At 69.9% G+C, this 56414-nt stretch carries 49 protein-coding genes and 3 pseudogenes (2 of these 52 cut by a window edge); 21 read left to right on the top strand and 31 right to left on the bottom strand.

The genetic code is table 11. The features are described from left to right. The 4 genes from LDO11_RS03725 to LDO11_RS03710 all read right to left on the bottom strand — a co-directional run. Positions 1-557, bottom strand: the 5' portion of a protein-coding gene (locus tag LDO11_RS03725; protein ID WP_232140400.1) for a cytochrome c1. The gene continues 205 nt to the left of window position 1, outside the view; only the first 557 of its 762 coding nucleotides appear in the window; its start codon is at positions 555-557; its stop codon lies beyond the left edge, outside the window. Beyond that, positions 550-1779, bottom strand: coding sequence for a cytochrome b (locus LDO11_RS03720; protein ID WP_129137318.1), 1230 nt, complete (start codon positions 1777-1779; stop codon positions 550-552). Before LDO11_RS03720 ends, LDO11_RS03725 begins: the two co-directional genes overlap by 8 nt. Positions 1780-1839: 60 nt before the next feature. Continuing rightward, positions 1840-2478: a ubiquinol-cytochrome c reductase iron-sulfur subunit gene (petA, locus tag LDO11_RS03715; protein ID WP_232140399.1), complete on the bottom strand. Its 639-nt coding sequence runs from the start codon at positions 2476-2478 to the stop codon at positions 1840-1842. A gap of 146 nt (positions 2479-2624) precedes the next feature. Continuing rightward, positions 2625-3548, bottom strand: a complete 924-nt coding sequence (locus LDO11_RS03710) for a lytic transglycosylase domain-containing protein (RefSeq protein ID WP_435574606.1) — start codon at positions 3546-3548, stop codon at positions 2625-2627. Positions 3549-3706: 158 nt separating this feature from the next. On the opposite strand from LDO11_RS03710, the gene miaB reads away from it, so the two are divergent. The 3 genes from miaB (at position 3707) to ybeY (ending at position 6745) form a co-directional block, all read left to right on the top strand. Beyond that, the gene (gene miaB / locus LDO11_RS03705) at positions 3707-5149 is read left to right on the top strand and encodes a tRNA (N6-isopentenyl adenosine(37)-C2)-methylthiotransferase MiaB (RefSeq protein WP_129136453.1); all 1443 of its coding nucleotides are present in this window, start codon (positions 3707-3709) and stop codon (positions 5147-5149) included. A 79-nt stretch (positions 5150-5228) separates the two neighbouring features. Next, on the top strand, positions 5229-6212 hold the full coding sequence (locus LDO11_RS03700; RefSeq protein ID WP_232140397.1) for a PhoH family protein: 984 nt from the start codon (positions 5229-5231) through the stop codon (positions 6210-6212). A gap of 47 nt (positions 6213-6259) precedes the next feature. Next, a complete protein-coding gene (gene ybeY, locus LDO11_RS03695) occupies positions 6260-6745 on the top strand; it encodes an rRNA maturation RNase YbeY (protein WP_232140396.1) in 486 nt (161 codons plus the stop codon). Between the two features lie 8 nt (positions 6746-6753). On the opposite strand, the gene LDO11_RS03690 is transcribed toward ybeY, so the two are convergent. Next, positions 6754-7248: a hypothetical protein gene (locus tag LDO11_RS03690; protein ID WP_232140395.1), complete on the bottom strand. Its 495-nt coding sequence runs from the start codon at positions 7246-7248 to the stop codon at positions 6754-6756. A 266-nt stretch (positions 7249-7514) separates the two neighbouring features. Here LDO11_RS03690 and LDO11_RS03685 point away from each other — a divergent pair, with 266 nt between their 5' ends. The 4 genes from LDO11_RS03685 to LDO11_RS03670 all read left to right on the top strand — a co-directional run bounded on the left by LDO11_RS03685 (position 7515) and on the right by LDO11_RS03670 (position 12083). After that, a complete protein-coding gene (locus LDO11_RS03685; protein WP_232140394.1) occupies positions 7515-8393 on the top strand; it encodes a CorC family transporter in 879 nt (292 codons plus the stop codon). A 64-nt stretch (positions 8394-8457) separates the two neighbouring features. Then, the gene (locus LDO11_RS03680; protein ID WP_232140393.1) at positions 8458-9615 is read left to right on the top strand and encodes a lipoprotein N-acyltransferase Lnb domain-containing protein; all 1158 of its coding nucleotides are present in this window, start codon (positions 8458-8460) and stop codon (positions 9613-9615) included. A 156-nt stretch (positions 9616-9771) separates the two neighbouring features. Then, complete coding sequence (locus tag LDO11_RS03675; RefSeq protein WP_232140392.1) at positions 9772-11859, top strand: carbon starvation CstA family protein; 2088 nt, start codon at positions 9772-9774, stop codon at positions 11857-11859. Then, on the top strand, positions 11859-12083 hold the full coding sequence (locus tag LDO11_RS03670; RefSeq protein WP_232140391.1) for a YbdD/YjiX family protein: 225 nt from the start codon (positions 11859-11861) through the stop codon (positions 12081-12083). Before LDO11_RS03675 ends, LDO11_RS03670 begins: the two co-directional genes overlap by 1 nt. A gap of 67 nt (positions 12084-12150) precedes the next feature. Here the strand turns inward: LDO11_RS03670 and LDO11_RS03665 are convergent, their stop codons facing one another. From LDO11_RS03665 to LDO11_RS03655, 3 genes and pseudogenes are all read right to left on the bottom strand, one after another. Then, the gene (locus LDO11_RS03665; RefSeq protein ID WP_129136459.1) at positions 12151-13401 is read right to left on the bottom strand and encodes a DUF819 family protein; all 1251 of its coding nucleotides are present in this window, start codon (positions 13399-13401) and stop codon (positions 12151-12153) included. Between the two features lie 113 nt (positions 13402-13514). After that, positions 13515-15602: a S9 family peptidase gene (locus tag LDO11_RS03660; protein WP_232140390.1), complete on the bottom strand. Its 2088-nt coding sequence runs from the start codon at positions 15600-15602 to the stop codon at positions 13515-13517. Positions 15603-15726: 124 nt separating this feature from the next. Further along, positions 15727-16724: pseudogene (locus LDO11_RS03655) on the bottom strand (alpha/beta hydrolase family protein); the annotation flags it as partial. A 719-nt stretch (positions 16725-17443) separates the two neighbouring features. Here LDO11_RS03655 and LDO11_RS03650 point away from each other — a divergent pair. Both LDO11_RS03650 and LDO11_RS03645 read left to right on the top strand, forming a co-directional pair. Next, entirely contained in the window at positions 17444-17992 is a 549-nt protein-coding gene (locus tag LDO11_RS03650; RefSeq protein ID WP_232140389.1) for a cysteine hydrolase family protein, read from the top strand. A 161-nt stretch (positions 17993-18153) separates the two neighbouring features. After that, the gene (locus LDO11_RS03645; RefSeq protein ID WP_232140388.1) at positions 18154-19986 is read left to right on the top strand and encodes an ABC transporter ATP-binding protein; all 1833 of its coding nucleotides are present in this window, start codon (positions 18154-18156) and stop codon (positions 19984-19986) included. A gap of 40 nt (positions 19987-20026) precedes the next feature. Here the strand turns inward: LDO11_RS03645 and LDO11_RS03640 are convergent, their stop codons facing one another. The 8 genes and pseudogenes from LDO11_RS03640 to LDO11_RS03605 form a co-directional block, all read right to left on the bottom strand. Next, on the bottom strand, positions 20027-21160 hold the full coding sequence (locus tag LDO11_RS03640) for a COG3904 family protein (RefSeq protein ID WP_232140387.1): 1134 nt from the start codon (positions 21158-21160) through the stop codon (positions 20027-20029). Between the two features lie 173 nt (positions 21161-21333). Continuing rightward, entirely contained in the window at positions 21334-21738 is a 405-nt protein-coding gene (locus LDO11_RS03635; protein ID WP_232140386.1) for an MAPEG family protein, read from the bottom strand. A 24-nt stretch (positions 21739-21762) separates the two neighbouring features. Next, positions 21763-22002 (bottom strand): hypothetical protein, encoded by a 240-nt coding sequence (locus tag LDO11_RS03630; RefSeq protein WP_129136465.1) that lies wholly within the window; start codon positions 22000-22002, stop codon positions 21763-21765. A gap of 79 nt (positions 22003-22081) precedes the next feature. Then, a pseudogene (locus LDO11_RS03625) lies at positions 22082-22516 on the bottom strand (MgtC/SapB family protein). 416 nt (positions 22517-22932) lie between these two features. Next, positions 22933-23688: pseudogene (locus tag LDO11_RS03620) on the bottom strand (hypothetical protein); the annotation flags it as partial. A 118-nt stretch (positions 23689-23806) separates the two neighbouring features. Continuing rightward, entirely contained in the window at positions 23807-24262 is a 456-nt protein-coding gene (gene msrB / locus LDO11_RS03615; protein WP_232140385.1) for a peptide-methionine (R)-S-oxide reductase MsrB, read from the bottom strand. A gap of 124 nt (positions 24263-24386) precedes the next feature. Continuing rightward, complete coding sequence (hutU, locus tag LDO11_RS03610) at positions 24387-26066, bottom strand: urocanate hydratase (RefSeq protein WP_232140384.1); 1680 nt, start codon at positions 26064-26066, stop codon at positions 24387-24389. A gap of 108 nt (positions 26067-26174) precedes the next feature. Next, entirely contained in the window at positions 26175-26474 is a 300-nt protein-coding gene (locus tag LDO11_RS03605) for a hypothetical protein (protein WP_129136469.1), read from the bottom strand. Positions 26475-26567: 93 nt separating this feature from the next. On the opposite strand from LDO11_RS03605, the gene LDO11_RS03600 reads away from it, so the two are divergent. From LDO11_RS03600 to LDO11_RS03585, 4 genes are all read left to right on the top strand, one after another. Continuing rightward, a complete protein-coding gene (locus tag LDO11_RS03600; RefSeq protein ID WP_232140383.1) occupies positions 26568-27398 on the top strand; it encodes a ThuA domain-containing protein in 831 nt (276 codons plus the stop codon). Beyond that, positions 27395-28636, top strand: a complete 1242-nt coding sequence (locus LDO11_RS03595; RefSeq protein ID WP_232140382.1) for an alkaline phosphatase family protein — start codon at positions 27395-27397, stop codon at positions 28634-28636. Before LDO11_RS03600 ends, LDO11_RS03595 begins: the two co-directional genes overlap by 4 nt. A gap of 169 nt (positions 28637-28805) precedes the next feature. Beyond that, positions 28806-30362: an AlkA N-terminal domain-containing protein gene (locus tag LDO11_RS03590; RefSeq protein ID WP_232140381.1), complete on the top strand. Its 1557-nt coding sequence runs from the start codon at positions 28806-28808 to the stop codon at positions 30360-30362. Next, on the top strand, positions 30359-30853 hold the full coding sequence (locus LDO11_RS03585; protein WP_232140380.1) for a methylated-DNA--[protein]-cysteine S-methyltransferase: 495 nt from the start codon (positions 30359-30361) through the stop codon (positions 30851-30853). Before LDO11_RS03590 ends, LDO11_RS03585 begins: the two co-directional genes overlap by 4 nt. 20 nt (positions 30854-30873) lie before the next feature. On the opposite strand, the gene LDO11_RS03580 is transcribed toward LDO11_RS03585, so the two are convergent. The 4 genes from LDO11_RS03580 to LDO11_RS03565 all read right to left on the bottom strand — a co-directional run bounded on the left by LDO11_RS03580 (position 30874) and on the right by LDO11_RS03565 (position 35653). Beyond that, entirely contained in the window at positions 30874-32511 is a 1638-nt protein-coding gene (locus LDO11_RS03580) for a serine hydrolase (RefSeq protein WP_232140379.1), read from the bottom strand. Positions 32512-32534: 23 nt separating this feature from the next. Next, entirely contained in the window at positions 32535-33149 is a 615-nt protein-coding gene (locus LDO11_RS03575; RefSeq protein WP_232140378.1) for a hypothetical protein, read from the bottom strand. 1 nt (position 33150) lies between these two features. Then, complete coding sequence (locus LDO11_RS15825; RefSeq protein ID WP_232140377.1) at positions 33151-33495, bottom strand: RNA polymerase sigma factor; 345 nt, start codon at positions 33493-33495, stop codon at positions 33151-33153. 910 nt (positions 33496-34405) lie between these two features. After that, complete coding sequence (locus LDO11_RS03565) at positions 34406-35653, bottom strand: formimidoylglutamate deiminase (protein WP_232140376.1); 1248 nt, start codon at positions 35651-35653, stop codon at positions 34406-34408. Between the two features lie 69 nt (positions 35654-35722). On the opposite strand from LDO11_RS03565, the gene LDO11_RS03560 reads away from it, so the two are divergent. Genes LDO11_RS03560 through LDO11_RS03550 form a run of 3 tightly spaced genes read left to right on the top strand, consistent with a single transcriptional unit; the run spans position 35723 to position 38331 of the window. Beyond that, positions 35723-35878 (top strand): hypothetical protein, encoded by a 156-nt coding sequence (locus tag LDO11_RS03560; protein WP_232140375.1) that lies wholly within the window; start codon positions 35723-35725, stop codon positions 35876-35878. Next, positions 35868-37100: an imidazolonepropionase gene (gene hutI, locus LDO11_RS03555; protein ID WP_232140374.1), complete on the top strand. Its 1233-nt coding sequence runs from the start codon at positions 35868-35870 to the stop codon at positions 37098-37100. Before LDO11_RS03560 ends, hutI begins: the two co-directional genes overlap by 11 nt. Before the next feature lie 22 nt (positions 37101-37122). Next, on the top strand, positions 37123-38331 hold the full coding sequence (locus LDO11_RS03550) for a dipeptidase (RefSeq protein ID WP_232140373.1): 1209 nt from the start codon (positions 37123-37125) through the stop codon (positions 38329-38331). An 861-nt stretch (positions 38332-39192) separates the two neighbouring features. On the opposite strand, the gene LDO11_RS03545 is transcribed toward LDO11_RS03550, so the two are convergent. Both LDO11_RS03545 and LDO11_RS03540 read right to left on the bottom strand, forming a co-directional pair. Then, the gene (locus tag LDO11_RS03545; protein WP_100322062.1) at positions 39193-39366 is read right to left on the bottom strand and encodes a 30S ribosomal protein THX; all 174 of its coding nucleotides are present in this window, start codon (positions 39364-39366) and stop codon (positions 39193-39195) included. 67 nt (positions 39367-39433) lie between these two features. Continuing rightward, on the bottom strand, positions 39434-39838 hold the full coding sequence (locus LDO11_RS03540; protein ID WP_129136480.1) for a MerC domain-containing protein: 405 nt from the start codon (positions 39836-39838) through the stop codon (positions 39434-39436). A 74-nt stretch (positions 39839-39912) separates the two neighbouring features. Here LDO11_RS03540 and LDO11_RS03535 point away from each other — a divergent pair, with 74 nt between their 5' ends. Further along, a complete protein-coding gene (locus LDO11_RS03535) occupies positions 39913-42138 on the top strand; it encodes a TonB-dependent receptor (RefSeq protein ID WP_232140372.1) in 2226 nt (741 codons plus the stop codon). Between the two features lie 29 nt (positions 42139-42167). On the opposite strand, the gene LDO11_RS03530 is transcribed toward LDO11_RS03535, so the two are convergent. Then, entirely contained in the window at positions 42168-42668 is a 501-nt protein-coding gene (locus LDO11_RS03530; RefSeq protein WP_435574605.1) for a transcriptional repressor, read from the bottom strand. Between the two features lie 47 nt (positions 42669-42715). Further along, positions 42716-44122, bottom strand: a complete 1407-nt coding sequence (gene gltX / locus LDO11_RS03525) for a glutamate--tRNA ligase (RefSeq protein WP_232140371.1) — start codon at positions 44120-44122, stop codon at positions 42716-42718. Positions 44123-44255: 133 nt separating this feature from the next. Here gltX and lpxH point away from each other — a divergent pair, with 133 nt between their 5' ends. Continuing rightward, on the top strand, positions 44256-44984 hold the full coding sequence (lpxH, locus tag LDO11_RS03520; RefSeq protein WP_129136484.1) for a UDP-2,3-diacylglucosamine diphosphatase: 729 nt from the start codon (positions 44256-44258) through the stop codon (positions 44982-44984). Positions 44985-44993: 9 nt separating this feature from the next. Here the strand turns inward: lpxH and LDO11_RS03515 are convergent, their stop codons facing one another. The 6 genes from LDO11_RS03515 to LDO11_RS03490 form a co-directional block, all read right to left on the bottom strand. After that, positions 44994-45818, bottom strand: coding sequence for a ferritin-like domain-containing protein (locus LDO11_RS03515; protein WP_232140370.1), 825 nt, complete (start codon positions 45816-45818; stop codon positions 44994-44996). A gap of 2 nt (positions 45819-45820) precedes the next feature. After that, complete coding sequence (purF, locus tag LDO11_RS03510; protein WP_129136486.1) at positions 45821-47293, bottom strand: amidophosphoribosyltransferase; 1473 nt, start codon at positions 47291-47293, stop codon at positions 45821-45823. A gap of 158 nt (positions 47294-47451) precedes the next feature. Next, positions 47452-48423: an SPOR domain-containing protein gene (locus LDO11_RS03505; protein WP_232140369.1), complete on the bottom strand. Its 972-nt coding sequence runs from the start codon at positions 48421-48423 to the stop codon at positions 47452-47454. A gap of 66 nt (positions 48424-48489) precedes the next feature. Next, positions 48490-49752 (bottom strand): bifunctional tetrahydrofolate synthase/dihydrofolate synthase, encoded by a 1263-nt coding sequence (gene folC, locus LDO11_RS03500; RefSeq protein WP_232140368.1) that lies wholly within the window; start codon positions 49750-49752, stop codon positions 48490-48492. Positions 49753-49998: 246 nt separating this feature from the next. Continuing rightward, a complete protein-coding gene (locus LDO11_RS03495) occupies positions 49999-50646 on the bottom strand; it encodes a histidine phosphatase family protein (RefSeq protein WP_232140367.1) in 648 nt (215 codons plus the stop codon). 49 nt (positions 50647-50695) lie between these two features. Beyond that, positions 50696-52774: a S46 family peptidase gene (locus LDO11_RS03490; RefSeq protein ID WP_232140658.1), complete on the bottom strand. Its 2079-nt coding sequence runs from the start codon at positions 52772-52774 to the stop codon at positions 50696-50698. Between the two features lie 247 nt (positions 52775-53021). On the opposite strand from LDO11_RS03490, the gene tdh reads away from it, so the two are divergent. From tdh to kbl, 3 genes are all read left to right on the top strand, one after another. After that, entirely contained in the window at positions 53022-54044 is a 1023-nt protein-coding gene (gene tdh / locus LDO11_RS03485; protein WP_129137323.1) for an L-threonine 3-dehydrogenase, read from the top strand. Between the two features lie 167 nt (positions 54045-54211). Then, positions 54212-55111 (top strand): hypothetical protein, encoded by a 900-nt coding sequence (locus LDO11_RS03480; protein ID WP_232140366.1) that lies wholly within the window; start codon positions 54212-54214, stop codon positions 55109-55111. 33 nt (positions 55112-55144) lie between these two features. Further along, a complete protein-coding gene (gene kbl, locus LDO11_RS03475) occupies positions 55145-56338 on the top strand; it encodes a glycine C-acetyltransferase (RefSeq protein WP_232140365.1) in 1194 nt (397 codons plus the stop codon). 70 nt (positions 56339-56408) lie between these two features. Here kbl and LDO11_RS03470 read toward each other — a convergent pair whose 3' ends face one another. Next, positions 56409-56414: the 3' end of a hypothetical protein gene (locus LDO11_RS03470; RefSeq protein ID WP_232140364.1), read on the bottom strand. Its footprint extends 495 nt past the window's final position; the window shows 6 of its 501 coding nt (coding positions 496-501); its start codon lies beyond the right edge, outside the window — the gene reads right to left on this strand; it ends in the stop codon at positions 56409-56411.

Genomic DNA, 56414 nt, shown 5'->3' with positions numbered 1-56414 from the left:
TCCACCACCGGCTGGCCGATCTCGTCGGGCGCACCGTAGACCGGGCGCTGCAGGCCCTGCAGCTCCCACAGTGCGTTGGGCATGGCGGTGTTCGGGAACAGGGTGTTGTTCCAGCCCACGACCGCTTCCTCGTCCTGGTAGAAGCTCTTGAGGAAGGTATAGACCCAGTCCGGTCCGCCGATCTTGGTGCGCACCACCAGCGACAGGTCGGGCGGCGCCGTGCCGAACCAGCCGTCGGCGTGGCTGGCCGGCATTGACGAGACGATGTGTTCGCCGAAGGCCGCGCCGGTGAAGTTGAGGTTCTCCATCACCTCTTCCTCGCTCAGGCCGAGGTCATCGGCCATGCGCGAGTAGCGCAGGTACTTCAGCGAGTGGCAGCCGGAGCAGTAGTTCATAAACAACTGCGCGCCGCGTTGCAGCGAGGCCCGGTCGGCGATGTCGGTGCCCGAGTGCTGCAGCGCCGTGCCGGGGTCGGCGGCGAGCGCACCGAACGACAGCAGCAGGCCGCCTGCAACGAGTGCGGCGCGACGGAGGATGGCGAGAGGCTGCTTAGTCATGCGTCGTCACCCGCTCCGGAACAGGCTTGGTCTTGTCCCACCTGGTCCACAGCGGCATGGTGAGGAAGAAGGCGAAGTAATAGAAGGTCAGGAAGCGGCCGACGATGGTCTCGACCGGGTCGGTACCCGGGCCGGCGCCGATCTTGCCCAGCCACACGAAGCTGATCGCGAACAGGCCGAGCAGCACCTTCGACATCAGGCCGCGGTAGCGGTACGACTTCACCCGCGCGCGGTCGAGCCAGGGCACGAAGAACAGGATCGCGATCGCGCCGAACATCACCAGCACACCGGCGAGCTTGTCCGGCACGACGCGCAACATCGCGTAGTACGGGGTGTAGTACCAGACCGGCTTGATGTGCTCCGGCGTCACCAGCGGGTTGGCCTCGACGAAGTTGTCGTGCTCGAGGAACCAGCCGCCGAATTCCGGCGCGAAGAAGATGATGAAGGCGGCGATCAGCAGCAGGAACCCGACACCGACCAGATCCTTGACCGTGTAGTACGGGTGGAACGGGATGCCGTCGGTGGGCGCGGTCTTCGACCAGCGGTTGCCCTTGGGGCCGTACTTGATGTCGACGCCGTCAGGGTTGTTCGAACCGACCTCGTGCAGCGCCCCCAGGTGCAGTACCACCAGCAGCAACAGCACCAGCGGCAGCGCGATCACGTGCAGCGCGAAGAAACGGTTGAGGGTGGCATCCGAGGGCAGGTAGTCGCCCATGATCCACTCGGTCAGGCCGTTGCCGATCACCGGGAACGCGCCGAACAGCGAGATGATCACCTTCGCGCCCCAGAACGACATCTGGCCCCACGGCAGCACGTAGCCCAGGAACGCCTCGGCCATCAGCACGAGGTAGATCAGCATGCCGAGGATCCACACCAGTTCGCGCGGGCGCTGGTAGCTGCCGTACATCAGCCCGCGGAACATGTGCAGGTAGACGACGATGAAGAACAGCGATGCACCGGTGGAGTGCATGTAGCGGATCAGCCAGCCCCACTCCACGTCGCGCATGATGTACTCGACCGAGGAGAACGCCTCGGCCGCGGACGGCTTGTAGTGCATCGTCAGGAAGATGCCGGTCACGATCTGGTTGACCAGCACCAGCATCGCCAGCGAGCCGAAGTAGTACATGACGTTGAAGTTCTTCGGTGCGAAGTACTCCGTCATGTGCTTGCGGTAGGCCGGCATCAGGCCCGGGGTGCGGTCGTCGAACCACGCCCGGAACATCGCGATGATCCCGGTGGCGGGATCGTTCGGCGCGGAGACCTTGTCGTCGACGTTGGCCATTTATGCGGCTCCCTGCGGATCGACGCCGACGACGATGGTGTTCTCGTCGGCGTAGTAGTGGGGCGGCACCACCAGGTTGGTCGGCGCCGGCACGCCCTGGTAGACGCGGCCGGCCATGTCGAACTTCGACTTGTGGCAAGGACAGAAGTAGCCGCCCTTCCAGTTGGCATCGAACGGTTCGGGGCGGATCTCGGCGGCCATCTCCGGCGAGCAGCCCAGATGGGTGCACAGCCCGACCAGCACCGAGATCTCCGGGCGGATCGAGCGCAGCGCCGGGTTGGCCTCGCGCACGTACTCCGGCTGCTGGTCGGCGTTCTCGGAGTTCGGATCGCGCAGTTCGCCCTCGAGGGTCGGCAGCGCTTCCAGGATCGCCTGCGAGCGCTTGACGATCCAGATCGGCTGGCCGCGCCATTCGGCGATCAGCCGCTGGCCTTCCTGCAGCGCGCTGATGTCCACCGTGACCGGTGCACCGGCGAGCAGCGCGCGCGCACTCGGGTTCCACGACTTGATGAAGGGCACCGCAAGGCCCGCCACGCCGACCGCCCCGACCACCGCGGTGGTCGCGGTCAGGAACCGGCGCCGGCCCGTATTGACTGAATCCTCGCCCGGGAGGGGCTGGATCACTGTTTCATTCGCCATCCGGTACTCCGCAAACCTGGATCGGTAGCTGTTGGGTCATTGGCTGCCGCGCGCGTGTGCCGCAACGGAACCGGTTGCATAAAGCCGCTGGAGTGTAACGGAACGCTGAATCCGCCCACAACGGCCCCAACCGCATCCGCGCATCTTCAGGGCGCAGCCGCGGTAGCGAGATGGCCGCGATAGCGGTCCGAAAGCACCGCCACGCGCTGCACATAGCGCTGGGTTTCGCTGTAGGGCGGTACGCCACCGTGGCGATCCACCGCGCCCTCGCCAGCGTTGTAGCCTGCCGCCGCCAGGGTCAGGTCGCCATTGAAGCGCTTCAGCAGCCACGCCAGGTACTTCACCCCGCCGCGGATGTTCTGCGCCGGATCGAAGGCGTTCGACACGCCGAACCGCTGCGCGGTGGCGGGCATCAGCTGCATCAGCCCCTGCGCCCCCGCGCGCGACAGCGCGTTCGGGTTGAAGGCGGATTCGGCGTGCATGACCGCGCGCACGATGGCCTCCTCCACCCCGAATTCCTGCGCGGCGGCGCGGACTTCGCTGGCATAGGCGTCGGTATTGAGGCGCACGGTGCCGAAGTTCACGCCCGGCCGCGCGGCGCAGGCGTGGCAGGTTTCCATGAAGCTGTACTGGATGGTGCGCATCGCCGTGGCGCCCGAGCCACGGCCCGGCGGGCGGCTGGTGTAATGGCGAACGCCGTCCTTGATGTAGGAATACACCTGCCCCTGCACGAGGCGCGGCGTGCCACGCGGGGTGGCCGGCGCCGGTGCGGCGGTGGCCACCGTGGCCGCGGCGGCCGGCCGGGCCATGAACGTCGAGGGCGCGCCGGCATTGACCGTTGCGGGTGAACCCTCCACCCGTCCTGCCTCGATCACCTTGCCGGCCGCGGCCGGAGCCGGTGCCGGACGGCTGCGCTCGGGGGAATAGCGGGTCACCACGCTGCAGCGCGCGCCGGAGACGCGCTTGCTCACGTACTGCGGCACGCCGTCGCCCGCATCACAACGGTACAGCGTGCCCGCAGCAGCGGGAGCCGTTGCCAGCAGGCAGATGAACGCGATGAACCCCTTGATCCCCATCGCGCGAAGTCTCGCCGCAAACACGTGGCTTGCCAAGACCCCGTGAAAGGCGGCGCCCCCCGGATGTTGCCGGGTACACTGCGCGCCCGGCGACCGCCGGCCCGTTACCCGCCACTCCGGCCCGGACTCATCGCCGCGCCCCCGGAACCGCCATGACCACGATCGAAGCCCGTCCCCAGGCCGCCATCGGCGATGTCCTGCCGCTCGCCACCCCGCGTCGCCCGGCCCCGTCCGGGGCCAGGCCCGCCGGCAAGCTCTACATCCAGACCCACGGTTGCCAGATGAACGTGTACGACTCGGACCGCATGGCCGACGTGCTGGCCGCCGCCGACGGCATGGAACTGACCGACCGTGCCGAGGACGCCGACGTCATCCTGGTCAACACCTGCTCGATCCGCGAGAAGGCGCAGGAGAAGGTGTTCAGCCAGCTCGGCCGCTGGAAGGCGCTGAAGGCCAATGGCCGCGACGTCATCATCGGCGTCGGCGGTTGCGTGGCCTCGCAGGAAGGCGAGGCGATCATCAGGCGCGCGCCGTTCGTGGACCTGGTGTTCGGCCCGCAGACGCTGCATCGCCTGCCGGAACTCATCCGTGCCCGCCGCGAACAGGACCGCCCGCAGGTCGACATCAGCTTCCCGGAGATCGAGAAGTTCGACGCGATGCCGGAGCCGCGCGCGGAAGGCCCGACCGCGTTCGTGTCGATCATGGAAGGCTGCTCGAAATACTGCTCGTTCTGCGTGGTGCCCTACACCCGCGGCGAGGAGGTCAGCCGGCCGTTCGAGGACGTGCTGGTGGAAGTGGTGCAGCTGGCCGCGCAGGGCGTGCGCGAAGTCACCCTGCTCGGCCAGAACGTCAATGCCTATCGCGGGCCGATGGGCGCCGACACCGACGAAGTGGCCGACCTCGGCCTGCTGATCCGCACCATCGCCGAGATCGACGGCATCGAGCGGATCCGTTTCACCACCTCGCACCCGCTGGAGTTCTCCGATTCGCTGATCGAGGCCTACCGCGACGTGCCGCAGCTGGCCAATTTCCTGCACCTGCCGGTGCAGTCGGGCAGCGACCGCATCCTCGCCGCGATGAAGCGCGGCTACACCGCGCTGGAGTTCAAGCAGAAGGTACGCAGGCTGCGCGCGGTGCGCCCGGACATCTGCCTGTCGTCGGACTTCATCGTCGGTTTTCCCGGCGAGACCGATGCCGATTTCGAGAAGACCATGAAGCTGATCGAGGAGGTCGGCTTCGACCAGAGCTTCTCCTTCATCTACTCGCGCCGCCCCGGCACGCCGGCCGCGGACCTCGACGACGACACTCCCGACGCGGTCAAGCACGCGCGCCTGGAACGCCTGCAGACGGCGATCAACGCGAACGCGCGACGCATCAACGAGGCGATGGTGGGTAGCGTGCAGCGGGTGCTGGTGGAGGGCGTGTCGCGCAGGAGCGACAGCGAGCTGACCGGCCGCACCGAGAACATGCGCTTCGTGAATTTCCCGGCGCCGAAGCGGCTGATCGGGCAGTTCGTGGATGTGGTGGTCACCGAGGCGATGAGCAACTCGTTGCGCGGCCGGGTGGCGATGCCGGTGGACGCGGCGACCCCCTGACCACGGTCGCCGGACGACCATCGACCGGGCCCGCCGACCATTGCACGGCGACGACATCGCCGGCTGCTATCTTCCCGCCATGCCCAGTCCAGCCCATACCGATTTCGTCCTCGAACCCGACGACAGCGAGCGCCTCGCCAACCTCGCCGGCCCGTTCGATGCCCATCTGCGCCTGATCGAACTGCGCCTTGGCGTGGAGATCGCCAACCGCGGCAACATCTTCCGGGTGACTGGCCGCGACAAGCGGACCGTCGAACAGGTACAGCGCCTGCTGCATGCGCTGTATGCGGAAACCGAAACCGAGACGCTCGACAACCAGGCGATCAACCTGCGGCTGTCGGAGGCCAACGTCACCCGCGCGGCCGAGGACTACTCACCGCAGGAGGTCGCCGTGCGGGTCAAGCGCGGCACCATCCGCGGGCGCGGCGCCAACCAGGCGAAGTACCTGCACGCCATCACCACCCACGACATCAACTTCGGCGTCGGCCCGGCCGGCACCGGCAAGACCTTCCTGGCCGTGGCCATGGCGGTCGAGGCGCTCAACGAAGCGCGCGTGCAGCGGCTGGTGCTGGTGCGGCCCGCGGTCGAGGCCGGCGAGAAGCTGGGTTTCCTCCCCGGCGACCTCAGCCAGAAGGTCGACCCCTACCTGCGCCCGCTGTACGACGCGCTGTACGAAATGCTGGGCGTGGAAAAGGTGCTCAAGCTGCTGGAGAAGAACGTCATCGAGATCGCGCCGTTGGCGTATATGCGCGGACGCACCCTCAACGACGCGTTCGTGATCCTCGACGAGGCGCAGAACACCACGATCGAACAGATGAAGATGTTCCTGACCCGCCTGGGTTTCGGCTCCACCGCGGTGGTCACCGGCGACCTCACCCAGATCGACCTGCCCAAGCACATGAAGTCCGGCCTGCGCGACGCCATCGACGTGCTCAATGACGTGGAAGGGGTCAGCTTCACCTTCTTCGAATCGCGCGACGTTGTCCGCCATCCGCTGGTGGCACGCATCGTCACCGCCTACGACCGCCGCGATGCGCGCGACACGGAGACGGGACCGGGCTGAGACAGGCGCGCCACGCCGGCGCGCGCTTGCGCCTACAATTCCCGGTGATGACAAAAGGTCCTGCCCGCCTCGATATCGCCGTCGGCTACGCGGTGCCGCGCAAGGGCGTGCCGGCTGCGGCGAGCTTCCGCCGCTGGGCGCGGGCCGCGCTGGAAGGACGCATCCGCCAGGCGGACCTCGCGATCCGTGTGGTCGACACGGCCGAGGGGCAGGCGCTGAACCGCCACTACCGCGGCAAGGACTACGCCACCAACGTGCTGAGCTTCCCGGCCGACCTGCCCGAGGGGCTGCCCCCCGGGGTGCGCCTGCCGCTGCTGGGCGACCTGGTCATCTGTGCGCCGGTAGTCGAGGGCGAGGCCCGCGAACAGGGCAAGCCGCTCAACGCCCACTACGCACACCTCACCGTGCACGGCGTACTGCACCTGCTGGGCTGGGACCACGACAATGACGTCGAGGCCGAGGCGATGGAACAGCTCGAGCGCGAGATCCTCGCCGGGCTGGGCGTGGACGACCCCTACCGCATGGAGTCCTGAGCGGCGCCTCAGAGGCAGTCCACCAGGCCATCGAACAACGAGCGCCCGCCGGGCAGCGATGCATACAGTGGCGACTGCCCCTCCAACGCGGCGAGCAGGCCGTCCAGCGTCGTCCCCGCCTCGATTGGCGTCCGGCACTGCCAGGTCCGCGGCAGCACTGCGACCTTGCCCGACAGCGGATCCACGACTTCCTCGCTGGCGGCAAAGCTCCACACGCACATGCCGATGCGGCCGCTGACCCGGTGCACCGAGCACTGGAAGCGCAGCGGCTCGATATTTGTGTACTCGCCCTCGCAGAAGGTATCGCCGCAGATGTCGTCGAAGTCGCGGCGCAGCTGCCGGGTCATCGCATACCAGGCTTCGATCTGCGCGTCACTGTGGATGTACGCGGAGACATCGACATACGGGCCGTCGGCGCGGGCGTGGGCGCTGCCCGGGAAGGCCAGCAGCGCGGACACCACGATGGCGGCCGCGGCGGCGGCGTGACGGAAAGATGCGGACATGGGATGCGGCATGGCGTGCTCCTCCTTGAGCGGGGTTGGATGCAAGTCTCCCCGGACCGCCCGGGACGGCCCATCGGAAAAACCCCCGATGACGCGTCGGGATTCGCCGCCGGCAAGCGGCAGGCTGTCGTGCGGTCCGGTTCCGCTTCGGGCGCCCGCTGGAGAGCGCCCGGGTCAGCCGTCCCGCACCGCTGGACACCGCGCCGGACGGACGCGCTAGACTTCGCTTCGACGCCCTCCCCCCGGGCGCCCATGTCACCCACGAGATGTCCGAAGACGACAGTAGCAACTCCGCCGGCGAGCTCCCCGAGAAACGCCGCAGCTGGCTCGACCGCATCAGTTCCGCGATCTCCGGCGAGCCGACCACCCGCGAGGACCTGGTCGAGATCCTGCGCGACGCCCAGGCCGACGGCCTGATCGAATCCGACACGCTGCGCATGATGGAAGGCGCGATCAACGTCTCCGGCATGAGCGTGGCCGACGTGATGGTGCCGCGCTCGCAGATGGTGGCGCTGGCGCTGGATACCGACTTCACCGACATCATGCGCGAGGTCGTCGACTCCGGGCATTCGCGTTTCCCGGTGCACGGCGAGGACCGCGACGAGATCCTCGGCATCCTGCTGGCCAAGGACCTGCTGCGCGGCGTGGTCCCGGGCAGCCCTGAAGTCAATATCCGCGAGCTGCTGCGCCCGGCGGTGCTGATCCCCGAGTCCAAGCGCCTGGACGTGCTGCTGCGCGAGTTCCGGCAGTCGCGCAACCACATGGCGATCGTCATCGACGAGTACGGCGGCGTGGCCGGCCTGATCACCATCGAGGACGTGCTCGAGGAGATCGTCGGCGAGATCGACGACGAGTACGACGAAGCCGAGGATGCCAGCGCGCTGATCGCAGCCCAGGCCGACGGCCAGTACCTGGTCAACGCGCTGACCCCGATCGACGACTTCAACGAGCGCTTCGGCGCCGACTTCGACGACGACGAGTACGACACCATCGGCGGGCTGGTTACCGCCGCGATCGGCCACCTGCCCGAAGCCGGCGAGGAACTCACCCTCGGCCGCTTCGGCTTCCGCGTGGCGCGCGCAGACTCGCGCCGCCTGCATGCGCTGCACGTGAGCGTGCACGCCGATCCGCTGCAGGACGCCTGAGCCGGTGTACGTCGCACCGGGTCCGGCGTCGCCGCGACGCCTGCCGTCACTGCTGCGACTCGCGATGATGATGCTCCTCGCCGCGTGCGCGTTCACCGCGCACGCGGTGCCGCGCATCGGCGTGGTCACGATGCAGCCCGGCGAGATCTTCTTCGAACGCTTCGGCCATAACGCCATCGTCGTCGACGACCCCGCGCAACCTGCACCGGTGTCGTACAACTTCGGCTACTTCGACCTCACCGAACCCGGCTTCGTCGGCAATTTCGTGCGCGGCGACATGGAGTACATGCTGGTCGCGCTGCCGCTGGAGGAGGACCTCGCCTACTACCGCGACGTCGGCCGCGGGGTGTCGATCCAGTGGCTGGATCTCGACCCCGCCGAGGCCTCGGCGCTCGCGGCGCGGCTCGCGGAGAACGCGTTGCCGGAGAACGCGCGCTACCGCTACGACTACTTCACCGACAACTGTTCGACGCGCGTGCGCGATGCACTCGATGGCGCGCTCGACGGCCTGCTGCAGCGTCAGTTGCAGGGGCGCTCGCGCGGCAACACCTACCGCGGCGACGCGGTGCGGCTGGCGTCGCCGGCCACGTGGATGTGGTTGGGGTTCGACATCGGCCTGGGCCCGCTGGCCGACCGCCCGAACGCGCTGTGGGAGGACGCCTTCGTGCCGATGCGCCTGGCGGACGCGCTGCGCGGCCTGCGCCGCGACGACGGCCGACCGCTGGTGGCGCAGGAAACCGTCCTGCTGCCACACCGCCTCGCCCCCGAGCCGCTGGAAGCGCGGCGCGAGTGGTGGCCATGGGCGCTGGCCGGCCTCGCCGGCGCGATCGCGATCGCCGCGCTTGCACGCCGGCGCCCGCGCACGACCGCAGCGGTCGGGCTGGGGTTCTGGGGCGTGTGCGCCGTACTCGGGCTGGTGATGGCCTTCATCTGGTTCGGCACCGCGCACCGCTTCGGCTGGCAGAACCAGAACCTGCTGCTGTTCAACCCGCTGTGCATGCTGCTGCTGCCCGATGCCTGGCGGTTGCTGCGCGGCCGCGCGCCGTCACGCTTCATGCGTCCGCTGGTGGCCGTGATGGCGGTGCTTGCGGTGATCGCGCTGTTCCTGCACTGGCTGCCGGTGCAGCCGCAGCGCAACGTGCACTGGATCGCCCTGCTGCTGCCATTGCATGTCGCGTGGTGGTGGGCTCTGCCGTCCCGGCCGGTGCCGCCGACCGCCTGACATCCGTCAGGCGCCTTGGCGTATCCACGCGGTGCCGCGTGGGCGCCGGCCACTGCGCGACTACGACCAAAGTCTACGAAGCGGTCCGCAGCGGCGTATTGACCCCCCGCTGCGGGAGGCAGAGGCTGTCCGGGTCCATCCTGGAGACCGCCCCACATGAAGGCTTTTTCGAAGCTGGCTTGGGCTGCCCTCGCCCTGCTCGGTGCGTTCTGTCTCGGCACCGTCGCACTGCGGCGCGGGGAATCCATCAACGCATTGTGGATCGTGGTCGCCGCGGTCTCGATCTATCTGGTCGCCTACCGCTACTACAGCCTGTACATCGCCAGGCATGTGATGCAGCTCGACCCGACCCGGGCGACGCCGGCCCACGTCCACAACGACGGCCTCGACTACGTGCCCACCAACAAGCACGTGCTGTTCGGCCACCACTTCGCGGCGATTGCCGGCGCCGGTCCGCTGGTCGGCCCGGTGCTGGCGATGCAGATGGGTTACCTGCCCGGCATGCTGTGGCTGGTCGCCGGCGTGGTACTCGCGGGCGCGGTGCAGGACTTCATGGTGCTGTTCGTGTCCTCGCGCCGCGACGGCCGCTCCCTGGGCGACCTGATCCGCGAGGAGATGGGCCCGGTCGCCGGCACGATCTCGCTGTTCGGCGCCTTCATGATCATGATCATCATCCTCGCGGTGCTGGCGATGATCGTGGTCAAGGCACTCGCCGAAAGCCCGTGGGGCATGTTCACGGTGATCGCCACCGTACCGATCGCGATCTTCATGGGCCTCTACATGCGCTTCCTGCGGCCGGGAAAGATCGGCGAGATCTCGGTCATCGGCATTGCGCTGCTGCTGTTCACCATCTGGTTCGGCGGCGAAGTCGGCGCGCATCCCTACTGGGGACCGTTCTTCACATTCACCGGCACCCAGATCACCTGGATGCTGATCGGCTATGGCTTCGTCGCGGCGGTGTTGCCGGTGTGGCTGCTGCTGGCCCCGCGCGATTACCTCTCCACCTTCCTCAAGATCGGCGTGGTGGTGGCACTGGCGATCGGCATCGTCATCGCCAGCCCCGAGGTCACCTCGCTGAAGATGCCGGCGCTGACCCAGTTCGCCGCCAGCGGCGAGGGCCCGGTGTGGCGTGGGCACATCTTCCCGTTCCTGTTCATCACCATCGCCTGCGGCGCGGTGTCCGGGTTCCATGCGCTGATCGCATCCGGCACCACGCCCAAGCTGCTGGCCAACGAGGGCCATGCCCGCTACATCGGCTACGGCGGCATGCTGATGGAGTCCTTCGTCGCGATCATGGCGCTGGTGGCGGCGGCGATCATCGAGCCGGGCATCTACTTCGCGATGAACAGCCCGGCCGCGGCGATCGGCACCGACCCGGCGCAGGTTGCAGCCACCGTCAGCAGCTGGGGCTTCCACGTCACCCCGGAGATGCTGGCCAGGACCGCCGAGGACATCGGCGAGGCATCGATCATCTCGCGTGCCGGTGGCGCGCCCACGCTCGCGGTCGGCATCGCGGTGATCCTGCACGACGCGCTGCCCGGCGGCGAGAACATGATGGCGTTCTGGTACCACTTCGCGATCCTGTTCGAGGCGCTGTTCATCCTGACGGCGGTGGATGCGGGCACCCGCGCCGGCCGCTTCATGCTGCAGGACCTGCTGGGCAACTTCGTGCCTTCACTGCGTCGCACCGATTCGTGGGGCGCCAACGTGATCGGCACCGCCGGCTGCGTGGCGCTGTGGGGGTACTTCCTCTACCAGGGCGTGGTCGACCCGCTGGGCGGCATCAATACGCTGTGGCCACTGTTCGGCATCGCCAACCAGATGCTGGCCGGCATCGCGCTGATGCTGTGCACGGTGGTGCTGTTCAAGATGAAGCGTGAGCGCTACGCGTGGGTGACCATCGTGCCCGCGGTATGGCTGCTGATCTGCACCACCTATGCGGGGCTGATCAAGATCTTCGACAGCAACCCGGCAATGGGCTTCGTGGCCCAGGCGCAGCACTACCGCAACGCGATCGCCAATGGCGAGCTGCTGGGCGCGGCAAAGACCGCAGGGCAGATGCAGCAGGTGGTGGTCAACGGCTACGTCAACGCAGGGTTGACCGCGCTGTTCCTGTTCGTGGTCTTCAGCGTGCTGTTCTATTCGGTGCGCTCGATCATGGCCGCACGCCGCATCGCCACCCGCACCGACCGCGAGACCGCATACGTGGCGCTGACCGAAGAACAGCAGAAGGCGTGGCTGTAATGGGTACGCAACTGGTCCCGGTCTCGTTGCTCGCCACCCAGAAACTGGTGTGGCGGCGACTGGTGCAGACCGCACGGCTGTGCTGCGGAATACCCGACTACGACAACTACGTGCGCCATGTGCTGGAGAAGCACCCGGACCGCGAACCGATGGACTACCCCACCTTCTTCCGCGAGCGCCAGGAAGCACGGTACGGCGGTCGCGGTGGTTTCAGGTGCTGCTAGCGACCCCGGCCTGAGCAGGGCGGCGCCGCCGGCCGGGCGGCGCTGCGGAGCGATAAACGATGCCGGGCTACTGCCCCGCCATCAGCCGCAGGATCTGTCCGGTGAAGTACGCAAGCACCGTGCCGGTCGCATAGCCCACCGTGCCCAGCAGCACGCCCACCGGCGCGAGGTTGGGATGGAAGGCCGCCGCGATCACCGGTGCCGACGCCGCCGCGCCGACGTTGCCCATCGAACCCACGCCGGCGTAGAAGATCGGCGCGCGGACCAGCCGCGCCGCACCCAGGATCATCAGGATGTGCACGCTCATCCAGATCGCGCCGATGGCGATGAGCTCCAGCCGTTCGAACAGGCGGGTGAAGTCCATCTGCATGCCGATGCAGGCGATCAGGAAGTACAGGAACACCGTGCCGACCTTGGACGCACCGGCGCTCTCGAGGTTGCGTACCCGGGTGAAGCTGAGGATGAGCCCGCCCAGCGTCGACAGCAGCACCACCCACACGAAGGCCGAGTCCAGGCTGAACTGCGCCGCGGCCTCCACGTTGGCCGCGAACCACGTCGCAAGCGGGCCGGCGACGGCATGGGCCAGCCCGACCAGGCCGAAGGCGATGCCGACGATGACCATCAGGTCGGTCAGCGTGGGGATGCGCGCGTTGGCCTTCTCGAACGCCGCCATCCGCGCCTTCATGTCGTCCAGCGCCCGGGTATCGGCACCGCTGCGGGCATCGATGTGCGCGGCGCGGTTGGCGATGAACAGCCAGGTGGCCATCAGCGCGCTGGCGATCGCCACGTCGACCACCGCGAACTGGCCGAACAGCGTCGCGTCGACGCCGTAGACCTCGCGCATCGCCACCATGTTGGCACCGCCGCCGATCCAGCTCCCCGCAAGCGCGGCCATGCCCTTCCAGGTGTCACCGGCGACGGCTGGCGGGTAGATCCATTCCATCAGCTGGAACGACACCACCGCGCCGAGGACGATGCCGAGCGTGCCCGCGCAGAACACGAACAGCAGCTTGGGCCCGAGCCTGAGGATGCCCTTGAGGTCGATCGACAGCGTCAGCAGCACCAGCGCGGCGGGCAGCAGGATGCGACTGCCGAGCGGGTTGTAGAGCGTGCTGTTCTCGCCATCGATGAGCCCCACGGTGTTGTAGATCGCCGGCACGAAATAGCACAGCAGCAGCGCCGGCACCCAGGCGAAGAACTTCTTCCAGAACGGGGTCGGCCCGCTGGCCAGCCAGAAGATGGCGCCGAGGGTGGCCGCGATCAGGCCGAAGACGACGATGTCGTTGGTGATGAGGGCGTCGCTTGCGGTCGGATTCATGCGTGCGGGGTCTCGTGGGAATGGACTGCGCCGTCAGCCCCGTGCCGCCGGCATGCGCCAGCGGCGGGGGTAGGGATTGCGGTCTGTGGGCGAACGCGCGGCGGGCAGCGCGATCAGCGGTCGAAATGCCGGCGCAGCCAGTCGTTGACGGTCTCGTGCCACTGCACCGAGTTGTGCGGCTTGAGCACCCAGTGGTTCTCGTCGGGGTAGTACAGCAGCTTCGACTCGATGCCCTGGCGCTGCAGCGCGGTGAACGCCGACAGGCTCTGGTCGACCGGCACCCGGAAGTCGTTCTGTCCGGCCACCACCAGCATCGGCACCTTCCAGTCGCCGATATGGCGCGCCGGGTTGAAGCGCTCGTAGGCCTCGGGGTTGTCGTACACCGTGCCGCCGTGCTCCCACTCGGTGAACCACAGTTCCTCGGTCACCAGCCCCATCGAGCGGGTATCGAACACGCCGTTGTGGTTGACCAGGCACTTCCACGGGCCGTTCCACTGGCTGGCGATCCAGTTGACCATGTAGCCGCCGTAGCTGGCGCCGAGTGCGCAGGCACGGTCGCCATCGAGGAAGTCGTAGTCGCGCAGCGCCGCGGCCCAGCCCTTCTGCAGGTCTTCGAGCGGACGGTCGCCCCAGTGCTGGCTGATCGCATCGGTGAAGTCCTGGCCGTAGCCAGTGGACCCGTGGAAATCGATCATCACCACCGCCCAGCCCTGCCCGGCATAGGTCTGCGGGTTCCAGCGGTAGCTCCAGCCATCGCCGAAGCTGCCCTGCGGACCGCCGTGGATCAGGAACGCGACCGGGTATTCCCGACCTTCCTCGTAGTTCCACGGCTTGACCACATAACCGTGCACGGTGTCGCCGTTCCAGCCGCGGAAGCTGAACTGCTCGTAGTCGCCGAAGCGCACGTCGGGCAGGCGCTCGGACGCGTCCGGCGTGATCGCGCGCAGCTGCTGCGCGCCGGTATCCGTGGTGTAGATGACGTCGCCGCTGCGCATGGTGTTGCGCGAGAACGCCAGCGTGTCGCCAGCGATGTCGAACGCGGATACGGTGCCGCCGTCGACCAGGCGGGTGACCTCGCCGGTGGCCACGTCCACGCGGAACAGCGGGTACTGGCCGGTGTCCTGGGCGGCGGCGTACAGGCTGCGGCCGTCTTCGGCCACCGCGATGCTGCTGGGCGAGCGGTCCCAGTCCGGGGCGATCTCGCGGGCCTGGCCGCTGCCGACATCCATTGCCATCAACGCGTAGCGGTCCGCTTCGAAGCCCCGGCGCTTCATCGCGCGGTAGTACAGCGTCGAGCCGTCGGCACTGAACACCGGCCCGGCGTCCCAGGCCGGGTTGGATGCGGTGAGGTTGACCGGCGCGGCACGGCCGGCGGCATCCAGCCGGTAGAGATCGAAATTGGTCGACCACGGCTCGCCGGCACCGGCCACGCGCACGCTGGCCACCACGCTGCGCCCGTCCGGCGCCCAGGTATAGTCGTCGCTGCCACCGAAGGGCCTGGATGGCACGTCGCCTTCCAGCGCCTGGCTCACCGCGGTGGCGACGCGCAGCGGCTCGCCCCCTGCAGCCGGCAGCGCCGCCACGTACAGGCGGTTGCGGCGCCCGTCCTCCCAGGTGTCCCAGTGACGCACGAACAGCTGGTCGTAGATGACGCCGGTGGTGTTGCCCTCGGCACGCTGGTCCAGCCGCGCCTTCGTGCACGCGAACACGTCGCCATCGGCGGCCTGCGCGCAGTCACCGAAGGTCGACGCGCTGAAGGCGATGCGGCTGCCGTCGGGCGAGAGCCGGTAGCTGCCGATGTCGAGCGCGAACGCGGTCAGCTGGCGCGGCGCGCCACCGCTGGCGGGCATCGCATAGAGCTGCTGGCTGCCATTCTTTCCGCTCAGGAAATAGAGCGTGCCGCCATCCGGCGAGAACGTGGGCGCGCTGACGTTCCAGCCCTCGGGGCTGATCCGCTGCGGCGGACGCGCATCGCGGGTACGCAGGTCGCGCAGGTACAGCGCGGTGCCCGAACCGTCACCCTCCAGGTCCACGGTGCGCTCGATGAAGACCAGCCGGCCGCCATCCGGCGACAGCACCGGCGACGACACCCGCGTCAGCGAGACCAGGTCCTGCGGCTGCAGGCCGCGTTCGGCGAACGCCTGGCTGGCGGGCAGCAACGCGGCAAGGCACAGGGGCAGCAGGGCGGTACGGAACCTCATCGGACGACTCTCCACGGCGAACGGCATCGGCCGATGTTAGCCGATGCCGCGCGGCCGCCGGGGGTGCCATCCGGCCTGTTGCAAGCAGTGCGGAGTGCACGATCGCGCTCCGGATCCACCCTCGTCAGGGTGCTGCCGGCTGGCCGCCGATATGCGTGTGCAGGAAGCCCAGCAGGCGCCGGTAGAACTCCAGCCGGTGCCCGGGGTCGTGGAAGCCGTGGCCCTCGTTGGGGTAGTACAGGGTTTCCACCGGTACCCCGGCGCGGCGCAGCGCGCGTTCCATCAGATGGCTGTGTTCGATCGGGGCCACCAGGTCCTCGCCACCGGCGGCAAGCAGCACCGGCACCCTGATCCGCTCCGCCAGGCGGTTGGGTGACGCCGACGCCAGCGCGCTGGTGTCGGTGCCCAGCCAGTCGCCGGTCCAGGTGCGCGCCCAACGGCCCTGGCGGCGGTTCTCGGTGGTCAGTCGCGGCAGGTCGTAGACGCCGACGTAGCCGACCGCGCAGCGGTAGAGATCGGGCTCGCGCACGGCGCCCATCAATGCGGCATAGGCGCCGTAGCTACCGCCATAGACACAGATGCGCTGCGGGTCCGCGATGCCCTCGGCGATCGCCCAGCGGGTGGCATCGGTGACGTCGTCCTGCATCACCCCGCCCCACCCGCGGGCACCGGCGGCGCGGAATGCACGCCCGTAGTTGCCGGAGCCGCGGAAGTTCACCTGCAGCACCGCGTAGCCGGCGGCGGCCAGCACCTGCGCATCGCGGTCGAAGCCCCACATGTCGAAGACGCCGAACGGGCCGCCGTGCGGCATGACCACCATCGGCAACGCGCTTGCCTGCACCCCGCGCGGCACGGTGAGGAAGCCATGCAGGGTCAGGCCATCGCGCGCGCGCAGTTCGGGCCCGCGCGGTGCTCCACCCGCAGGTAGGCGGTAGCGTTGTCGGCCGAGAAGCCGAGCGGCACGACGATCCCGCCGCTGGTGCGCTCGTCGTTGATGAGTTCCCATTCGGCCCCGTCGCCCGCGCGCAGGTAGGTGCGCGAGACGTTGTCGGTGTTGGCGCCGTAGGCGAAGCGGACGGTCCCGGTGGTGTCGGTGACGTACTCCGCCATGGTGACCGGCGCCGCCGTCACCCGGGTGCGGCGGCCGGAGTTCACGTCCATGCGCTCGACGCGGCTGATCGGGTCACCCACCAGCGGCGTCACGCGGATCAGCACATGGCGGTCGTCCTCGGGCAGGGTGTCGATCAGGCGCGCGGCCACGCGCTCCTCGCGCTTGCCCGACGACAACCGCGTGCCGGTGGTCGACTCGCGGACGCGGAAGCCCACCAGCAGGTCACGTCGCGAACCGTCGGCATTCATGCCGTACAGCTCGCCGGTCGGCAGCGGGTCGTCGCGGCTGCCGAAGGTCTCCGCCACCGCGATCAGCACGCGCTCCGGGTTGACCCACCAGAAGTCGTGGATGTCGGTACCGCGGGTGAAGCGGAAGGTCGCGGTGACCGCGCGATCGGCCCCACGCAGGATCACCAGGCCGTGCTGGCCTTCCATCGGCACCTTGACCGCGTAGTACTCGCCGGTGGGCGACACCTTGAGGTCGGCGACCTTGTCCTCGGCCACGAACGGCGCCAGGTCAACCTGCGCCCGCGCGTTCTGGGCGGGCATGCAGCACGCCACGGCCAGGCCGATCGCGGCCAGCCACTTCATTGCCTTCATCGATTTCCCCCTGGATTCCGGTCCGTGTGGTCGTGCGGCTCCCTGCCCCGGCGCGCACTCTACCGGCTCGCCCGCGCACCGGCCACCGCGTTTCACGCAGGCACGCCGTGGCGGTCGCCAGACTGCGCGCCATGTCACGCATCCCTGCCGCGCTGCTCGTCATCGACATGATCAACCGCTTCGATTTCGACGGCGGCAAGGCACTGGCCCGCGCCGCCGAGCCGGCATCGAAGCGGATCGCGTGGCTGCGAGGGCGCTTCCATGCCGCCGGCTGGCCGGTGGTGATGGTCAACGACAACTTCATGGACTGGAAGGCGGACTTCCGCGAGATCTGTGCGGTGTGTTCGCAGGACGGCATGCAGGGCGCGGAGATCGCCCGCCGGCTGGCGCCGGTGCCGGGCGACTATTTCGTGCTGAAGCCGAAGCATTCGGCCTTCCATGCCAGTCCGCTCGATGCGCTGCTTGCAAGCCTGGATGTCGAGCGGCTGGTGATCACCGGCGTGGCCACCGATGCCTGCGTGCTGGCTAACGCGCTGGATGCGCACATGCGCGACTACGCCCTCGCCGTGCCGCGCGACTGCGTGGCGTCGATCACCCCGGCCCGCCGCGACCGTGCGCTGGCCGTGCTGCGCGACAACTGCCGGGCCGACACCCGCGGATCGCGCAGCATCGCACCCTGAGCGCGCCGCGCACGCGATCGGAATCGCGGCCGTGCGGCACAATGCCCGGCGCGCGTATCGCACCGTCCCCGGTGACGGTGCCCTCCGGAGACCGGCGCACGTGCGCCTCCACCCTCTCTTTCCGCGGCACCCGACCGGCGCCGCGCACCCCGGGATGACCCATGCTGCGCTGGTTCGAAAAACGCCTCGACCCGTTCCCGCGGATGCCGCCCGCGCAACCGCCGCGCGGGCTGGTCGCGTTCTGCATGCACTACACGCGCGGCAGCGGCAAGTGGCTTGCGCTGATGGGCATGACCGGTGCACTGATCGCGGTGGCCGAGCTCGGCCTCTACGTCTACCTGGGTGCGCTGGTCGACCGCCTCGGCGAGCACACGCCGGAGACCTTCCTCGCCGCCGAGGGCTCGCGCCTGATGTGGATGGCGCTGCTGGTGGTCGTCGCCCTGCCCCTGCTGGTGCTGCTCGACAACGCGGTGCAGATGCAGGTGCTGCTGGGCAACTTCCCGATGCGCATCCGCTGGAACGTGCACCGTTACCTGCTGCGGCAGTCGATGGGCTACTTCCAGGACGAGTTCGCCGGGCGCATCGCCACCAAGCTGATGCAGACCTCGCTGGCGGTGCGCGAGACGGTGATCAAGCTGCTCGACGTCGGCGTGTACGTGAGCGTGTACGTGGTCGGCGCGATGCTGGCCGCAGCCGCGGCGGACTGGCGGCTGATGCTGCCGTTCGCCGGCTGGGTGGTCGGTTACGCACTGCTGATGGTGTATTTCGTGCCGCGCATGGAACGGGTCTCGCGCGAGCAGGCCGATGCGCGGTCGGACATGACCGGGCGCATCGTCGACAGCTACACCAACATCGCCACCGTGAAGCTGTTCTCGCACTCGCGGCGCGAACAGGCCTACGCGCGCGAGGCGATGGATGGCTTCCTCGGCACCGTGTACCGGCAGATGCGCCTGGCCACCGGCGTGGGCGCCGGCAACTACGCGCTCAACATGGCGCTGGTGTTCGCGGTGGCCGGCATCGGCCTGTGGCTGTGGCTGGGCGGGGTGATCGGTGCCGGCGCCGTGGCGGTGGGCATCGCGCTGGCACTGCGGCTGGTGGGCATGAGCCAGTGGATCATGTGGGAGCTGTCGGCGCTGTTCGAGAACATCGGCACCGTGCGCGACGGCATCAACTCGATCTCGCTGCCGCCGACCGTGGACGACGCGCCGGGCGCGCCGGAACTGCCGGCGGTGCGCGGCGACATCCGCTTCGAGGGCGTCGGCTTCCACTACGGCAAGGGTTCGGGGGTGATCGAGCACCTCGACCTGCACATCCGCGCCGGCGAGCGCATCGGCGTGATCGGCCGCTCGGGTGCCGGCAAGTCGACGCTGGTCAACCTGCTGCTGCGTTTCCACGACGTCGAATCCGGGCGGATCCTGGTCGACGGCGTCGACATCGCCAGCGTGCAGCAGGATTCCCTGCGCGCGCGCATCGGCGTGGTCACCCAGGACACCTCGCTGCTGCACCGCTCGGTGCGCGAGAACATCCTCTACGGCCGCCCCGATGCCGGCGAGGCGGAAATGGTCGAGGCCGCACGCCAGGCCGAGGCCCACGACTTCATCCTCGGGCTCTCGGATTCCGCCGGCCGCCAGGGCTACGACGCCCACGTCGGAGAGCGCGGGGTCAAGCTGTCGGGTGGCCAGCGCCAGCGCATCGCCATCGCCCGCGTGCTGCTCAAGGACGCGCCGATCCTGGTGCTGGACGAGGCCACCTCGGCACTGGACTCGGAGGTGGAAGCCGCGATCCAGGGCAACCTCTACCGGCTGATGGAAGGCAAGACCGTCATCGCCATCGCCCACCGGCTGTCGACGATCGCGGCGATGGACCGGCTGATCGTGATGGACCGCGGCGCGATCGTGGAACAGGGCACCCACGCCGAGCTGATTGCCGCCGGCGGGATCTATGCGCAGCTGTGGGCGCGCCAGTCGGGTGGATTCATCGACCCGGGCGAGTAGCACCGGCCAGCAGGCGGCGATGGCGACCGGTCGCGCATCTTCAGCCTTCGCTGCCCTGCCCGACCGTGTCACTGCGCGTCGGCGGCGCCAGCACCAGCCCGGTGCCGACGTCGAACTCCGACAACGGGCTTTCCGCGGGGCAGGTCTCGTCGGGGAAGCCGAAGCGCTGGCGCAGGTCGAGGCCGCAGGCGTTGAGCGCATCGAGGTCGGTGATCGGCGACTTGCATTGCAGGTCGAAGGCGCGGGTAAAGGAATCGCGGCGGGTCACGAAGTCCTCGCCGCACTTGCGCATCAGTCGCAGGCGGTCGAGGTCGTCCTGCGCGGGGTTCACCCCGTCCAGCCCGAACAGCCGCAGTTCCTCGCCGGTGAGCAGGCGCAGGCTGCGGTTGGGCACCGCCATCATCGCGTCGGCGACCGCGACCGCGGCGCCATTGCGTTCCAGATAGCTGCGCACGCGGTCGTACACCGCGCGCAGCTCGGCATTGAGCTCGACCCGCGTGGTCGCGGTCGAGCTCATGCGGATGATGCGATGGATGCCCACACGGCCGGTGATCAGCCGGGTATCGCCCCCGGCCAGCACGAACACGCAGGCGCTGTGGCAGGACGAGCCTTCGCGCACCCAGATGGTCCAGCGCGATTCGGCGATGAGGTCGCCTGCGCGGATCGCCTCCTCGACCTGGCCGCCGATCGAATTGATGTCGAGCACGCGCTTGCCGACCCCGCGCTCGTCGGCCACTGCGGCCACGCGCTCGACCAGCGCGGTGAAGTCGGGGGCGATGCGGCCGTCGTAGCGCACGCGCATGACGCCACGTTCCTCGCAGGCCTCCAGTGCCTGCCCGATGCTCTCGCGCGACAGGTCGGCAAGCGGCTCGCCGTCGCCGCGGGCCAGATAGTCGAGTTCGCAGCTGATCGAAGCGGTGCCCGCCTCGAGCGGCACCTCGCCCCAGTCGACGGCGGGTGCAGTCTCCGGTGCGGGGGACGTCTCCGCCTGCGGCGCACCGTCCTCCTCGACCGGCGCCACGCTGAACGCACCGCCGTCTTCGGGGCTGGCCACCGGCACGGTTTCCAGCAGGGGCGCCGGGGCGTCCGGTTCGGAACGCAGGCAGGCCGCGAGGACCAGGGCGAGGGCGACGGTGGCAAGGCCGGCACCGACCCATCGGGGGACGACACGCATGCTGGGCAGGGCTCCGATCGGGTGGGGGCACGCACGGATGGCGGCAATGCGCACCAGTCTAGGGCCGCCGGCGTTGCACGATGGAACCGCGGGTGAACCGTGCCGGCCGGTGATGACGCCATCCGCACGGCGACCGGTGCGCAGCTGGGCGCGACCGGCATCCGCCGCGCCGCTCAGACCAGCCCGCGCAACACCATCAGGATGCCTGCCACCGACACCGCCCACACCAGCGAGCGCAGGTATGGAATACCCGCCGCGTACAACGGCACGTAGGCGACGCGCGCCCAGAAATAGAGCTGGGCGCCGAGCGCGGTGCCGGCATCACCGCGGCCGGTGGCCACCACCGCCAGCACCGCCGCGGCGAAGAATCCGAAGGTCTCGAGGTAGTTGCGCCAGGCGCGGTCCAGCCGTGCGCCGACGCCGCTCAACGGTGGCGGTTCACCGTCACGCGGGCCGGCATTCCAGCGCATCCCGCGCTGACGTGTCATCACCGCCGCGGCGAGGAACAGCTGGCCCAGGCCGAGCAGCACCGCCCAGGCCAGCATGCGGATTTCCAGCGGTAGCGTGGCGGATTCCATTCGAGGCCCCTCGCGCGGTTGCGGTCAGGCGAGCGGGCGCCGGTACATCGCCGCGTTGATGCAGGAGAACACGGCGACCACGAACCAGCCGAATGGCAGGAACGACAGCGTCAGCACCCAGGTGATCACGAACGCGATGCACGCGGCGACGAACCACAGGATCGCCGACATGATGCGACCCTGTACCAGCTGCCCGAGCCCGGGAATGAAGAAACTGCAGATCGCGGCAATGACGTTGCCGGTTGAACCCTGTCCTGCGCTCATCGATGCCCCCTTGCGGATGTGAATGCGCGCAGTCTGTGGTCCGTGGTGCATTGCCTGCGTGAACCGCGGGGCAGGTGCATTACTGGTCGTGCCCGCTGATCGAGGAGTGCGGCTCGCCACGGTCCTGACCGGACAGCCTCGGCAACAGCCCGACCACGATGAAGGCCACGATCGTGGTGATGATGGCGACCCACTCCTGGCCCATGCCCGCCGCCATGCCGATCGCGGCGGTCATCCAGATGCCGGCGGCGGTGGTCAGCCCCTCGATGCGTTCGCCGCGGTCGAGCTTGAGGATCGCACCCGCGCCGAGGAAGCCGATGCCGGACACGATTCACTGCATTACGCGGGTGACCTCGTCGGCGGATACGCCGTGCATGAGCGGCGCCAGCACGAACAGCGCCGAGCCGATCGAGACCAGGATGTGGGTCTTGAGGCCGGCCGCGCGGCCCTTCTGCTCGCGCTCCCAGCCGATGATGCCGCCGAGGATCGCGGCCGTCAGTACCCGCGCGATCATCACCGTCATGTCGCCGGCATCGGGCACCGCGAACTCGTCGGCCAGGGCATGGCCGATCTCGCCGAGCACGCTCATCGCGCAGGTTCCGGCAGGGTCGGCGTACGGAATTCAGCGGTGCGGACGGGTGCCGTCACGGGTCGTGGCATGGGGACAATCCTCCGATGCCCGCACGCTAGCGCCGGCACGGTGGCCGGCGGGTGATGAATAGGCCCCGCGCTGTGGGCGGAAAGAAAGACGCCCGCCTCGCGGCGGGCATCGTCCAGCCAACTCGCCGGTGTCGGTCAGCCGACCGTGAACCGACCCTTGTCGCTGCCACCGGTGCCGGTGCCGACCCCCGCATTCGGATCGACGTGGCCCGAGCCGGTGCTGCCCGAATACGCCCCACCGCTGCCGGAGTAGCTGCCGCTGCTGTAGCGGTCGTGCGAGGTGAACGCATCGCGCACGGCGGCCTTCGCGCGGTCCCAGTCCAGCTTGGAATTGCCGCGGCGGCTGCCCCAGTCGCGCGACAGCTCCGACTCCAGGCTCTCGTCCCAGTCGCGATCGGCGTACATGGTGCGGGCCTGCACGCCGTAGCGGTATGCGGGCTGGTAGTCCTCGAAACCGCTGTCCTGGTCGCGGTAATCGGCCTTGTCGAAGCTCTCGGAGAAGTAGGAATCACTGCTGCGATAGGTCTGGTGGGTGCGATCGGCACGGTCCCAGGCATCACGCACTGCCGGCTGGGCGTCTTCCCATGGCAGGCGCGACTCGCCACGTGCCTTATCCCACTCCGAGCGCAGGCTGGCTTCGGATTCGTCCCAGCCGCGGTCGAGGTCCGCCTCGCGCGCCTGCAGGCCGAAGCCGTAGGCGGTGGAGTAGTCGCGGTCGTAGTCGTAGTCCGACTTCACGTAGGGGCGGTCCTTGTGCGCTTCGCGCCAGTAGGCCTCCTCGCCGGTCGGGTCGATGCGCTCGGCCACACGCTTGCCCACTGCGGCGCCGGCCACCACGCCCACCGCGGCACCGATCAGGGTGCCGATCGGCCCGAGCACCGTTCCTGCGGCCGCGCCCGCGGCCATGCCACCGGCGGCACCGCCGACGCCCACACCGACCGGGTGCGAACCGGGGGCACCGGTGATCGGATCGCGATTGGCGTCGCGGCCGGCGTGCTCGAGGCTGTCGTCGTGCTTCGAATTCATGGCGTGCTCCTGCAGGGGGAATGTGCGTCCACCCTGCGCGCGCCGCGGTGAAACCATCGTGTGCACGGGCGCCGCGGCTTGCACCGCGTTCAGTCGCCGTCGCTGAATGCGTCCCGTGCTACGCGGCGGTCTCGCCACGGCCGAGCGGATCGGGCAGCGCCTCGTGGTTGCCCGCAAACGACAGCGACACCGAATTGAGGCAGTGGCGCTCATGGGTCGGCGGCGGGCCGTCGGGAAACACATGGCCGAGGTGGCTCTCGCAGCGCGCGCACACCACCTCGACGCGGATCATCCCGTGGCTGGTGTCACGGACGCGGCGGATATGCGCCTCGTCGTACGGCGCGAAGAAGCTCGGCCAGCCGGTGCCCGAATCGAACTTGGTGCCGGAGCGGAACAGCGGCAGCCCACACAGCCGGCAGCAGTAGACGCCGTCGCGCTTGTTGTCGAGGAACACCCCGCAGAACGGCGCTTCGGTGCCGTGCTGCAGCAGTACGCGGCGCTCGTCGGGCGACAACCCGGCAACCAGGGTGTCGCGCTGTGCGGCGGTGGGCGGGGTCAGGTCGAACTGGCTCATGGCGGCATCCGGCAGGGAAAGTGGCTGCTGACTACATGGCGGCGCCGCCGAGGATCCGCAACCTTGGCGCGCACCGCGCAGCGAATCGCCTGATGCGACGACGGCGCGCCGCAGGCGCCGTGGATCAGCGGTCCAGCATCGGCAGGTCGAGCCCCTGCTCGCGCGCGCACTGTTGCGCGATGTCGTAGCCGGCATCGGCGTGGCGCATCACCCCGGTGCCGGGGTCGTTCCACAGCACGCGTTCGATGCGGCGGTCGGCGGCCTCGCTGCCGTCACAGACGATCACCACGCCCGAGTGCTGCGAATAGCCCATGCCGACGCCACCGCCGTGATGCAGGCTCACCCAGGTGGCGCCGCCGGCGACATTGAGCATCGCGTTGAGCAACGGCCAGTCACTGACGGCGTCGCTGCCGTCGGCCATCGCCTCGGTCTCGCGATTGGGCGAGGCGACCGAGCCGGAATCGAGATGGTCGCGGCCGATGACGATCGGCGCCTTGAGCTCGCCATTGCGCACCATCTCGTTGAACGCCAGGCCCAGCCGGTGGCGCAGCCCCAGGCCCACCCAGCAGATCCGCGCCGGCAGGCCCTGGAAGGCGATGCGCTCGGCGGCCATGTCCAGCCAGCGGTGCAGGTGCGGGTCGTCGGGGATCAGTTCCTTGACCTTCGCATCGGTCTTCGCGATGTCCTCGGGATCGCCGGAGAGCGCGACCCAGCGGAACGGGCCGATACCGCGGCAGAACAGCGGCCGCACATAGGCGGGCACGAAGCCCGGGAAGTCGAATGCGTTGGCGCAGCCTTCGTCGCGCGCCATCTGGCGGATGTTGTTGCCGTAGTCGACGGTCGGGATGCCCCGGGCGTGGAAGGCCAGCATCGCCTCGACATGCACGCGCATCGACTTCTTCGCCGCGTCGCGCACGCGCTCCGGGTTGGCGGTCTGTTCGGCCAGCCACTCGTCGACCGTCCAGCCGACCGGCAGGTAGCCGTGCACGGGGTCGTGCGCGCTGGTCTGGTCGGTGACCGCATCCGGGCGCACGCCGCGCTTCACCAGTTCCGGCAGCACCTCGGCGGCATTGCCGAGGAGCGCGATCGATTTCGCCTCGCCGGCGGCGGTGTATTTCGCGATGCGGGCCAGCGCGTCGTCGAGATCATCGGCCTGTTCGTCGACATAGCGGGTCTTGAGACGGAAATCGATGCGCGACTGCTGGCATTCGATGGTCAGGCTCGACGCACCGGCCAGCGACGCCGCCAGCGGCTGCGCGCCGCCCATGCCGCCCAGGCCCGCGGTGAGGATCCAGCGGCCGGCGAGGTCGCCGCCGTAATGCTGGCGGCCCATCTCCACGAAGGTCTCGTAGGTGCCCTGCACGATGCCCTGCGAGCCGATATAGATCCACGAGCCGGCGGTCATCTGCCCGTACATCATCAGGCCCTTGCGATCGAGCTCGTTGAAGTGCTCCCAGTTGGCCCATGCCGGCACCAGGTTGGAGTTGGCGATCAGCACCCGCGGCGCATCGGCATGCGTGCGGAACACGCCCACCGGCTTGCCGGACTGCACCAGCAGGGTCTCGTCGTCACCGAGGGTTTTCAGCGTATCGAGGATGGCGTCGAAGCAGGCCCAGTCACGGGCCGCACGGCCGATGCCGCCATAGACCACCAGGTCCTCCGGGCGCTCGGCGACCTCGGGGTCGAGGTTGTTCTGCAGCATCCGGAATGCCGCCTCGGTCAGCCACGAGCGGCAGCTCAGGCCGGTGCCGCGTGGCGCGCGGATCTGGCGGGAGGGGTCGTGTCGGGAAGCGGCTGCGGTCATGGTGGCCCTGCGGTGTCACGGTGGCCGGCGATTATCCACCATGCCCGTGCGCCGGCCGGAACGACGACGCCCGGCACAGGCCGGGCGTCGGATACCACATGGACCGGATCAGCGGATCGAAGGATCCAGCCGGCGCAGGGCGTCCTTGACGTCCACACCGCCCGAACGCTCGATGTCCTCGCGCGTGTACACGCGGCCACCCGCGTTGATGCAGGCGTCGCGCTCGCTGCGGCTGCGGGCCTCGCGCGAGGCGGTGATGCGCGAGCCGGTCTCGCGGATGCAGTAGCGTTCGTTGGCGGCCGCGCGCTCGGCACGGGTCAGGCGGACGTCTTCCTCGGGCTCCGCCTGCTGCGCGGAGACGCCGAACGCCAGGCCCAGGAGGGCGGTGGCAAGCATCAGTCGCTTCATGGATCACCTCGGAGGATATGTGCAGCCTCGACGATACGCGCGCGCGCATGCACGCGCATGAAACCGCAGCGCGGGATTCAGGAGGCGTTGGCTGTGTGCACCCGTGTTGCGACCCGGTTCGCGCGTCATCCGTTCGCGCAGCGCCTGGCGGCCGCGCTGGTCGCGCTTGCCGCCCATGCCGGGGCCGCTGCAGGCGCAGCCGCAGGTCCGCCGCAGGAGGGGGTATCGGCGCCGGCGTCGATGCTGGTGTTCACCCGCACCGAGGGTTATCGCCACGCCTCCATTCCCGCCGCGGTCGAGACACTGCGCGCCTTCGCCGCGGCCGACGGGATCACCATCGACCACAGCGAGGATCCGGCCAGCTTCAGCACGACCACGCTGGCGAAGTACCGCGTGGTGGTATTCGCCAGCACCACCGGGCCACTGCTCGACGGTGAGCAGCGCGCCGCATTCGAGCAGTGGGTGCGCAACGGCGGCGGCTTCATCGGCCTGCATTCCGCCGCCGACACCGCCTACGACTGGCCGTTCTACGGCGAACTGGTGGGCGCGTGGTTCGAGAGCCATCCACCCGGACTGCAGCGCGCGCGGGTGCGCTTCGAGGCGCCGGACACCGAGGCCATGCTGGGCCCGTGGCGCGTCACCGACGAGCTGTACGACTTCCGCGACAACCCCCGGCCGCAGGTCAGCGTGATCGCGGCCCTGCACGATCGCGAGGACACCGGCGGCATGGGCGATGACCATCCGATCGCCTGGTGCCACCAGCGCCTCGGCGGCCGCGCCTGGTACACCGGGCTCGGCCATGACCCGCGGATCTACGCCGATCCGGTGTTCCGCGCGCTGCTGCGCGGCGGCCTGCACTACGCGCTCGGTATGCGCGCGCGTTGCGACGAAGTGTCATGCGACCCGGCTAACATGGCGCGATGATGTCCTGCCGTTTCCTGCTGGCCGCCATCGCGGCCTGCCTGCTGTGCGCCTGTTCCGCGACCCTGTCCTCCGCCACCCCTGGCGGCGATGCGCCGACCCTGCTGCTGGTGTCGCTGGATGGCGTGCATCCCGACATGCTCGGCCGTGGCGATACCCCGCACCTCGACCGCCTCGCCCGCGAGGGCGTGCGCGCCGCCTGGATGCAGCCGTCCTATCCGGCGCTGACCTTCCCGAACCACTACACGCTGGTCACCGGCCTGCGCCCGGACCGCCACGGCATGGTCCACAACGCGATGTACGACGATGACCTCGGCGCGTTCGCGCTCAAGGACCGCGACGCCGTGGGCGATGGCCGCTGGTGGGGCGGCGAGCCGCTGTGGGTGACCGCCGAACGCGCCGGCCTGCCGACCGCGACGATGTTCTGGCCGGGCAGCGAGGCGCCGGTGCAGGGCGTGCGCCCCACCCGCTGGTATCCCTACGAGGACGGGCTTGCACTCGAGGTCCGCATCGACCGCGTGCTCGGCTGGCTGTCGGAGCCCGCAGCGACGCGGCCACGGCTGGCGACGCTGTACTTCGAGCATCCCGACCACGCCGGCCACGGCTACGGGCCGGATTCGCCGCAGCTGCATGCCGCGTTGCGCGACGTGGATGCGGCGATCGGCGACCTGCTCTCGGCGATCGCGGCGCGCGGACTCCGCGACCGCGTGAACCTGGTCATCGTCTCCGACCACGGCATGGCGCCGGTTCCAGCCGGCCAGGTGGTGGCAGTGGAGGACATGGTGGACCCGGCCGATGCGCAGGTGGTCAGCACCGGCCAGGTGGTGGGCTTCCGGCCGCGCCCCGGGCGCGAGGCCGCCGCTGCCGCCGCACTGCTGGGTGCGCACGCACGCTACGACTGCTGGCGGCGCGAGGCCCTTCCCGCCCGCTGGCAGTACGGCCAACACCCGCGGGTGCCGCCGATCGTCTGCCAGATGCACGTCGGCTGGGACGCGGTGCCACGTGCAAATCTCGCCCGGCGCCCCGACCGCACCCGCGGCTCGCACGGGTACGACCCGGCAGCGCCGGAAATGCGCGCGATCTTCATCGCGCACGGGCCGGCGTTCCGCAGCGGTACCGAGTTGCCCGGCTTCGACAATGTCGACGTCTATCCGTTGCTTGCGCGGCTGCTGGACGTCGAGCCTGCGGAGCACGATGGCGATGCGCGCACCCTGCTGCCGGCGCTGCGCGACGACAGGTAGGCATGACACCCGCGGCGCGCGGCCGAGCCACCTCCCGCGACAGCGATGTGCCGACAGTCACCGGTCCGCGTTCCCCCCGGCAGACGGCGCGACGCGACACCGCCACAGCGTCGGCATCCATGTCCGGAAACGGCCAGTCGCACCCCGGGGGCGGTGCTAGCCTGCATCCATGACGAACACGCCCGCCCTGGCCCCGGATCTCTGCGAGCGCGCGCGGCTCAGCCGCGATGCGCGCTTCGACGGGCTGTTCTTCACCGCGGTGCGCAGCACCGGCATCTACTGCCGTCCGGTCTGCCCGGCGCCGGCCCCCAAACGCGAGAACGTCGACTACTACCCGAGCGCGGCCGCCGCCGAAGCCGCGGGCTTCCGGCCCTGCCTGCGCTGCCGGCCGGAACTCGCGCCCGGCGAAGGCTCCTGGCGTCGCGGCGACGACACCCTTGCGCGTGCGCTGCAGCTGATCGACGACGGCGCGCTGGCCGAGGCACCGCTGGCGACGCTTGCCGCACGCGTGCAGCTGGGCGAGCGCCAGCTGCGGCGATTGTTCGTGGAGCGTATCGGCGCGGCGCCGATCGCGGTCCACACCACCCGACGGCTGCTGTTCGCCAAACAGCTGCTCACCGAGACCACGCTACCGGTCACCACCGTCGCGATGGAGTCGGGCTTCGCCAGCCTGCGCCGCTTCAACGCGGCGTTCCGCGAGGCCTACGCGATGGCGCCGCGCGATCTGCGCCGCCAGGTCGCCGAGGTCGGCGACGGCCCGCTGGTGCTGCGGCTGGGCTACCGGCCGCCCTACGACTTCGATGCGATGCTGGACTTCTTCCGCGGCCGTGCACTGCCCGGCATCGAACAGGTCGGCGCGCAGGGCTATGCCCGCGTGTTCGACGCCGGCGACACGATCGGCTGGCTGCGCGTGAGCCACTGGCGGTCGCCGGCACAGGCACCGGTGCATGCGCTGCGGCTGGAACTGCAGGGCGCGCCGGCCGGCAGCCTGCTCGCGATCGTGCAGCGCGTGCGGCGCATGTTCGATCTGGACGCGGACCCGCAGGCGATTGCCGCGGTGCTGGCGCGCGATGCACGGCTGGCGCCATTGCTCGCCGCACGCCCCGGACTGCGCATCCCCAGTGGCTGGGACGGGTTCGAGATCGCGGTGCGCGCGGTGGTCGGGCAGCAGGTCAGCGTGGCCGCGGCGCGCACGGTCACCACGCGCCTGGCCGCCCGCCACGGCAGACGCGTGCCGGACGCGCTTGCCGCCGCGGGTTACGCGCATCTGTTTCCGGATCCCGCGACGCTGGCCGATGCCGACCTCGATCGCTTGGGCCTGCCGGCCACGCGCGCCGCCGCGGTACGCGCGATCGCCGGCGCAGTGGCGGATGGGCGCGTCGGCTTCCGCGTCGACGGCACGCTCGAGGACTTCGTCGCCGGCTGGACCGCGCTGCCCGGCATCGGGCCGTGGACCGCGCAGTACATCGCGCTGCGCGCACTCGGGCACCCGGATGCCTTCCCGGCCGGGGACCTGGTGCTGCAGCGCGCGGTGCCGGATGACGGCAGCCGCCTGACCGAGCGCGCATTGCGCATGCGCGCCGAAGCCTGGCGACCATGGCGCGGCTACGCGGTCATCCAGCTGTGGCGTGACGCGATGGCCATGCCGTCAGGGGCCGTCACGGCGCCAGCTGCATCCGCCTCCCATCCGATTCCCCGCGGCGTGCGCCGCAGGAGTGCCGCATGAGCGTCCACTACACCCATGTCGACAGCCCGGTCGGCCCGCTGCTGGTCGCCGCTTCCGATGCCGGCCTGCATGCGATCGCGTTCCCTGAAAACCGCCACCCGGTGCGCATCGGCGATGACTGGACCCGCGGCGGGCATCCGCTGATCGACGAGGCCCGCCGCCAGCTCGCGGCCTACTTCGCTGGCGAGCGCCGCGATTTCGACCTGCCGCTGGCACCGCGCGGCACCGAATTCCAGCGCGCGGTGTGGCAGGCGCTGGCGGCCATTCCCTACGGCAGCACCGAGAGCTACGCGCAGCTGGCGATGCGGCTGGGCCGCCGCGGCGCCGCACGCGCGGTGGGCGCGGCCAATGGCCGCAACCCGCTGCCGATCGTGCTGCCCTGCCATCGCGTGATCGGCGCCAGCGGCGGCCTCACCGGCTTCGGCGGCGGCCTGCCGACGAAGCGCTATCTGCTGGCGCTGGAAGGTGCGCTGCCGCAGGCCCTGCTGTAACGCAGGCCACGTCGCAACCGCTAGCGCCGCCCGGCACGCATGACGTTGCCGCCCTGGTGCAGTTCCAGCCCGGCCACGCCACCGTCGGCATCGCGCTGGAAGCGGATCTCGATGCCGAACGCCGGCGCCGCGAAGACATCGGCGCTGGCGGTGGCGGCAAGCGCGAATTCGCCCTGCCCGGTCGCCTGCGCGTACAGCCCGCCCTCGCGTTCGCGCACGTCGAGTTCGAAGCCCGGCATCAGCGGATAGCTGCCCGCATAGCCGCGCAGGACCTCGGCCGGCGGCAGCGGCTGCGCGGGCGCCTCCGGCCCCGCCCGTCGCGCGCGCAGCTCGCCGCCGCCCTGCACCCAGACGAAACCGTACCCGCCATCCGCCGCGCGCTGCGGCCGCAGCACCGCGTCGACCCCGCGCAGGTGGAACTCGCCGGCGTCGTCGTATCCGAACGCCAGCTCGGGCTGGCCCGCGGCCTGCACCATCAGCTCATCACCGCGCCGCGACAGGGTGAGCATCCCGGCACCTTCGAGCTGGCAGTCGCCCGCCAGTGCATCCAGCAGTTCGCCGGGAGGCGTGGCCGGTCGCCGTGGTTCACCTGGCGAAGCCTCCAGCCCGAGCAGATGCAGGCCCAGCCGGCCAAGGCCACCCATCGTATGCACGGCAGTGTCCGACAGCAGCACCACCGCCCGGCCCTGCCCGCGATCGAACGCGACCAGCGAGGAGAACCCGCCGGTACCGCCTTCGTGCACATGCACCGTGTGGCCTTCCGGCGTGGCCAGCATCCAGTTCATCGCGATGCCCTCGCGCACCGGCTGCTGCGTGCGCACCAGCGCAGCCGCGACCGGCGCATCCACCTGCCCGAGCTGGGCCTGCGTGTAACGCACCATGTCGTCGAGGGTGGCGCGCACGCCACCCACGCCGGCCATGTCGACCGGGAAGGTCCATGCGCTGGTCGGCTGCCCGCCGGGCAGATGGCCCTTCACGGCGGTCACCCCTTCGGGTGCCTGGGCGACGTACGCATCGCGCATCCCCAGCGGTTGGAACAGCTCGCGGGCGAGCAGTGATTCGAAGTCGGTGCCCGCACGCTTCGCCAGTGCCCAGGACAGCACCATCGACGCGAAGTTGGAATACGTGACCTGCGTGCCGGGTGCCTGTGCCAGCCGCACATCCGCCAGCGACGCCAGCAGCGCGTCTTCGTCCAGCGCGGCATAGGGGTTGGCGGGATCGGCAATGCGCATCCTCGACGGCAATGCCGGCAGCCCGGAGGTGTGGGTGACCACATGGCGCAGCAGGATCGGCTGGCCTTCGAACTCCGGCACCCGGGTACCGGCTGGCAGCAGGCTCGCGAGTGGATCGTCCAGCGACAGTTCTCCGCGCTCGATCAGCGTCGCCAGCAGTGCGGCGGTCATGGTCTTGGTCACCGAGCCGATCTCGAACGCCACGCGCCCCTCGATGCGCGACTGCGCCGCCGGATCGACGCAGCGGTATGCGCGCTCGAGGCGCTCGCCGTCGATCACCGCGGCGGCGACGCAGGCGCCGCTGCGATCGCCGTCCAGGCGCTGGTCCAGCGCATTTTCGAGCGATGGCAGGGCCGCGGCCTGTGCGAGGGGCAGCGCGCCCATCAGGGCGACCACGAGCGGGGCGAGGCGACGGGAAGCACGCATCTGGATTTCCTCCTGGAAGAACGTCATGGCAACGGGGTCCGTTCCGGCCGTTGCGTGCCGGTGGCGGACAGCGTATCGATCTGCTGCTGCAATGCATCCGCATGCCGGCGGAAGCGGGTACGCGCGACGTGCGCGTTCCACCATGCGATCGCGGCACCCAGCGCCAGGCACGCACCGAGATAGGCAAGTGCGCCGGGCGTCGGCCCGGACGCGGCCAGCGTCAGCCCGACCAGGCCCACCAGGGCGGGCGCCACGTACCACAGCCAGGCGCGTTCCAGCATCCGTGCCTGGGTGATGGCCAGCTGGCGGCGGCGTTCGAGATGCTGCAGCAGCGGCACTGCGGGGTCGGCTTCCGCAAGATGGGCGCGGCCGCGATGCAGCCACACGGGAATGGACACCGCCCACGCCACCAGCCAGACGGCAAAGGCCAGTTCCAGCCAGGCGCGTTCGAGCGCGGCCACCAGGGCGATGCCGGAAAACGCCAGCGCAACCACCGCCGCTGCGATCACCTCGATGCGGTCGCGGCGGCGCACCTGTTTCGCGAGCGCGTCGTCGCGACGGCGCAGGGCGTCGATCGCGATCGTCCCGGCGTCGGCCGGCTGCTGCTGCCATTGCTCGCGGATACGGTCCCAGTCCATGTCAGTCCTCCAGGAAGCGCGTTTCGAATGCCTGCCGCAGGCGGGTCATGCGGATGGCCACGGCGTTCGGCGTCAGCCCCAGCACGTCGGCGATCTGCTCGCGCGGCAGGCCCTCGAGATCCAGCAGCAGCACGCTGCGCGACAGTGGATCGAGCCCGGCGAGGAAGGCGTCCAGCACGTGCAGCGGATCCCCGGGCTGGCCGCTGTCGCCGGGCTCGGCGATCCCGTCCAGCGGACGGTGCAGCAGGCGCGGCCTGCGGATCTGGCTGAGCGCGGTGTTGAGGGCGACGCGGTACACCCAGGTCGACTGCTGCGCGCGTCCGTCGAACTGCCGAAGCTGCGCCACAGCTGCAGGCACATCTCCTGCAGCAGGTCCTGCCAGTCGTCGACGCCGGCATAGCACCGTGCCAGGCGTACCAGCGCCGGGCGGCTTTCGTCCAGCATCCGCGAGAACTCGCGTTCGATCTCCGTGCGCACCAGCAGGCTGCTCTTGGATGGGTTCGAAAGATTAGTCGCGCGGCCGGGCGAAAATTTTCAGTTCACCTCCCAACTCCAGGGGGGATGCCGTACGGCTGACACGCTTCCGTGCGTGCCGCGTCTTCCATCGTGCACACGGGGGCGTTGTCCCCGCTGCTCCCATGCACGGCTGCTGTGCAACGCCAGGGGCCGGCCGGTGAGGTGCGTCGTTGCGAGCCGCGCTGCCCGTCGCGCGCACCGGGGGGTGTGCTCCCCCGGCCGGAGTTCGCGTCCAGCTACCACGGCCGGCCGCCGGCCATCCATGGCCGGCTGTGCGCACACCCCCCGGTGCACGCGACGGGCTTCGGCGTTCGCGGGCTTCGGCACGGAGAGCAGTGCCGCCGCCGAAGTCGCTGCAACAACCCTTCTCCCGCTCACGGGAGAAGGTGCCCGAAGGGGCGGATGAGGGCTTCGTCCTGCGCGGCGTGACCCTCACCCTGCCCCTCTCTGCAAGCGAGAGAGGGTTCCGAAGCCATCAGTCGTCTGTCCTGTGCCGTTGACCTTCTTCCAGAATCGACGACAGGTCGGAGCCCGCCGCGGACGCAGGGGGATGTCCAGAGCCGGCCATGGATGGCCGGCGGCCGGATGTGGGAGCAGGACGCGGAGATATCCGGCTGGGCATCCCCCTGTGGCCGTGGTGGGCAGCCCGGACCCCACAGGCGCCCCCCGACCGCGAGAAGACCTTGCTTCCGGCGTCCAGGACGAACCCGGGGCCTTTCGGCGGCCAAGCCTCAACCGCGCTAATCCGCCAGCAGGGTCCGCATCGCGCGGCGGTAATCCTCGGCGATGGCATCGGCCTGCAGATGATGGCCATCGACCACCAGGCGGCGGTCACCGATGCGGGTCTCGCGCACCAGCGGGCGGTTGCCGCTGAAGATCCACCGATCGGCAAGGTCGTCCGCGTCGGCGCCCACCAGCACCGGCGCGTCGGCATCCAGCAGCAGCCATTCGTCGTCGGCGTCGAAGCCGGTGGCACGATCGCCATCGAGTGCGCCTGCCAGCAGCGTCTGCCCGACGCTGTCGAACGCGCCGGTGGCGACGTTGCGGCGCCCGGTCACCAGCCGTTGGCCGTATTCCAGCCAGCGCAGTTCCTCCACCGGCGACACCGAGATGTGCGAATCCGAGCCGATGCCCCAGTGCCCGCCGGCATCGAGATAGGCGCGCAGCGGAAACAGGCCGTCGCCGAGGTTGGCCTCCGTCGTCGGGCACAGCGCAACCGTGGCACCGCTGCGCGCCAGCCGCGCGGTCTCGTCGGCATCGAGGTGGGTGGCATGCACCAGCGTCCAGCGCGCATCCACCGGTGCATGGTCGAGCAGCCACTGCACCGGTCGTGCACCGCGTACCGCCAGGCAGTCCTCGACCTCGCCGACCTGCTCGGCGATATGGATGTGCACCGGCGTACCGGCCGGCAGCGCCGCCAGCACCTCGCGCATGGCGGCCTCGGGCACCGCGCGCAGGCTGTGCAGCGCGACGCCGACACGCAGGTCCGCGCATTCGCGCGCGTGCAGGCTTTCGAACAGGCGCAGATAGGCATCGACCGTGTGGCCGAAGCGTGCCTGCCGTGGCGACAGCGCGCGTCCATCGAAGCCACCGGTCATGTACAGCACCGGCAGCAGGGTCAGGCGGATGCCGGTCTCGCGCGCGGCCGCCAGCAGGGCGAGCGACATCTCGGCGGCGTCGTCATACGGCACGCCATCGGGGCGGTGGTGGACGTAGTGGAACTCGCACACGCGGGCGTAACCGGCCTCGAGCATCTCGGCATACAGCTGCGCCGCCACCGCGTGCAGGGTGTCCGGGGTCATGCGTGCGGCGAAGCGGTACATCGTCTCGCGCCAGGTCCAGAACGAATCGTGCGCGCCGTCGCCCGTGCGGGTCCGACGCTCGGCCATGCCCGCCATCGCCCGCTGGAAGGCATGCGAATGCAGGTTGGACAGGCCGGGTACGCGCCAGCCGCCTGGCTCGCGGGAAATGTTCAGCGCTCTCGACATCGGCGACTCGCGGGTGCATCGGAGGAATGCGCTAGGCTACCTGCTCGTTCAGTGGTGTTGTACGCACGCATGGTCGAAACGCTGGTGGTCCTGGGCGCGTTGGTGCTCGGCCTCGCCGTCATCCTGCTCATCGCCCGCGAACGCCTGCGCGGGCCCGGCGCGCGTCGCAGCCGCCCGCACGATGACGCCGGCAACTCCGCCGAGGATCGCGACGATGGGCGCTGAGCGCTGGGATGGGCTGGTCGTCGGCCCCACCCTGGTGACGCTGGCCGGCGACGCCGGTTACGGCGCGATCGCCGATGGCGCCCTCGGCTGGAAGGACGGCGTACTGACCCATGTCGGTACCGCCAGCGAACTGCCCGACGCGCCCGAAGCGCTCGCCCACGAGGTGATCCGCAGCGATGGCTGCATCACCCCGGGCCTGGTCGACTGCCACACGCATCTTGTGTTCGCCGGCAACCGTGCGGGCGAGTTCGAACAGCGCCTCGAGGGTGCGAGCTACGAGGACATCGCCCGCAGCGGCGGTGGCATCGTCTCCAGCGTGCGCGCGGTGCGTGCTGCCAGCGAGAACGCACTGCTTGCCGAGTCGCTGCCACGTGCGCGTGCGCTGGTTGCCGACGGCGTGACCACGCTGGAGGTCAAGTCGGGCTACGGGCTCGACTTCGACAGCGAGCGCAGGATGCTGCGCGTGGCGCGGCGGCTCGGCGACGTGCTCGGCGTGACCGTACGCACCACCTATCTCGCCGCACATGCATTGCCGCCGGAATACGCCGGACGTGCGGATGCCTATATCGATGCGACCATCGACTGGCTGCCGCGGCTGTATGCCGAGGGCCTGGTGGATGCGGTGGACGCGTTCGCCGAGCGCATCGGTTTCGATGCCGCGCAGACCCGCCGGCTGTTCGAGGCGGCATGCGCACTTGGATTGCCGGTGAAGCTGCACGCCGACCAGCTCAGCGATGGCGAGGGTGCGGCACTGGTCGCCGAATTCGGCGGGCTGTCGGCGGACCATGTCGAATACACATCCGAACGCGGCGTCGCCGCGATGGCCGCCGCCGGCACCGTCGCCGTGCTGCTGCCGGGTGCGTTCCACGTGTTGCGCGAAACCCGGCTGCCGCCGCTGGATGCCTTCCGCGCTGCCGGCGTGCCGATGGCGGTGGCCACCGACTGCAACCCGGGTACGTCGCCGCTGCTGTCACTGCGCCAGGCGATGCAGCTGGCGTGCACGCATTTCCGGCTGACGCCGGAGGAGGCGCTGCGCGGCGCGACCATGCACGCCGCACGCGCGCTCGGCCTCCAGGACCGCGGCCGCCTGCGTACCGGGCTGCGTGCCGACTTCGTGCACTGGGACGTGCGCGAACCGGCAGAACTCTGCTACTGGCTCGGTGGCCGGCTCGCACGCAGCGTGCATGCCGATGGCCGCCGCATCGCCGCCCTCACCGACTGAATCCGCACTGCCCGGAGGTTCCATGACGCGCACCGTCCTGTTCCATTCCACGCTTGCCCTGGCCCTGGCCTTTGCATCCTCCGCAGCGGCGCAGGCGCCGGACGCCGCGCAGCGGCTCGCGCAGGAAGCGGTCATCGTCGACACCCATATCGACGCGCCCGGCATCCTGGTCGGCACCTGGGCGGACCTCGGTGGGCCGGTGCCGGACCGCGAGTTCGACTACCCGCGTGCGCGCGAAGGCGGGCTGGACGTGGCCTTCATGGCGATCTACACCTCCGCCGCCCGCGACGAGGACGGCAGCGCGCGGCAGCTCGCACACCAGCAGATCGACGCGGTCGAAGCGCTGGCGGCACGCCATCCCGACCGGTTCGCGCTGCTGACCTCGCCGGGCGACGTCGAGCGCCTGCGCGAAGGCGGCCGCGTGCTGCTGGCGCTGGGCATGGAGAACGGCGGCCCGATCGGCGACGACCTGACCGAGCTCGAGCGTTTCCACCAGCGTGGCGTGCGCTACATGACCCTCGCCCACAGCGGCAACAACCGCATCGCCGATTCGTCGTACACGCTGGAGAAGCGCTGGAACGGCCTGAGTCCGTTCGGCCGCGAGGTGATCGCCGAGATGAACCGACTCGGCATCATGGTCGACGTCTCGCACATCTCCGACGCCGCCACCGCGCAGGCGATCGAGCTGAGCCGGGTGCCGGTGATCGCCAGCCACTCGGCGCTGCGCCATTTCACTCCCGACTTCGAGCGCAACCTCAGCGACGAGCTGGCGAAGGCGATCGCGGCGAAGGGCGGTGTCATCCAGATTCCCTTCGGCAATGCCTTCGTCAACCCGCAGGCCGCCGCCGACACGCAGGCCTACTTCCGCGCCATCGGCGAATTCGACCGCCGCAACAACGAGCGCGCCGCGGCCGGCGAGCCGCTGGAGGACCGCCGTGCGTTCGTTGCGAAGTGGGATGCCGAGCATCCGTCGCCGCCGACCGCGATCGACGCGGTGCTCGACCAGATCGACCATGCGGTGAAGCTGGTCGGCATCGACCATGTCGGCATCGGCTCGGACTTCGATGGTGTCGACGGCAACCTGCCCGAGGGCCTGAAGAGCGTCGCCGACTTCCCGAACTTCATCGCCGGCCTGCAGGCCCGTGGCTATTCGGATGCCGACATCCGCAAGATTCTCGGCGGCAACTTCCTGCGCGTGTGGGCGCAGATCGAGGCCGGCGCGGAACGCTGAGGGAGTACCGCTCAGGCTGAGGTCGTGGAGCGGGTCGGCGTTGGCGCCTGCAACGCGCGGCGCGACTTCACAACGGCGGTCCCGCGGACTCCGGGTGTCGAGCAGAGTGGCATACCGGTTCGCGAGTCGCTTCGTGGGTTCCGCGCTTCCCTCGATGGGTCCGCGCTGCCCTCGGTGGGCTCGCGCTGCCCGTCGAGCGCACCGCGGGGTGTGCTCCCCCGGCCGGAGTCCGCGTCCAGCTACCACGGCCGGCCACCGGCCATCCATGGCCGGCTGGGAGCACACCCCCCGGTGCACGCGACGGGCCCACGCATTCGCCGGCTTCGGCGGATTGAATCGTCCGCCTGCTGTGCACGACAACCGCCGGTTATCGGCCGACGTCGGACGCGCTGGGCGGGTGGGCGTGGAGCGGACTTGGCGCGATAAGCCGGGTCCTGATCACGCGGGAGCGCGCTCCCACGCTCTTCGTGCTGATGCGACGCCAGCTCGGAGCCCGCCGCGGACGCAGGGGGATGTCCAGAGCCGGCCATGGATGGCCGGCGGCCGGATGTGGTAGCAGGACGCGGAGATATCCGGCTGGGCATCCCCCTGTGGCCGCGGCGGGCAACGCGGGGGCTCCGAAGCAATCCCTGAACCACATGTGCCAGCCTCACTGGACTTCGCAGGCAGGGAGGCTGTGCGGGTCGGGGCCCGACTTTGGCCTTGCAGTGCGGCGCACCGCAGGCAGCTTCGAGATCCCGGGCCGCACTCTGGAGACGGGAGACTCTGAAGACCGCAAAAGAGTCGTTCCCGACCAGGACACCAGACACGAAAAAGCCCGCGCGATGGCGGGCTTTTCCAGACTTGCCGCGGCGGCGGATCTCACGCCTTGGCGACGGTCTTCTTGGCGACCTTCTTGGCCGGCGCCTTCACCACGGTCTTCTTCGCAACCGGCGCGGCGGCGGTGGCCGCGGCCCGGGTGGCGGCCTTGCGGGCGTTGCCGTAGCTGGAAATGTAGCGCTTGCCCTTGAGGGTCTTGCGATCGCCCTTGCCCATCGTCTAACTCCTGAATGCTGTGCCGGGATTGCACGGCGCCGGTCGGCGCGCGGGACCGCAAATGCTATCACGCAGAGGTCGGCTGACTGCGTGCGTGGGTCAGCCGCAGGTTGACCAGGTGCGCCGCCGCCAGCAGCAGGCCGCCGGCGGTCATCACCGCGACGTGGGTCATCGAATGGTCGTGCAGGCGGGTGAACGCACCGACCCACACCAGCACTAGACCCGGCACCAGCAACAGCCAGGCATGGAATGCCCGATGGCGGCGCCATCCCAGCGTCAGCGTGGTCGCGCCCAGAAGCGTGGCAAACACCACGAAGGCCTGGTCGAAGTCGATCCAGCCGCCGACCCGGAGGCCCAGCGCGGGCAGCACCGCCAGTACCAGCGGCAGCGCGGCACAGTGCACCGCGCACAGCAGCGAAGCGGCGAAGCCCACCCGGTCGGCGCGGGCAAGGGTGGAATCGGGTGCGGCCATGTCTTCTGGGGGGTGCGGAGAGTTTCGTAACATTATAACATTCCTGTCCCGTTGCCCAGTCTAACCCACGGCCCATGATCGATCCGTCCCGCCCGCCCCCCACCCGCCTCGCCCGTGCCCTTGCCCTGGCCATCGCGCTGCCCCTCAGTGCCGGCGCACACGCGCAGAGCAGTGCCCACCCGACGACCACCACGCTCGATGCCGTGCAGGTGACCGCCGTGCCGCTGGGTGGTGATGCCGAGGACCTCGCCCATCCGATCGAGGTGCTGCACGGCGAGGCGCTGGACGACCGCAAGTCGGGCAGCCTCGGCGAAACCGTGGCCTCGCTGCCCGGCGTGCAGAACGGCTCCTTCGGCGCCGGCGTCGGCCGGCCGATCATCCGAGGCCAGGAAGGCCCGCGCGTGCAGGTGCTGGCCGGTGGCATCGGCAGCATGGATGCCTCCACCGTCAGCGCCGACCATGCCGTCGGCATCGAGCCGTTCCTGGCCGACCAGATCGAGGTGCTCAAGGGCCCGGCCAACCTTCTCTACGGCAGCGGTGCGATCGGTGGTGCGGTGAACGTGGTCGACGGCCGCATCGCGCGCGACCTCCCCGACCAGCCGCTGAGCGGCCGTGCCGAGCTGCGCGCGGCCAGCGGCAACGACGAGCGCACCGGCATGTTCCGTCTCGACGGCGTCAGCGGCGACAACCTCGTGCTGCACGTGGACGGCGTGATCCGCAACAGCGGCGACATCGACATCCCGGGCCATGCGCAACGCCTGCACGACCACGACGGCCATGACCACCACGGCGACGAAGCCGCCTACGGCACCCTGCCCAACAGTGCGATCCGCACCCGTGCCGGCGCGGTCGGCGCCACCTGGCTCGGCGAGCGCGGCCACCTCGGTGTCGCGGTGAGTACGTACCGCACCAATTACGGGCTGCCCGAGGGTGCGCACGTACATGGCGACGATGCCCATGGCCATGACGATCATGGTCATGGCGATCATGGTCACGACGACCACGACCACGACCACGGCGGCCACGATCACGACGGCGGCCATGCACACGACCACGGCCCGGTCCGCATCGACCTCGCCCAGAACCGCGTCGACCTCAAGGGCGGCATCTATGATCCGCTTCCGTTCCTGTCGGCGCTCAACCTGCGCGCGGCGCGCAGCGACTACGAACACGTCGAACTCGAGGACGGCCTCGCGGCCACCCGCTTCGTCAATCGCGGCACCGAGGCGCGGCTGGAAGCGGTGCAGAACGTATTCGATGGCTGGCATGGCGCCTTCGGGCTGCAGCTGGGCCATGTGAACTTCGAGGCGCAGGGCGCGGAAGCCTTCGTGCCGCCAAGCGTGTCCGACACCATTGGCCTGTTCGTGGTGCAGGAGAAGGAGTTCGGGCCGGTCAAGCTGGAATTCGGCGGCCGCCACGAGCGCGTCGAGATCGATTCCGCCACCGGGGTCTCGCGCCGCTTCGATGCCAGCAGCCTGTCCGGTGCCGCGATCTGGCATCTGTCGGAGGTGTTCGACCTGCGCGTCGGTGCCGACGTTTCCGAGCGTGCGCCGACCAACGAGGAGCTGTTTGCCCGTGGCGCGCATATCGCCACCAATTCGATGGAGATCGGCGATCCCGACCTCGACACCGAGCGCGGCCAGCGTCTCGAACTTGGCCTGCATGCACATACCGGGCGGGTCGAGATGAAGGCGGCGGTGTACCAGACGAAGTTCGACCGCTACACCTACCTGGCCGAGACCGGGGTGGTCGACGGCGGCCTGCCAGTGCGGCTGTGGACGCAGGGCGATACCACGTTCCGCGGCGCCGAGGCCGAGGCGAAACTGCACCTGCTGGAGTCCGACGCCGGTGATTTCGACCTGCGCGTGTTCGGCGACATCGTGCGGGCGAAGCTCGACGGCAGCGGCACACGCCACGTGCACTTCGACGTACCGCATGGCGACCACAGCCACCACTACCATGCCGATATCGCGCTCGGCGGCAACCTGCCGCGCATCGCGCCATCACGGCTGGGCGCCGACCTCAACTGGGCCGTCGGTGGCTGGCGCGCGCATGCCGGCGCGGTGCGCTACATGGAGCAGGACCGCGTTGCCACGGGCGAAGACCCAAGCCCCGGCTACACCCTGGTCAATGCCGGCATCGCGTGGCGCGTCGGTGAACCCGACGGCACCCAGTGGGAACTGTTTCTCGACGGCCGCAACCTCACCGACCGCGAGGCGCGTCCGCACACCTCGCTGTTGCGTGATATCGCGCCGCTGCCGGGGCGTTCGATCGCCGGTGGCATCCGCATGTTCTTCTGACCGGGCCGCACGCGCCCCGGGGCCGGCGCTCAGTCGCCGGCCGACTCCACGCAGGCCGCGCACAGCCCGTGCACTTCCAGCGTCTGCGCCTGCGGCACGAAACCCAGCGCGCGGGCGCGGCTGTCGAGGGCTGCAACCACCGCCTCGTCCTCCAGCTCGACCGCGGAATGGCAGCGGTCGCAGATCAGGAACGGAACCGAATGCTGCGCAGTGCTCGGATGGTGGCAGGCGACGAACGCGTTCACCGACTGCAGCTTGTGGATGAAGCCGTTGGCGAGCAGGAAATCGAGCGCGCGATAGACCGTGGGCGGCGCCGCCGCACCCGGGCCCCCGCCCTCGCGGACCTGGTCGAGCAGGTCGTAGGCCTTGAGCGGTCGGCCGGCATCGGCGATCAGCCCGAGCACATGCGCACGGATCGGCGTCAGCCGCAGCCCACGTTCGCTGCAGGCACGCTCCACCGCGCGCACGAAGGCCGCGGCGTCGTCGACATGGTGCTGCGGATCCGTGCAGGCGTGTACGTGTTTCATTATCCGATGATGGCCGCGCCTGGCACGGGACTCAAGGCGCGGCACGGGACTCAGCCTTCTGCCGGCACCATCGCCAGCGCCGCATCGATGCGCGCAAGCGCTTCGTCGCGACCGGCCAGATACACGGTATGGCCGATGTCCGGGCTGACCTGGGTGCCGGTGATCGCCACACGCATCGGCTGCGCGATCTTCCCCATCCCCAGGCCGAGCGATTCCGCAGTGGCGTGCAGCGCGGCGTTGATCGCCTCGACGTTCCAGCTGTCGACTGCGGCCAGGCGCGCACGCGCATCGTCGAGCGCGGCGCGTGCTTCCGGCTTCAGGTGCTTGGCGACGGCCTTGTCGTCGTATTCCGTCAGCGGCCGGTACCACACCGCCGCACGCTCGGCCATTTCCGCAAGCGTCTGCACGCGGTCGCGCAGCGCGAGCACGACATCGGATGACGCCGGTCCCGCGCCGAGGTCATAGCCGGCGTTGCGCAGGTGCCATTCGAGATGTCCGGCCACCGCATCCGGCGCGTCGCTCTTGAGGTACTGCTGGTTGAGCCAGCCGAGCTTGGCCATGTCCAGCCGCGAGGCCTTGGCATTGACGTCGGCGAGGTCGAACCGCGCCTTCATCTCGTCGATCGAGAACACTTCCTGATCGCCGTGCGACCAGCCCAGCCGCACCAGGTAATTGAGCAGCGCATGCGGCAGGTAGCCGGCATCGCGGTACTGCATGACATCGGCGGCGCCGGTGCGCTTGGAAAGCTTCGCACCCTGCTCGTCGAGGATCATCGGCAGGTGCGAGAACGCCGGCACCGGCGCACCCAGCGCGCGGTAGATGTTGATCTGCCGCGGGGTGTTGTTGACGTGGTCGTCGCCTCTGACCACGTCGGTGATGCCCATGTCGATGTCGTCCACGACCACCGCGAAGTTGTAGGTCGGATAGCCATCGGGGCGGAAGATCACCAGGTCGTCGAGTTCGCTGTTGGCGATCTCGATGCGGCCCTTGACCTTGTCGTCCCAGGCGACGACGCCGTCGAGCGGATTCTTCAGGCGGATCACCCGGTTGGGATCGTCGCGGTACGGGGCGCCCTGCTCGCGATAGGCACCGTTGTAGCGGGGCTTGTCGCCTGCGGCCATCGCCGCTTCGCGCATCGCGTCGAGTTCCTGCTTCGACTCGTAGGCGTAATAGGCATGCCCGCTGGCCACCAGCTGCTCGGCAACCTCGCGGTAGCGGTCCACGCGGGCGGTCTGGTAGATCGGCCCTTCGTCGTAATCCAGCCCCAGCCAGTCCATCGCTTCGAGGATGGCGTCGATGGCCGCCTGCGTGCTGCGCTCGCGGTCGGTGTCCTCGATGCGCAGCACGAACTGCCCGCCGGCGCGGCGCGCGGCCAGCCAGCAGTACAGCGCGGTGCGGGCGCCGCCGATATGCAGGTAGCCGGTGGGACTGGGGGCGAAGCGGGTGCGGACGGTCATGGGGGCGGGCTGTGATCCGGGGAATCGCGCATTTTAGGCCAGTGCGCGGGGTGCGGCCCGCAACGGCAAACGTCGCCATCGCTGCGTGCGGCTGGCCAACGGTGCGCGCGGGCACGCCGGTATCATTCGCGGCATGAGCACCCTCTTCGTTTCCGACCTGCATCTCGACCCGGCGCGACCGGACATCACCCGCCTGTTCGCCGCGTTCCTCGACGGCGAGGCACGCGGCGCGGACGCGCTGTACATCCTCGGCGACCTGTTCGAGTCCTGGGTCGGCGACGACGATCCGTCCGAGGCTGGCAGTATCGTTGCCGACCGCCTGCAGGCGCTGTCGGCCGCCGGCGTGCCGGTCTTCTTCATGCACGGCAATCGCGACTTCCTGCTCGGCGCCGACTACGCCGCGCGCGCGGGCATGCAGGTGCTGCCGGATCCGGCCGTGGTCGAGCTGTACGGGCGCCGCGTGCTGCTGACCCACGGCGACCTGCTGTGCACCGACGACGTCGAATACCAGGCGATCCGCGTGCAGACCCGCAACCCGGCCTGGCAGGCGCAGATGCTCGCGCAGCCGCTCGCCGCGCGACTGGCATTCGCCGCCCAGGCACGCGCCGCCAGCCAGGCACGCCAGGGCGAGATGAAGTCCGCCGGCACGATGGAGACGATCACCGACGTCGCCCCGGCCACTGTGGATGCGTTCTTCGACACGCACGGCGTCGACACCATGATCCATGGCCACACCCATCGCCCGGCGATCCATGAGCTGGCCGGCGGCCGCCGCCGCATCGTGCTGGGTGACTGGTACGAACAGGGTTCGGTGCTGCGCGCTTACCCCGATGGCCGCTTCGAGCTGTCGGCGCTGCGCTGACCGCCGCGCCTAGGGGCGCGCCTGCGGATCCGACGCCGCCGCCTGCAGCGCGGCGAGTTCGTCCTCGCTGAAACCCGCGGCGGCGCGCGCATCGATATTGAACGGACCGTGCAGCACCGCGCGTGCGTATTCGGCCAGCAGTTCGCGGAACCGCGGCTCCGGCGCAATGCCTGCACGCGCGCAGTACCAGCGGAACCAGTGGCTGCCGGCCGCGACATGGGCGACCTCTTCCTCGAGGATCACCGCGAGGATGTCGGCGGTGGCGTCGTCGCCCAGCGCGCGCAGCTTCACGATCATGCCGGGGGTGACGTCCAGCCCGCGCGCTTCCAGCACGCGCGGCACCAGCGCCATGCGCGCCAGCCCGTCGTGCGCGGTCTTCTCGGCCATTTCCCACAGGCCGTTGTGGGCGTCGAAGTCGCCGTAGTCGTGGCCGAGCGCCTGCAGGCGGCCACGCAACAGGGTGAAATGCCGCGCCTCGTCCTCGGCGATGCGCACCCAGTCGGCATGGAACGCCGGCGGCAGGCCACGGAAGCGGTAGGCCGCGTCCCAGGCGAGGTCGATCGCGTTGAACTCGATATGCGCGATGGCGTGGATGAAGGCGGCGCGCCCGGCGTCCGTGCCCAGCCCACGCCGCGGCAGGTCGCGGGGATGCACCAGCCCCGGCCGTGGCGGACGCCCGGGCATGCGGATCGGCTCCGGTGCCGGTGCATCCGCCGGTACCGCAAGCGCCCCTGCAGCGAACGCCCGCGCCCACCGGAAGGTGAGCGCGAGCTTGTCGTCGATGGTCGTGGCGTCGAGGCAGGCGCGCGCGGCCTCGAACAACGTCGCGGCCATGCTCAGGGGCCGGCGCGGCGCTTGTTCTTGGCGTCGTCGGAGCGCAGCTGCTGCAGGCGTTCGAAGTAGCCCGGTTCGATGCCGGTGACGTATTCGCCGCTGAAGCAGGAGCTGTCGAAACGCTTGCCGGGGAACTTGTGCCCAGCCACAGCCGTCTCGAGGTCGGCCAGGTCCTGGTAGATCAGCCAGTCGCAGCCCAGGAGCTCCTGGATCTCCTGCTCGCTGCGGCCATTGGCCACCAGCTCCTCCACCGACGGCATGTCGATGCCGTAGATGTTGGGATGCCGCACCGGCGGCGCCGCGGAGGCCAGGTAGACCTTGCGTGCACCGGCGTCGCGCGCCATCTGCACGATCTGCTTCGAGGTGGTGCCGCGCACGATCGAATCGTCCACCAGCAGCACCACGCGGTTGCGGAACTCCAGCGGGATCGGGTTCAACTTGCGCTTGACCGACTTCGCGCGCTCGCCCTGCCCCGGCATGATGAAGGTGCGCCCGACGTAGCGGTTCTTGATGAAACCCTCGCGGTACTTCACCCCGAGCACGTGGGCGAGTTCGAGCGCGGAATCGCGCGAGGTGTCGGGGATCGGGATCACCACGTCGATATCGTGGTCGGGCCGCTCGCGCAGGATCTTCTCGCCCAGCGTCACGCCCATGCGCATGCGCGCCTTGTGCACCGAGATGTTCTCGATCATCGAGTCGGGCCGCGCGAAGTACACGTATTCGAAGATGCACGGCGCACTGTCGCCGGGTTCCGCGCAGGCACGGTGGTGCAGCGCGCCGTCGGCGGTGATCACCAGGCCCTCGCCGGGCGCGACATCGCGCAGGTGCTCGAAGCCGAGGATGTCGAGCGCCACCGATTCCGAGGCCACCGCGTATTCGACGCCGCTCGCCGACTGCCGTCGCCCCAGCACCAGCGGGCGGATGCCGTTGGGATCACGGAACGCCACCAGGCCCAGGCCCAGCACCAGCGCGACGGCCGCGTAGCCGCCGCGGGCGCGGCGGTGCAGGCCTTCCACCGCGGCGAGCGCGGCCTCCGGGGTCAAGGCGCGCTGGCGATCGAGCTCGTGGGCGAAGACGTTGAGCAGCACCTCCGAGTCCGACTCGGTGTTGATGTTGCGGCGGTCGGTCTCGAACACCTCGCGACGCAGCGCATCGGTATTGATGAGGTTCCCGTTGTGCGCCAGCGCGATGCCGTAGGGCGAGTTGACGTAGAACGGCTGCGCCTCGTCGCTGCCCTCGCTGCCCGCCGTGGGGTAGCGGCAATGGCCGATGCCGATGTTGCCGCCGAGCAGTTCCATCGCGGGCGCATCGAACACCTCGCGCACCAGGCCGTTGCCCTTGTGCACGCGCAGCCGCGTGCCGCTGGCGGTGGCGATGCCTGCGGCGTCCTGGCCACGGTGCTGGAGGACGGTCAGGCCGTCGTAGAGGGCGGGCGCGACTTCCGAGGTCCCGACGATACCGACGATGCCGCACATGGAGTTGTCACCTGTGTTGGAAGCGGAAACCCGTCAGCGCGCTCCGCGCACCTCCGGGCTGGATGGACCGTATGGCACCGGTCCGGGTCGGGCCACGCGGCTGGCATGGTCCCGTGCAGCACACCGTCCCCGGTGCCGGCGTCACATGTCGCGGGGTGTCAGGGGTGCGAGCGCACGATGCCGTCGATGCCGGCCCGGCCCTGGATCTGCGAGCGCAGGCGGTCGGCTTCGGCACGGTCGATCACCGGCCCGGCCTTCACCCGGGTCAGCTGGCCGCGGTCGCTCTGCACGGTATCGGTGAAGGCGCTGAAGCCCAGCCCGCGCAGGCGGTCGCGCATGGCGTTGGCGTCGGCGGCATTGCGGAACGCGCCCAGCTGCACTACGAACCCGGTTCCCGCGGCTGCGGCCGGCGCGGGCGCTGCTGGCGGCGCGGGGGTGGGCTGGGCGACAGGTGCCGGCACGTCCTGCGGCCGCGTCGGGGTTGCCGCAGGCGGGGACGGCCGCGCTGCCGGAGACGTGGCAGCGGTGCGTGGCGCGTCGGCGGCGGCATCGAGCGCGATCACCCGGGCATCGTTGGTGCCCACTTCGGCGGCAGCCACGCGCACCGCTTCGGCCTCGGCACGGGTGGCATACGGCCCGATCCGCACCCGCCACACCGGCTTGCCCGCGGTGGCGGCCTCACTGCTGGCCGCCGGGAACCCCGCCCCCGCCAGGCGGTTGACCACAGTGTCCGCATTGACGCTGCTGCCGTAGCTGCCGAAATGCACGGCATATCCGCCACCGGCGACGGCGGCAGGCAGCGCGGCGCCAGCCGCAGCCGGGTCCGCGTCGGCGTCGGCACGCTCGACGGACGCGGTGTCCACCGTGGGGAATTCGCCGTCGGCGGCTGCGGCGTCCACAGGCTCCGGTTCCGCGGCGGGCAGTACTGCCCTGTCATCGGAAGGCGCCGGCGCCATCAGCGGCAGGTCGCGCGTCACCACCCGGTCGGTGGGCGCGTCGGGGAGCTCAAGCGACAGCCCGGACCTGCCCGTGGCCGGGGCGGGCCCCTTCACCAGCATGGGCAGGAAGATCACCGCAAGCGCGACCAGCACCGCTGCGCCGATCAGGCGCTGCTTGACTCCGGAATCCATCGACATCTCGCGAAACGAGGGCGCGCGCATTATACGCGGGCGCCCGTGCCGCCTTCTGAGGCGCAGTTAACCTGGACCGAGCGCGGCGAGCGCCTCGGCGGCGGTGTGGAACGAGCCGAACACGACGATCCGGTCGCCCGGCGCGGCGGCGGGCAGCGCCATCCGCAAGGCCTCGTCGACGGTGGCCGCGGGCACGGCATGCTCGGCCGCGGTGCCGCGCAGGCGCCGCGCGAACGCATCGACATCCAGTGCGCGGGCGCCGGCCAGCCCGGCCACCCGCCAGTCGTCGATGACATTGGCCAGTGCCGCCACCACGCCGACGCTGTCCTTGTCGGCCAGTGCCGCATAGACCGCCTGCGTGCGCCCCGCCGCCGGCTGTGCGGCCAGTTCGGCCGCCAGGGTGCGCGCGGCCTGCGGGTTGTGGGCCACGTCGACCAGCACCTCGACACCGGGCCGCGGCTCGAAGCGCTGCAGCCGGCCGTCGATGCGCGCGGCGGCGACACCCTCCACGAACGCGGCATCCGGCAAGTCGTCGGGAAGCGCGCGCAGCGCCGCGATCGCCACCGCGGCGTTGCGCAGCTGGATGTCGCCGGCCAGTCGCGGGCGCGGCAGTTCGAGGGTGAAATCCAGTTCCCGCCAGCGCCAGTGCTGCGCATCGACGGGATCGACGAAGAAATCGCTGCCGTAGACGATTGCCGACGCGCCGATCCGGTAGGCATGGCCGATCACGCTCGACGGCGGCTGCGTCTCGCCGAGCACCAGCGGCTTCCAGGGCCGCGCGATGCCGGCCTTCTCCGCGCCGATCGCCTCGCGGTCGTCGCCCAGCCAGTCCTGGTGGTCGAGGTCCACCGTGGTGATCACCGCCACATCGGCATCCACCAGGTTCACCGCGTCCAGTCGACCGCCGAGGCCGACCTCGAGCACGGCCAGGTCGAGATCGGCGGCGGCAAACAGCCGCAGTGCCGCGAGGGTGCCGAACTCGAAGTAGGTCAGCGCGACATCGCCACGCGCCGCCTCCACCGCGGCGAACGCGGCGACCAGCGCCACGTCATCAGCCTCGCGACCGTCGACGCGCACGCGTTCGTTGTAGCGCAGCAGATGCGGCGAGGTGTAGGCACCCACGCGCCAGCCGGCGGCACGCGCCATCGCCTCGATGAAGGCGACCGTCGAACCCTTGCCGTTGGTGCCACCCACGGTGATGACGCGCCGCGCCGGTGCCTCCAGGCCCATGCGCGCCGCCACCGCACGCACGCGATCGAGCCCGAGTTCGATCGACCGGGGATGCTGCTGCTCGATGTATTCGAGCCACTCGGGGAGGGTGTCGGGCATCGCGTCATTCTAGGTTCTTCGCCCCACCGGGGAGCGAACCAGAGCACTTCGGCAACGAACTGGTCGGTATGGGCGAGCGGTGCGTCCACCGCCGCTCTGCAGAAGTCCGCGCCGCCCGCCACGTACACCGGCGGCGTGCGGACAGCAGGCCGTGGCAGCGGGACGCGGACTCCGGCCGGGGGGAGCGCCCCTGGGATGCGCCCCGGGCAGCGGCAATGGCCGCGAATCTCGCAGCCCGCGGCGCTGTTACAGCGCCCGGTGCACCGCTTCGCCGAACAGCGGGGTGTGGTGGGCGCAGTCGTTGAGGCGCACCACGTCCAGGGAATCCGGCGTGGCACCTTCCAGCAGGTTCAGCGTGGTCGGCGCCTGGCGGAAGGTCCACAGCCGCGACAGCGGGATGCCGAGCACGCGGCACAGCAGCACCCGGTTGACCGCATCGTGGGCCACCACCAGCAGGGTGTCGTCCGCGGCGAGGCCGGCCATCGCGCGCGTCAGCGCCGGCCAGGCGCGGTCGATCACATGCTGCAGCGATTCGCCGCCCCCGGGCATCAGCACCGTGTCCGGCGCCTCGCGCCAGGCGCGAGCGAGCTCGGGGTGCTGCTCGCGGATCTCACCGGCCAGCAGGCCTTCCCAGCTGCCGTGGCCGATCTCGCGCAGGCCGTCGTCGAGGGTGAGCATGCCGGCGCGCTCCGGGCCAAGGGCGAGCTCCGCGGTACGTCGCGCCCGTTGCAGGGGCGAGGCCACCGCGCGATCGATGCGCACGTCGGCCAGCCGACGCCCGAGTGCCTGCGCCTGGCCGATCCCCACCGGCGACAGCGCGATGTCCTCCTGCCCCTGGTAGCGGCCTTCCGCATTCCAGGGCGTCTCGCCATGCCGGGCCAGCAGGATCCTCATGCGCGTGCCTTCGGATGTGTGACGCCGGAGCGTAGCAGGCCCGCCGTGGTCACAGTCCCAGCTCCTCGAGCAGTGCCGGCGCGGGGTACACCTCGCGCATGATCCAGCGCAGATAGCGCTGGTCGACCGAGATGGTGCGGGTCATCGCCGGGTCGAACACCCAGTTCGAGCTCACCGATTCCCAGTTCATGTCGAACAGCAGGCCGGTCAGCCGGCCCTGCGCATCGAGCACCGGCGACCCCGAGTTGCCGCCGGTGACATCGAGGTCGGACAGGAAGTTCACCGGCACGCTGCGCAGGCGGCGCTCGGCCAGCCCGGCGTGGCGGCGCTCGGCGACCGCATCCAGCAGCGCCTGCGGCGCGTCGAACGGCTCCTCCCCGGTTGCTTTCGCCGGGATCTCGTCGATGGTCGTGAACGGCGAGTGCGCTCGACCATCCAGCCCGGTGTAGCCGGTGACCTTTCCGAAGGTGATGCGCAGCGAGCCGTTGGCGTCCGGGTACACCGCACCGCCCTGGGCACGGCGCCAGTCGGCGACCGCGGCGAGATAGCGCGGACGCGACTGCAACAGGTCGCCACCGCGCGCCTTGCGCTCGATGTCCCGGCGCAGCATCGACGGCGTGACCGCGATCGCATAGCGGATCGCCGGGTCGCGGCTGCGCTCGAACGCGTCGCGGTCGGCGGTCAGCCAGCGCATGCGCTCGTCGAGATCGCCCAGGCGGGTGCCTGCCAGGCGGTCGAGTGCACGCTCGATGGCCGCGGCGTCGTTGCCGCCCAGCCACGTGTCGATCGCGGCGTCGCGCTGCCCGGCCGGCAGCTTGATGTACTCGCTGAGCCAGTAGCGCTGCAGGATGCGGTCCATCTCCGGGTGGTAGCGACGCTCCATCTGCTGCAGCGAGCCCTGGATCGTGGCCTGGTCGCGCTCCTGGTAGCCGGGCTCGCGGTCGGCATCGGGGTTGCTGCGTTCGATGGCGTTGCGGTACAGCGTCATCGCCACGCCGAGCGTGCCAAGCCGGTGCAGCTGGCTCGTGATCAGGTCGCGGTCGCGGGTGGCGCCTGCCGCTTCGTTGACCCGCACCACGTCGGCATAGGCCTCCAGCGCCGGCTGTCCGGCCTCGCCCTGCCCACGCAGCCATTCCAGCACCGCGTCTTCCTCGGCGCGCTTGCGCTGCGCGGCGTCGATGCGCGCGAACCCCTCCAGCTGGCCGTCGTAGTTCTTCGAGGCGTTCTTCCAGCCGCCGACGGTGCTGGCATAGCGCACCGCGATCTCCGGGTTGCGCGCGCCCTCGGTCTCGACCAGCTCCAGCAGGCGCTTGTAATGCGCCGAGAGCGTCGGATACATCCACTGCGCGGTCTGCTCGAACTCGGCGGCCAGCGCGTAGCGGTTGGTGCTGCCGGGGTAGCCCGCGGCCATCACGAAGTCGCCTTCGCGCAGTGGTCGCTCGGCGAAGCGCAGGAAGCGCTTCGGCTGGTAGGGCACGTTGGTCGCGGCGTGGTCGGCCGGCTGGCCATCGGGACCGACATAGGCGCGGTAGAAGGCGAAGTCGCCGGTGTGCCGCGGCCAGGTCCAGTTGTCGACCTCGCCACCGAAGTTGCCGATGCCACCCGGCGGCGCGTACACCAGGCGCACGTCGCGGATCTCGAGGTTGCGAAACAGCCGCCAGGCGTTGCCGCCGTCGAAGGCGTACAGCCGGCAGCGGTAGCCCGGGCGGAACTCGCAACTGGCCACCAGCCGCTTCTCGATCGCCTCGAAGGCCCGCGTGCGGCCGATCGCGTCGGGCGCCGCGGCCATCGCCGCCTGCACCTCGCCGGTGACATCGCGGATCGAGTCGAGCACGTAGATGCGCGCGTTCGGCCCGGCGCTGAGTTCGCCTTCGCGGGCGGCGGCATTGAAGCCGTCGCGCATCAGGTTGTTCTCGGGCGTCGAATTCAGCTGGATCGCGCCGTAGGCACAGTGGTGGTTGGTCACCACCAGGCCCTGCTGCGAGACGAAGCCGGCGGTGCACCCGCCCAGCGAGACCACAGCGCCCATTGGATCGCCGGTCAGGTCGGCCAGCTGCGAGGCCGGCAGGCGCAACCCGGTGCGCTTCAGCGCGTCGCCGATCTCCGGCAGCTGCTGCGGAACCCACATGCCCTCGCCGGCAATGGCGGGCGTGGCGGCGGCAAGCGCAAGCAGCGCGGCGATCAGGCGACGGGTCATCAGGCATCGTTCCGGTGTGACGGGGGGCCAAGTCTACCGGCCGTGCCGCGCGCCATACCCCCGACCCGTCCTCACCGCGGTCGCATTGGCCGGCGGGACAGCCCCCGGGACGTATAATTCCGCTTCTTTTCCAGACCCACGGACACCCCACATGCCCGACAGCAACCGGCCCACCACCATGCGCGCGCTGGTCAAGCGCGAAGCCAGCAAGGGCATCTGGATGGAAGAGGTGCCGGTGCCGGTGCCGGGGCCCAACGAAGTGCTGATCCGCGTCGAGAAGGCCGCCATCTGCGGCACCGACCTGCACATCTACCTGTGGGACGAGTGGAGCCAGCGCACCATCACGCCGGGCCTGGTCATCGGCCACGAGTTCGTCGGCCGCATCGCCGAGGTCGGCCCCGGCGTGCAGGGCTACACCATCGGCCAGCGGGTGTCGGCCGAAGGCCATATCGTCTGCGGCCACTGCCGCAACTGCCGCGCCGGCAAGCAGCACCTGTGCCCGAACACCAACGGCATCGGCGTGAACCGCAACGGCGCGTTCGCCGACTACATCGTGATGCCGGCGACCAACCTGTGGCCGATCCCGGACCAGATTCCCTCCGAACTGGCGGCGTTCTTCGATCCCTACGGCAATGCCGCGCACTGCGCGCTGGAATTCGACGTGGTGGGCGAGGACGTGCTGATCACCGGCGCCGGCCCGATCGGCGTCATGGCCGCTGGCATCTGCAAGCACATCGGCGCGCGCAACGTGGTGGTCACCGACGTCAACGACTACCGCCTGAAGCTGGCCGCCGACATGGGCGCCACCCGGGTGGTCAACGTCGCCAACGCCTCATTGAGGGATGTCATGGCCGACCTGCACCTGGAAGGCTTCGACGTCGGCCTGGAGATGAGCGGCAACCCGCGCGCCTTCAACGACATGCTCGACTGCATGTACCACGGCGGCAAGGTCGCCCTGCTCGGCATCCTGCCCAAGGGTGCCGGCGTGGACTGGGACCGCATCATCTTCAAGGGCCTCACGGTGCAGGGCATCTACGGCCGGAAGATGTACGAGACCTGGTACAAGATGACCCAGCTGGTGCTGTCCGGCTTCCCGCTGGGCAAGGTGCTGAGCCACCAGCTGCCCGCCAACGACTTCCAGAAGGGCTTCGACCTGATGGAATCCGGCAAGTCCGGCAAGGTCGTGCTCGACTGGCACTGAGCCAGAAGCCAGCCGCAGGCGGACGGTTGCCGTTGTCCCGGACCAAACCAGGGAAGGTTATGCGCGTTCCACATCTGTTTCTGCTTGCGACACTGCTGGTCTCGACGGGCGCAACCGCGAGTGGGCCGCAATGCCCTGCGGTTGAAACACCCCCCGCGCCGGTCTGCGTGGCTGCTCCCCACGGTCTGGCTTATGCCGACTCCGAGCGCGAAGCCAACGTTGCGGCCGGCGCACTTGGTGAGGCCGCGCAGCGCTTCGGGCTGCACTTCGGCCGTGTTCCGGTGGGTGCATTGATCCTGAGCACCAGCCTGGACCCGACCGCGGCCCAGGACTTCGCCAGGGCCCATGGACTGGAATACGCCCAGGTCTGGCTCCCAACCCGTGCGAAGCGGTCGATGACCGAGCGGGCCATGCGCCAGGCCGGCATGGATCGCGCACGGATCAATCAGGCGCTGTCCCGCGCGGCGGAACAGGACGCAGTCACCTTGCGTCACGAGGTCGGCCATGCGATGTATCGCGCCATCTACTTCCCCGACACGGAAGGTTCGCTGCAGGACCGGTATGGCACACCGGCTCCGGACTGGCTGGACGAGGCGGCCGCCATCCTCATGGAGCAGCCTGAAGCCCAGGCCCGCCACCTTGCCTCGTTCATGGACGCAGCAAAGCACCGGCCGCGCACGATCCCGGGCCTGATCGACTTCGTTGAGGCCGAGCATCCCGTGCGCTCGGCCGCGCTGGCCCGTGCACTCGCCCGCGGACCCAGATCCGAATCCGGTGTGCAGATGATGGTGACCACGGGCAACGGATTTGCCGGCCTCGACAGCTTCTATGGGCAGTCATTGCTGATGGCGCTTTTCCTGGCCGAAACCAGTGGAGATCCGCGCATCCTGATGCCGATCAGCAGCGCAATCGCGGGCGGCGCCACATTCGAGCAGTGGCTGGCTTCCGACGGCGGGCGGCACGGCCTTCCGGGCGGACTCCTGGCGCTCCAGTCCCTCTGGGACAGCTGGCTGCAGGTCCAGGTGATGAACCCGGACCGCGGCGCAAATGCCGAAGGCGGCACGTAGAATCCGAGGCCCCGTTTCCCGAGGCCCCTCTCCATGTCTTCCACCCAGCACTACGCCGACACCCTCGACGAAATCCGCGAGGCGGGCCTGTTCAAGTCCGAGCGCGTCATCACCAGCCCGCAGTCGGCGGAGATCACCCTGGCCGATGGCCGCACGGTGCTGAACTTCTGTGCCAACAACTACCTGGGCCTCGCGGACCACCCGGACATCATCGCCGCCGCCAGGGACGCGCTCGACAGCCACGGCTTCGGTATGGCGTCTGTGCGTTTCATCTGCGGCACCCAGGACCTGCACAAGCAGCTGGAGCAGACCATCGCCGACTTCTTCGGCACCGAGGACACCATCCTCTACGCAGCCTGCTTCGATGCCAACGGCGGCCTGTTCGAGCCGCTGCTGGGCGCCGGGGACGCGGTCATCTCCGACTCGCTCAACCATGCCTCGATCATCGACGGCGTGCGCCTGTGCAAGGCCAAGCGCTACCGCTACGCCAACTGCGACATGGCGGATCTCGAGAAGCAATTGCAGCAGGCGAAGGCCGACGGCGCGCACACCATCATGATCACCACCGACGGGGTGTTCTCGATGGACGGCTTCGTCGCCCCGCTCGACCGGATCACCGCGCTGGCCGAGGAGTACGGCGCGCTGGTGCATATCGACGAATGCCACGCCACCGGCTTTCTCGGAGAGACCGGCCGCGGCTCCGCCGAGGTCAAGGGCGTGCTCGGCGAGATCGACATCTATACCGGCACCCTAGGCAAGGCGATGGGCGGTGCGCTCGGCGGCTTCACCACCGCGAAGCGCGAGGTGGTCGAACTGCTGCGCCAGCGTTCGCGCCCCTACCTGTTCTCCAACTCGCTGCCGCCGCACGTGGTGGCCGCCGGCATCAAGGCCTTCGAGATGCTCGACGCCGCCGGCAGCCTGCGCGACCGGCTGCGCAGCAACACCGCCTATTTCCGCGAGCGGATGACCGCCGCCGGCTTCGACCTCAAGCCAGGCGACCATCCCATCTGCCCGGTGATGCTCTACGACGCCCCTCTGGCGCAACGCTTTGCCGAGCGCCTGCTCGAGGAGGGCATCTACGCCATCGGTTTCTTCTTCCCGGTGGTTCCCGACGGCCAGGCGCGCATCCGCACGCAGATCTCCGCGGCGCACACCCGCGAGCACCTCGACCGTGCCATCGATGCGTTCACCCGGATCGGCCGCGAGCTGGGCGTCGTCGGCCGCTGAGTCACGCCGCGAACGCCCTGACGAGAAAGGCCCGCTTGCGCGGGCCTTTTTCATGGAGCAGGAGACGGACTCAATT

Origin of the sequence: Alterluteimonas muca, from assembly GCF_021191595.1 — a bacterium.
In the GTDB taxonomy this organism is placed as follows: domain Bacteria; phylum Pseudomonadota; class Gammaproteobacteria; order Xanthomonadales; family Xanthomonadaceae; genus Luteimonas; species Luteimonas muca.
This window is presented reverse-complemented; position numbering and strand designations above follow the sequence as displayed.

What these genes read in the sequence shown, in the direction of transcription:
- tdh (WP_129137323.1), top strand. Translation starts at nt 53,022, where the DNA reads ATGCGCGCGCTGGTCAAGCGCGAAGCCAGCAAGGGCATCTGGATGGAA.
- kbl (WP_232140365.1), top strand. Translation starts at nt 55,145, where the DNA reads ATGTCTTCCACCCAGCACTACGCCGACACCCTCGACGAAATCCGCGAG.
- LDO11_RS03640 (WP_232140387.1), bottom strand. Translation starts at nt 21,160, where the DNA reads ATGCGTGTCGTCCCCCGATGGGTCGGTGCCGGCCTTGCCACCGTCGCC.
- LDO11_RS03665 (WP_129136459.1), bottom strand. Translation starts at nt 13,401, where the DNA reads ATGAATCCGACCGCAAGCGACGCCCTCATCACCAACGACATCGTCGTC.
- LDO11_RS03645 (WP_232140388.1), top strand. Translation starts at nt 18,154, where the DNA reads ATGCTGCGCTGGTTCGAAAAACGCCTCGACCCGTTCCCGCGGATGCCG.
- gltX (WP_232140371.1), bottom strand. Translation starts at nt 44,122, where the DNA reads ATGACCGTCCGCACCCGCTTCGCCCCCAGTCCCACCGGCTACCTGCAT.
- LDO11_RS03535 (WP_232140372.1), top strand. Translation starts at nt 39,913, where the DNA reads ATGATCGATCCGTCCCGCCCGCCCCCCACCCGCCTCGCCCGTGCCCTT.
- LDO11_RS03590 (WP_232140381.1), top strand. Translation starts at nt 28,806, where the DNA reads ATGACGAACACGCCCGCCCTGGCCCCGGATCTCTGCGAGCGCGCGCGG.
- LDO11_RS03575 (WP_232140378.1), bottom strand. Translation starts at nt 33,149, where the DNA reads ATGGACTGGGACCGTATCCGCGAGCAATGGCAGCAGCAGCCGGCCGAC.
- LDO11_RS03495 (WP_232140367.1), bottom strand. Translation starts at nt 50,646, where the DNA reads ATGAGGATCCTGCTGGCCCGGCATGGCGAGACGCCCTGGAATGCGGAA.
- LDO11_RS03630 (WP_129136465.1), bottom strand. Translation starts at nt 22,002, where the DNA reads ATGAGCGCAGGACAGGGTTCAACCGGCAACGTCATTGCCGCGATCTGC.
- LDO11_RS03690 (WP_232140395.1), bottom strand. Translation starts at nt 7,248, where the DNA reads ATGTCCGCATCTTTCCGTCACGCCGCCGCCGCGGCCGCCATCGTGGTG.
- miaB (WP_129136453.1), top strand. Translation starts at nt 3,707, where the DNA reads ATGACCACGATCGAAGCCCGTCCCCAGGCCGCCATCGGCGATGTCCTG.
- hutU (WP_232140384.1), bottom strand. Translation starts at nt 26,066, where the DNA reads ATGACCGCAGCCGCTTCCCGACACGACCCCTCCCGCCAGATCCGCGCG.
- LDO11_RS03650 (WP_232140389.1), top strand. Translation starts at nt 17,444, where the DNA reads ATGTCACGCATCCCTGCCGCGCTGCTCGTCATCGACATGATCAACCGC.
- LDO11_RS03685 (WP_232140394.1), top strand. Translation starts at nt 7,515, where the DNA reads ATGTCCGAAGACGACAGTAGCAACTCCGCCGGCGAGCTCCCCGAGAAA.
- LDO11_RS03605 (WP_129136469.1), bottom strand. Translation starts at nt 26,474, where the DNA reads ATGAAGCGACTGATGCTTGCCACCGCCCTCCTGGGCCTGGCGTTCGGC.
- LDO11_RS03580 (WP_232140379.1), bottom strand. Translation starts at nt 32,511, where the DNA reads ATGCGTGCTTCCCGTCGCCTCGCCCCGCTCGTGGTCGCCCTGATGGGC.
- petA (WP_232140399.1), bottom strand. Translation starts at nt 2,478, where the DNA reads ATGGCGAATGAAACAGTGATCCAGCCCCTCCCGGGCGAGGATTCAGTC.
- lpxH (WP_129136484.1), top strand. Translation starts at nt 44,256, where the DNA reads ATGAGCACCCTCTTCGTTTCCGACCTGCATCTCGACCCGGCGCGACCG.
- LDO11_RS03505 (WP_232140369.1), bottom strand. Translation starts at nt 48,423, where the DNA reads ATGGATTCCGGAGTCAAGCAGCGCCTGATCGGCGCAGCGGTGCTGGTC.
- LDO11_RS03660 (WP_232140390.1), bottom strand. Translation starts at nt 15,602, where the DNA reads ATGAGGTTCCGTACCGCCCTGCTGCCCCTGTGCCTTGCCGCGTTGCTG.
- LDO11_RS03565 (WP_232140376.1), bottom strand. Translation starts at nt 35,653, where the DNA reads ATGTCGAGAGCGCTGAACATTTCCCGCGAGCCAGGCGGCTGGCGCGTA.
- LDO11_RS03515 (WP_232140370.1), bottom strand. Translation starts at nt 45,818, where the DNA reads ATGGCCGCGACGTTGTTCGAGGCCGCGCGCGCCTGCCTCGACGCCACG.
- LDO11_RS03675 (WP_232140392.1), top strand. Translation starts at nt 9,772, where the DNA reads ATGAAGGCTTTTTCGAAGCTGGCTTGGGCTGCCCTCGCCCTGCTCGGT.
- msrB (WP_232140385.1), bottom strand. Translation starts at nt 24,262, where the DNA reads ATGAGCCAGTTCGACCTGACCCCGCCCACCGCCGCACAGCGCGACACC.
- LDO11_RS03540 (WP_129136480.1), bottom strand. Translation starts at nt 39,838, where the DNA reads ATGGCCGCACCCGATTCCACCCTTGCCCGCGCCGACCGGGTGGGCTTC.
- LDO11_RS03670 (WP_232140391.1), top strand. Translation starts at nt 11,859, where the DNA reads ATGGGTACGCAACTGGTCCCGGTCTCGTTGCTCGCCACCCAGAAACTG.
- LDO11_RS03550 (WP_232140373.1), top strand. Translation starts at nt 37,123, where the DNA reads ATGACGCGCACCGTCCTGTTCCATTCCACGCTTGCCCTGGCCCTGGCC.
- LDO11_RS03595 (WP_232140382.1), top strand. Translation starts at nt 27,395, where the DNA reads ATGATGTCCTGCCGTTTCCTGCTGGCCGCCATCGCGGCCTGCCTGCTG.
- LDO11_RS03545 (WP_100322062.1), bottom strand. Translation starts at nt 39,366, where the DNA reads ATGGGCAAGGGCGATCGCAAGACCCTCAAGGGCAAGCGCTACATTTCC.
- purF (WP_129136486.1), bottom strand. Translation starts at nt 47,293, where the DNA reads ATGTGCGGCATCGTCGGTATCGTCGGGACCTCGGAAGTCGCGCCCGCC.
- hutI (WP_232140374.1), top strand. Translation starts at nt 35,868, where the DNA reads ATGGGCGCTGAGCGCTGGGATGGGCTGGTCGTCGGCCCCACCCTGGTG.
- LDO11_RS03680 (WP_232140393.1), top strand. Translation starts at nt 8,458, where the DNA reads ATGATGATGCTCCTCGCCGCGTGCGCGTTCACCGCGCACGCGGTGCCG.
- LDO11_RS03585 (WP_232140380.1), top strand. Translation starts at nt 30,359, where the DNA reads ATGAGCGTCCACTACACCCATGTCGACAGCCCGGTCGGCCCGCTGCTG.
- ybeY (WP_232140396.1), top strand. Translation starts at nt 6,260, where the DNA reads ATGACAAAAGGTCCTGCCCGCCTCGATATCGCCGTCGGCTACGCGGTG.
- LDO11_RS03720 (WP_129137318.1), bottom strand. Translation starts at nt 1,779, where the DNA reads ATGTTCCGGGCGTGGTTCGACGACCGCACCCCGGGCCTGATGCCGGCC.
- LDO11_RS03700 (WP_232140397.1), top strand. Translation starts at nt 5,229, where the DNA reads ATGCCCAGTCCAGCCCATACCGATTTCGTCCTCGAACCCGACGACAGC.
- folC (WP_232140368.1), bottom strand. Translation starts at nt 49,752, where the DNA reads ATGCCCGACACCCTCCCCGAGTGGCTCGAATACATCGAGCAGCAGCAT.
- LDO11_RS03560 (WP_232140375.1), top strand. Translation starts at nt 35,723, where the DNA reads ATGGTCGAAACGCTGGTGGTCCTGGGCGCGTTGGTGCTCGGCCTCGCC.
- LDO11_RS03490 (WP_232140658.1), bottom strand. Translation starts at nt 52,774, where the DNA reads ATGTGGGTTCCGCAGCAGCTGCCGGAGATCGGCGACGCGCTGAAGCGC.
- LDO11_RS03635 (WP_232140386.1), bottom strand. Translation starts at nt 21,738, where the DNA reads ATGGAATCCGCCACGCTACCGCTGGAAATCCGCATGCTGGCCTGGGCG.